The following is a 50,092-nucleotide window of genomic DNA, read 5'->3' on the forward strand; positions in this document are numbered from 1 at the left end:
TGAAAACGGGCATAACCTGAAAACGGGCATAACCGCAGCCAGGCCTCAAGCCCGGGCACCACGCCGTTGGCGGAGGCCTTCCTGTGAGGCAACGAAGCGCCTTCCCGGAGGTTTTCCACTGAGGCAACGACTGCAGCTACGCGGAGGTCTTCTATGAGTCAACGCGAGGTATTTACACCGCCGGAGCGGCAGCCGTAAGGTGCTCACTTAGCACCGTTCAAGGCATCCTTGGGAAAGGAAGATGAGCACCGTGAAAAAGAGCAAGATTTCCGTGGTGGCCCTGGCCGCCGCGAGCTTGGTCCTGGCCCTGCTGGCCGGCGGCCCCGCCTCGGCGGCCCATGCAGCCGACAAGCCGCTGATCGGCTTGACGTTCGACGACGGGCCCTCGCCCGAGCGCACCGCGTTCGTCCTCGACGTCCTCAAGCAAAAGGACGTCAAGGCGACATTCTTCCTCGAGGGCTCCCACGCTCAGCTGTACCCCGACCTCGTCCGCAGGATCCAGGCTGAGGGGCATGTGATCGGGAACCACTCGTGGGACCACCCCAACTTCCCCGATCTCACCCAGGCGAACCAGAAGCAGCAGATCGACAGCACCAACGATGCCATTAAGGCCGTCACCGGCGAGGCGCCCAAGCTCATGCGCTTCCCGTTCGGCAACAGCACCCCCTACGCGGTCGGCTATCTCAACACCCTCGGCATGAGCGGCGGGGTTGTTTGGCATTGGGACGTCGGCAATCCCGGCGACTTCGAGTGCCCCGGTGCGGCCGGAGTCCAGCAGTATGTGATGGCGGAGGCAGCGCCCGGCGCGATCATCCTGCTCCACGATGCTGAAGACGTCTTGTCCTGCCCCTCGACGCAATGGACCTACTTGGCCGCCACCATCGACGCACTGCGGGCCCAGGGCTACGAGTTTGGGGTGGTTGCCCCCTCCGCCACGGCCAACCCGGTCAATCAGGGCTCCCCGGCCGTTGTGGTCGCGCCCGCCGGCTCCTAGCCGCCGCCGGTATAGTCCGCGAGGTACGCGAGGTGCGTTCTCAAAGGTATGAATAAACCGCGGCACGCTTCAGTGCGACGAACTCCGCCCGGGCAGCCAACATCCATGTTGAGCCGTCCGGGCGGACTTTTCCGGATCGGGCAGGTGCGGTGCAAGGTGGGGGCTGGCTCCAGACGTGCTGAGACCAAGAGCCAGCCCCCTGACATGTGCTCCCCCGGACGAAGACTTTTCAAGCCTTCCCCCCAACAAGGACTGAAGAACACCGCCACCCACATGATGGGTCAATGTGCGCCCGGAGGCAATGTTGTGGCTGCGTGTCTGTCCGAATTACGCCGCGAAGGAGCGGAACATGATCCGTTGCGGCCCGGAACTCCCGCCCAGGTACTGTCCCTGGTCCACAAATCCTGCGTTCCGGTAGGCGGCCAGGCCGGCCGGGTTGCCCTCATTGACGGAAAGAACGACGCCGGACTGACCGCCGCCGTGCCTCTCTGTCAGTTGGGCGGCTGCCGCCACCGCCGCGGCCGCTGCGAGCCGTCCCAGTCCCCTTCCCTGGTGCCGACGGTCGATCGCGAACCCGCGCAGCAACCAGGCGGATTCGTCATCCGGCCAGCCGGCGAGGGTCGCGGCGCCCGTCTGCAGTGTCAGGATACCGACGGCGGTTCCGTTGGAGTCAATGGCGAAAGGATACCGGCTATCCTCCTCCAGTCCCACGAGTGCCATGCGGAGCGGTTCACCCACGTACCTCCGCTGGTTATCGGTGACTTCGAGTCGGGCAATCTCACCCAGCTTCACGGCGCGGGCGTCCTCGTCCACATCCTTCAGCGGCAACAGCCACACGTTTTCACGCATCAAAGCAGCCTACCCATCGCATTGCCGTGACCTCGCTGCCGCACGCCGGCCCTTGCAGCCCAGTACCGGTCTCCGGATCAAAGAACTTTGGACAGGAAGTCCTGGGTCCGCTGCTGTTGCGGGTTTCCGAACAGCAGCTCCGGCTTTCCCTGCTCGCAGATGACACCGTCCGCCATAAAGAGCACACGGTCGGCGACCTCACGGGCAAAGCCCATTTCATGCGTCACCAAGACCATGGTCATGCCTTCAGCGGCCAGGTCCTTGATGACCTGCAGCACCTCGCCCACCATCTCGGGGTCGAGCGCGGAGGTTGCTTCGTCGAAAAGCATGATATCCGGGTTCATGGCCAGTGCCCGGGCTATCGCGACGCGCTGCTTTTGGCCGCCGGACAGCGACGCCGGGCGGGCGTCGGCTTTCTCGGCCAGTCCGACGCGTTCCAGCAGCTTCCTGGCGCTTGCCCGGGCCTCGTCCTTGCCCTGCTTCTTCGATTCCACCGGTGCCAGCATGATGTTCTCAATCACGGACATGTGCGGAAAGAGGTTGAAGTGCTGGAAAACCATGCCGATGTGCCGGCGGACCTCGTTGATGTCCACTTTGGGGTCCGAGACGTCAAACCCGTCCACGGTGACGTGACCGGCCGTGATGTCCTCGAGCTTGTTCAGGCAGCGCAGGAAAGTGGATTTTCCTGAGCCGGAGGGACCGATCACGCAAACCACCTCGCCTTCCGCAACTTCCGCGTTGATGCCTTTGAGGACCTCATGCACCCCGAAGGACTTTTTGAGGTCTCTGACCGAGATCTTGCTGGCGGCACTGACTGCTGTGCTCATTTGTTGAACCTCTTATCTGCAACGTTGGCCAGTTTGGTCAGGAGCATGATCACCACGAAGTACAGAACAGCCACAATCAGCAGTGTTTCGGTAATCCGGAAGTTCCCGGCGTAGATCTGCTGGCCTTGGTAGAGGAGTTCGGCGAAGCCGATGGCGAGCAGCAGCGAGCTGTCCTTGAGCATGATAATCAGCTGGTTAATCAGGGAAGGCGTCATGATTTTGAAGGCCTGTGGGACAACGACCCTCTGCATGGACTTGGCGTAGCCAAGGCCCAGGCTGCGGCTGGCTTCGAGCTGGCCCGGGTCCACGGATTGGATGGATCCGCGGACGATTTCCGTGATGTAGGCACCGGAGTTAAGGCTCAGGGTCAGCACACCCGCCACCCAGATGTCGATCGGCTGGCCCGTCAGCTGCGGGATGCCGAAGTAGAAGAAGAACGCCCACACCAGCAGCGGTGTCCCGCGGAAGACGCTGACGAAGGTTGTGGCGATGCCGCGGAGCAGCACGCTGGTGGAGATCTTCAGGAAGCCCATGAACAGACCGATCAGCATGGCGATCGCGAAGGAAATCGCCGTCACCAGCACGGTGTTGCCCAGGCCCTTCATCAGCGCGGGGAAGCTATTGACCAGCAGGTCCCAGAAGCTGGAAGGGGTGGCCTGGGTCGGGTCCTTGAGGTACTTATCCAGGATTTCCTGGTACTTGCCGCTGGACTTCAACTCACCCAACCCGGTGTTGAACGCCTGCAGGAGCTCCGGGTTCTTGCCCTTGTTGACGGCGAAGCCGTAGGAGCCGCCCTTTTCCTTCCCGGTCACGGCCTTCAGCCCGTTGTTCTGGCTGATGCCGTATGCCAGGACCGGGTAGTCGTCGAAAACGGCGACGGCGTTCCCGGACTTCACGAGCTCGTACATCGTGGCGGACTGGTCCAGGGATTTGACCGTGAAGCCGTACTTGTCCGCGATGGATTTGGCGAATGTTTCGCCCTCACTGCCGGTCTTGGCCGTGACCGTCTTCCCTTTGAGGTCCTCGTAACCCTTGATGTCCGAGTTGGCCTTCGCGACTGCCATCTGGACGCCCGACTCGAAATAGGGGTCGGAGAAATCGTAAATCTGCTTGCGCGGCTCCGTGATGGACATGCCGGCGATCACACCGTCCACCTGGTTGGACGAGAGCGCCTGGAGTGCGGCGTTGAAGCCGAGCGACTTGATCTCGACCGCGAATCCCTGCTTCTTCGCGATCTCCTGGATGATATCCATGTCGATGCCGGTCAGCTCGCCGCCGGCGTCGCGGAACTCGAACGGAGCGAACGTGGTGTCCGTCCCGATGACAAAAGTCTTTCCGGAAAGGCTCGACGGCGCGGTGGCCGGATGCGCTGAACCGGCGGTGACCGCCGGTGCGTCCGTCGGTGCCGCGGAAGCGCCAACGGCACCGAACAGCATGGCGGCAAAGGCCAGCAATGCTCCGATAACCATGGCCCGCCGCGGCCGGACGGCCCCAGTGTGCTGGAGTCTGGACAAGTTCTAATAACCCCTAGGTAAGTGCGGCGGCCGGTCCTTGGACCGGCAAACTGACCCCTAGAGGTTACCCGCATTTGGCGGCCGCCGTCACCGGCGCGCCCGCCGGAGGATTTGTCCGCCCCTAATGGCCGTAGAAAACTCGCTCGAAGACCGCCCGGGCCCGCCGGCTCAGGCGCAGGTAATCTTCCTCCAGTGCGGCAGCGTGGCCAGGTTCATAGCCGCACCAGCGCGCCACTGCTTCAAGGTCCCGCCGTGAGGACGGCAGCAGGTCCGATGCCCTGCCGCTCCAGATGACGTTGGCGGAACGGATCCGGCTGGCCAGGCGCCATGAATCCGCCAGCAGTTTCGCGTCCGCCACCGAGAGCAGGCCCAGGGAGGCCGCCGCGTCCAGGGCCTCCACGGTGGAGGTTGTCCGCAGCTCCGGATGCTTACCCGCGTGCTGAAGCTGCAGGAGCTGAACCAGCCACTCGACGTCGCTCAGTCCCCCGCGCCCCAGTTTCAGGTGGCGTGCCGGATCCGCCCCGCGGGGCAGCCGCTCCGCCTCGACCCGGGCCTTGACCCTGCGCACTTCACGGACGTCATGCTCTGAAATCTTTTCCGGGTACCTGATCGGATCGATGAGGGCCATGAAATCGCTCGCCAGGGCATCGTCCCCGGCCATCGGGCGCGCCCGCAGCAACGCCTGCGCCTCCCAGATCAGGGACCACCGGCGGTAATACTCGGCGAAGGAATCCAGGGAACGCACCATGGCGCCGTTCTTTCCCTCGGGACGGAGATCCGCATCCATCTGCAGCACCCGCTCGGCCAGAATGGCAGGCTTCAGCGGCTGCGTCAGGAGGTTTGAGACCTTGGAGACGATCCGGGCCGCCTGTTCCTGGGCTTCCTCCTCCGTGTAGCCGGGCAGAGCCCGGTGAACGTACATCACGTCGGCGTCAGAGCCGTACCCGATCTCGCGACCACCCTGCCGGCCCATGGCAACGATCAGCACCGCGGTCTTGAGGGGGCCCTTCGCAGACACAATGCCTTCGGCCACCCGCAGGGCGCCCAGCACCGCTGCCCGGTCCGTGTCCGCCAGGGCTGCGCCAACCTCGTCCTGGTTGAGTAGTCCCGCCGAGTCGGCGATGGCGATCCGCAGGATTTCCCGGCGCCGGATCAACCGGATCAGCCGCATGGCGCTTTCCGGATCGGAATGGCGCGACATTTTGGCGGTAATTTCCTGCCATTGGGCTTCGAAACCCAGCGGTGCGAGGTCCTTGTTCGTTCCCAGCCATGCCACCGCCTCCGGCGATACCTCCAGTAAGTCCGCGATCAGGCGTGAGTTGGAGAGAACGTGGCACAACCGCTCGGCCGCAGCTGTGGAGTCACGGAGCATACCCAGATACCAGTGAGTGGTTCCGAGCGCTTCGCTGACCCGCCGGAATGCGAGGAGCCCCGCATCCGGATCAACGCCTTCGGCAAGCCAGTCCAGCAGGATGGGCAACAGCTGGCGCTGCAGGGCGGCGCGCCGGCTGACCCCGGCGGTCAACGCCTCGATGTGCCGCATGGCTCCCTTGGGGTCAAGGTAACCCAGGGCAGCGAGGCGGCCCTGGGCTGCTTCGGGCGTCAGCTTGGCGTCTTCGGTGCTGAGTTTGGCGGCTGTGTTGAGCAGCGGGCGATAGAAGATGCGTTCGTGCAGCTCGCGGACGGATCTCTTGGTTTTCTGCCACTGTGCGAGCAGAGCGTCCGAGTGCGGACGGTCCATGGAGAAGGGCCCAAGCACTGCCTTGGCGAGTGCGCGCAGGGCCGCTTCACTAACCGGCATGAGGTGGGTTCGGCGGAGTTGGAACAGCTGAATCCGGTGTTCCAGAAGCCGGAGATAGCGGTAGGCCTGGTCAAAGGCCGCGGCGTCGGACCGGCCAATGTAGCCGCCGGCTGAGAGCGCCGCGATGGCGGCGGTGGTGTCCCTGCGGCGGAGCGACTCGTCGGATTTGCCGTGCACCAGCTGGAGCAGCTGAACCGTGAACTCAACGTCACGGAGGCCTCCCCGGCCGAGCTTGATCTGACGCTGCTCCTCGGCTGCGGGAATGTGTTCGGTAACCCGGCGGCGCATCGCCTGCACTGATTCGACGAAGCCCTCCCGCCCCGCGGAACTCCAGATGAGCGGCGCCACCGCATTTTCGTAGCGTTCCCCGAGTTCCCTGTCCCCCGCGATGGTGCGCGCCTTCAGCAGTGCCTGGAACTCCCAGCTCTCCGCCCAGCGCGCGTAGTAGCTCTCATGGGAGGCGAGGGTCCGCACCAGCGGCCCGGACTTCCCCTCCGGCCGGAGATTGGCGTCCACCTCCCAGAGGCCCGGCTCCCGCTCCACCGAGGAAATCGCCCTGGAGATCCCGGCTGCCAGTGCAGTACCGATCGTGATGGCCCGGGCATCGTCCAGGTCTCCGGCGTCGATCACATAGATAACATCGACGTCGGAAATGTAGTTCAGTTCGCGGGCTCCGCACTTACCCATGCCGATAACGGCCAAGCCAACGGCCGCCACTTCCACCGCGCTGAACTTCTCCGCAGCCTCCGCCCGGGAGACCGCCAGGGCAGCCTCGATGGCAGCCCCGGCAAGGTCGGCAAGTTCAGCGCCGACGGCGGGCATAAAGTCCAGCGGGTCTGCGGCGCACAGGTCCTTGACTGCCAGGTCCACTACCCCGCGACGGTAAGCAGTCCGCAAGGCGGCATACGCCTCGGAGCCGGTGATTCCGGCCAGCGGCCTCGATGACCGTGAGTCAGCCCGGACGGATGAGAGAAGAGTTGCCCGAAGCTGCTCCGGATCCGCCTGCAGCGGTTCCGGACTGGCGGTGACCTCGAAGGCCACCAGGTGTTCCGGGTGCCGGATCAGGAATTCACCCAGCGCCTCCGAGGCGCCCAGCACGCGGTAAAGCGGCTCGCTGACCTCCGGGTCGGCGGCAGCCAACTCCCGGAGGGCCGGGTATTTCTCGATCAGGCGGACCAGGGACTGCAGCGCGACGTCGGGGTTCGCTGCCATCTGCAGGCCCGCGAAGACCCGCTCCTGGTCCAGGCCTTCCAGTTCGGGGGCAGCCAGGAACCGCTCGCCCTTTTTCAGGTCACTGAAGCCGGCCGAGATGAGGCGGCGGGCGAGGCTCACCGCTGCCTCCTAGAGGATGCCCAGGTTGCGCTGCAGTTCGTAAGGCGTCACCTGGAGCCGGTAGTCCTGCCACTCCGCGCGCTTGTTGCGCAGGAAGTGCTCGAAGACCTGTTCGCCCAGGATCTGCGGCATTAGTTCCGAATCCTCCATGGACCGGATGGCGTCGTGGAGGCTGGCAGGCAGCGGATCATGCCCCATGGCGCGCCGTTCAGCCGAGCTCAGCGACCAGACGTCGTCCTCCGCCGCTGCCGGGAGTTCGTACCCTTCCTCGATGCCCTTCAGCCCCGCGCCCAGCAGGACTGCGTAGGCGAGGTACGGATTGGCCGCAGAATCGATGCCGCGGTATTCGATCCGGGCGGACTGGCCCTTTCCCGGCTTGTACAGCGGTACGCGGACCAGCGCCGAACGGTTGTTGTGACCCCAACTCAGGTAGCTTGGAGCTTCGCCGCCGCCCCACAGGCGCTTGTAGGAGTTGACGAACTGGTTGGTCACCGCCGTAAACTCCGGGGCGTGCTTCAGGATGCCGGCGATGAACTGGCGCGCCGTTTTGGAGAGCTGGAACTCTGCGCCGGCCTCGTAGAACGCGTTCGCGTCGCCTTCAAACAGCGAGAAGTGCGTGTGCATGCCGGACCCCGGGTGCTCAGTGAAGGGCTTGGGCATGAACGTGGCATAGGTGCCCTGCTGCAGGGCTACCTCCTTGATGACGGTCCGGAACGTCATGATGTTGTCCGCCGTCTGGAGGGCATCGGCGTACCGGAGGTCGATCTCGTTCTGCCCCGGCCCGGCTTCATGGTGGCTGAACTCCACCGAAATGCCGACGGACTCCAGCATGGTCACAGCCGTGCGGCGGAAGTCCTGGGCCACGCCACCGGGCACGTGGTCGAAATAGCCCCCTTCATCCACAGGAACTGGCGAGCCGTCGGGGCCAGGCTCCTGGGACTTCAGGAGGTAGAACTCAATTTCGGGGTGTGTGTAGCACGTGAACCCCATGTCTGCAGCTTTGGACAGCGTGCGCTTGAGGACGTTCCGAGGATCGGCGGAGGACGGTTCACCGTCCGGCGTCAGGATGTCGCAGAACATACGGGACGTCTGTTCCGTCTCACCGCGCCACGGCAGGATCTGGAAGGTGGACGGATCGGGCTGCGCCAGCATGTCTGATTCGAASACCCTGGCCAGGCCTTCGATGGATGAGCCATCGAAGCCGAGTCCCTCTTCGAAGGCACCCTCAACCTCGGCCGGCGCCAGTGCCACCGATTTGAGCGAGCCTACGACGTCGGTGAACCACAAACGTACGAACCGTATGTCGCGCTCCTCGATTGTGCGCAGGACAAACTCTTGCTGGCGGTCCATGGTGGCCTCTTCTCCGGTCAACGTTCATGCCCCGGGTCCGCGGGAGCGGCAGCCGGCAGCAGTTCACCATTACTTTACTAAGCAATCCACCCCGATGCGGGAGCCGCCGCCCCGCGTAACACAGGGTTAACATCGCAATGCAGCGCGATCCTGTAAACCAATGCCGGAATCGCCCCCTCCGGCGGCAGGGTTATGATGCGTATCACAGCGCGCGTGGCAGCAGGCGGGTGGCTAGGACCGGCTGTGCCGCACTACGCTCTTGCCATGGCCACAACCAATAGCTCCGACCCAGGCGCGTCCGCTGAAGTACCCGCACCCTACGGAAACGGGCCTGCACCGGCGCAGGCTTTGGCGTCGGGGGCYTCCGCCACGCCGGCACCGAGGGTCCGCATCCACCACCTGCAGCAGGCCAAGCGTGACGGCACCAGGTTCGCCATGCTGACCGCCTATGAGCAGTACAGTGCCGAGATCTTCGACCAGGCGGGCATTGACGTACTCCTGGTAGGAGACTCCGCGTCCAACAACGTCTTCGGCAACGAGACCAGCCTGCCGGTGACGGTGGACGAGCTCCTCCCGCTCTGCCGGGCGGTGGCGCGGTCGGCAAAACGCGCCCTGGTGGTGGCGGACCTGCCCTTCGGTAGTTATGAGGTCTCTGCGCAGCAGGCAGTGGCTACCGGCGTCCGGTTCCTCAAGGAAGGCCTGGCACACGCCGTCAAAATCGAAGGCGGCAAGTACTACGCGGAAACCGTCCAGGCCATGGTGCAGGCGGGGGTCCCGGTCATGGCCCACATCGGGTTCACGCCGCAAAGTGAGCACGCACTGGGCGGCTATCGTGTCCAGGGCCGGGGCGGGGACGCCCAGAGACTGATTGACGACGCCGTCGCGTTGGCTGAAGCGGGCGCGTTCAGTGTCCTGATGGAGATGGTGCCCGCGGAAACCGCGGCTGCCGTCGACGCCGCAATTGACGTTCCGACCGTGGGCATAGGCGCCGGCAATGCAACCACCGGCCAGGTTCTGGTCTGGCAGGACATGGCCGGACTCCGTGGCGGCCGGATGGCGAAGTTCGTGAAGCAGTACGCCGATCTCCGCACCACGCTCAGCGACGCGGCGAAAGCCTACGGCGAGGAAGTCCGGTTGGGACAGTTCCCCGGCCCTGAACACTCGTTCTAGCGCGGCGTCCTTCCGGCCGGGGCCTCACTCCCCGACTTTTGTGGCGCCGTCTTTTGTGGCACCGTCGTCGACCTTGATGGCGGACACCTCGAACTCGAGGGTGATTTTGTCCGACACCAGGACCCCACCGGAGTCCAGCGTGGTGTTCCATTTGAGCCCGAAGTCCTGGCGGTTGATGCGACGGGAACCTTCGAAGCCGGCCCGGAGGTTCCCCATGGGATCCCGTTCGACGCCCATAAAGTCCATCGGAATCGACACCTCCCGCGTGATGCCCCGGATGGTCACGCTGCCGCTGACAATGAAATGGCCCTCGTCCACCTGATCAACACGGTCGCTCACGAACGTGATGTCCGGAAAGTGGGGAGCGTCAAAGAAGTCGTTGGTCCGCAGGTGCTGATCGCGGTCCGCATTGCGGGTATCGATGCTCTCGACCTTGATGGTCAGCTGCACAGCTGAGCGTTCAGGGGCATCCGGGTGGACGGTGATGGTGCCCTCGAAGTCATTAAAAGCCCCGCGGACTTTGGTGACCATTGCGTGGCGGGTGGAAAAACCGATGCGCGTATGCGCCGGGTCGAATCGCCACTGACCTGCGTATTCGGGCCTGATGTCAGCCATGACGTGCCTCCTTGCCGGGACGGTTCAGTCCTCGTCGCCTTTTTCCCAGGATTCGTTGCGGGCGCGGACTTTCTCCAGCGCGTGCTCTGCCTCTGCGCGCGTCTTATACGGGCCAATCAGCTGGCTCCAGTCAGAGAGCGCGTCCTCTTCCACTTCGTGGGTGTTGACGTTGTACCAGTACTCAGTCATCGATGCTCCTCGTTCCGGCTTGCAGGAGGCCCCGCTGTGATCCACGTAACTTAACACTAGATGCGGACTGGTTGGGACTTCCATTACTTGGCGTTCTGCGGCGCCTTATATGATCAATGTATGCCTTCCCTCGCCTCCACTGCACCTACCGGAACCCTGACCAGGGGAACCGTCAGCCCGCAGCTCCCCGTTCCGGCGTCCATCCTGCGGCCGGAGTACGTGGGCAAGCCCGGCCCGGCCAAGTTCACCGGCTCGGAGGTCAAGTCGGCTGAAACTGTCGACAGGATCCGGATTGCCAGTAAGATCGCAGCCCAGGCCATAGTCGAAGTGGGAAAACATATCCAGCCGGGAGTCACCACGGACCAGCTGGACAAAGTGGGCCACGAGTTCCTGTTGGACCACAAGGCCTACCCGTCCACCCTGGGCTACCGGGGATTTCCCAAGTCCCTGTGCTCGTCGCTGAATGAGGTCATCTGCCACGGCATCCCGGACGACACAGTGGTCCAGGACGGCGACATCATCAACATCGACATCACGGCCTTCATTAACGGCGTGCACGGCGATACCAATTACACCTTCCTGGTGGGGGACGTCGACGAGGAATCACGCCTTCTGGTGGAGCGCACCCACGAGTCGCTCAACCGGGCCATCAAAGCCGTGGCCCCGGGCCGCGAAATCAACGTGATCGGCCGTGCCATCCAGTCCTACGCGAAACGCTTTGGCTACGGCGTGGTGCGGGACTTCACCGGCCACGGCGTGGGTGAAGCATTCCACACCGGCCTGATCATCCCGCACTACGATGCCGCCCCTGCCTACAGCACCGTGATCGAGCCAGGAATGGTGTTCACCATCGAACCCATGTTGACCCTCGGCACCGTCGAGTGGGACATGTGGGAGGACGACTGGACTGTTGTGACCCGCGACCACAAGCGGACCGCCCAGTTTGAACACACCCTGCTGGTGACGGACTCCGGCGCCGAAATCCTCACGCTCCCCTAATTTCTCTGGACCCCCGGTCAGCCGCCCGGCCTGCCCGCCCTGCCACGAACGGAAAAACATTGGCTCACAAGGACGAGAAGTCGAACAAGAAAGCCCCGCTGATTGGCATCGACATCGGCGGCACCGGGATCAAGGGCGGCATTGTCGACCTGAAGAAGGGCAAGCTCCTGGGTGAACGCTTCCGCGTTCCCACTCCCCAACCTTCCACCCCTGAGGCAGTAGCCGAAGTGGTGGCACAGGTTGTGGCCGAGCTTTCCGGCCGCCCCGAGGCTCCGGCCGCCGATTCGCCGGTGGGCGTGACGTTCCCCGGTATCATCCAGCACGGTGTGGTTCATTCCGCGGCGAACGTGGACAAGAGCTGGCTCAACACGGACATCGACGCCCTGCTCACGGCCCGTCTTGGCCGCCCGGTAGAGGTCATTAACGACGCCGACGCCGCCGGGCTCGCTGAGGCGCGGTACGGCGCCGGTGCCGGTGTCGACGGCACGGTTTTGGTCATCACGCTGGGCACCGGGATTGGGTCGGCCTTTATCTTCAACGGCCATCTGGTACCCAATGCCGAACTGGGCCACTTGGAGATTGACGGCTTCGACGCTGAAACCAAGGCCTCCGCCGTGGCCCGCGAGCGGGACGGCCTGACCTGGGACCAATACAGCGTGCTGCTTCAGCGCTATTTCTCGCACGTCGAGTTTCTTTTCTCCCCGGAGCTGTTCATTGTGGGCGGCGGCATCTCCAAACGCGCGGACGAGTACTTGCCCAACCTCAAGCTCCGCACCCCTATTGTGCCCGCTGAGTTGAAGAACGAGGCGGGAATCGTGGGCGCCGCCGTCGAAATCGCCGTGAAGCACAAGCTCACCAAGTAGACGTTGACTGACTTGGCTGACCCGCGACACCGGGCGCCCATTGCGCACCGCGACTCCGGTGTGCCACCATGTCCCGTATTCGTGTTCCATCGGCAGGAGGTGAGACCCATGTACGCAGTATCCGCAATGGGCGCTCCGCTGCAGTCCGGGATCGCGCGACTGAAATAGTCGCACCGGGAGCGCCCCGCCAGGCACTTCGCGAAAGGCGACTCCCATGAACACAACACCTTCTTCAACTCCGCATTACACGTCGACGGCGACCTCCCACCTGCCGGAGTACGGCCAGGATCAGCCGCAGGTCGACGCCGTCCGGCGGGTGCGCCCGTCCGGCGACCGGGCGTTGGTCCTCGGCGGCGGCGGGTCGACAGGCAACGCGTGGCTGATCGGCGTCCTCGCCGGCCTTCTTAAGGCCGGGCTGGATGTGACCGAGGCCGAACTGGTCATCGGGACGTCGGCCGGATCCACGGCCGCGGCCCAGATAGCTGGCGCGACCCCGGCCGAACTGTTTGACGCCATTGTTGCCGCGGCGCCCCTGCAACGGACCGGTCAGGTCGGATCCAACGCCGGACGCGCCGCGCTCAGGCCAGTGACTGACACCCTGGAGCGAACCGGCAGGATCATCGCCGCCGCTGAGGATGCGGCTGACATGCGCCGCAGGATGGGAGCGGCGGCACTGGACCTCGCTGCGGCGTCGGACGGTTCCGGGCAAACGCGGTGGCGTGCAACCGTCGACGCGCGGCTGCCCAGTCAGCACTGGCCACAGCGAACGGTGCTCATCACGGCGGTGGATGCCCATACCGGTGAACCGGCCGTGTTCGACCGCCATAGCGGCGTCGACCTGGTGGACGCCATTGCCGCCAGCTGTGCCAGCAGCTTCGCCTACGGAATCGGGGACAACAAATATATCGACGGCGGCTACCGGCGCAACGAGAATGCAGACCTGGCGGCGGGATGCGGCCGGGTGCTGGTGCTGTCGCCCTTCGGCGGCAGGACACGGATGCCGCTGGAGTGGAGCATGCATCTTTCGGCACAGGTCGACGAGCTACGCTCAGGCGGCAGCAGAGTCGAAACGATCTTCCCGGACAGCAACTCCGAGTACATGTTCGGCGCCCATGCCATGGATCTGTCGCTGCGTCCCCCCGCTGCCCAGGCTGGTTACAACCAAGGCATGGCCCTTGCCGGGCAGCTCACCGAATTCTGGCGCTGACGACGCCACCAATGATTACAGCGGGCTCTTTTCGGAGCTCCTGGTGCTCTTCGCTGCGGGTCCGGCGGTTTCTTCCACCGACTCGTGGCGGAGCAGCGCAATGGCCGTCTCGAAGTCTTCCAACGATTCGAAGGCCTGGTATACGCTGGCGAAGCGCAGGTATGCCACCTGGTCAAGCTTCTGCAGCGGGCCCAGGATCACAAGGCCCACTTCGTGGGCTTCGATCTCTGCCGCCCCCGACGCGCGGATCTGCTCTTCCACTTCCTGGGCGAGGAGCGCGAGGTCATCTTCGCTGACCGGGCGCCCCTGGCAGGCTTTGCGGACGCCGTTGATGACCTTGCTACGGCTGAAGGGTTCGCCGACGCCTGAGCGTTTGATAACCGAAAGGCTGGTGGTTTCCACCGTGGTGAATCTGCGGCCACACTCGGGGCACTGACGGCGGCGCCTGATGGCCGAGCCGTCGTCTGCCATGCGGCTGTCCACAACGCGGGAGTCCGGATTGCGGCAGAACGGACAGTACATGGTGACGACTCCCTCAATCTCAGCGTGCGGCCTACCACTGCATCTTACGCCACCGCAGGCCCTGAACTACTATATGTAGTGTTCCTGCGGACTACATGTTGTGCTTTTGACGAGCCGCTGGTCCGGAATCAGGTTGTTCCTGTGAAGCGTGCCGTGACCGCCTGGCCGTGCGCCGGCAGGTCTTCGGCACCGGAAAGGCTGACGATGTGGCCGCTGACTTCCTGCAGGGCGGCCCGGCTGTAATTGACCACCTGGATGGCGCGCAGGAACGTGGTCACGTTCAGGCCGGAGGAGAACGCCGCCGTACCGCTGGTGGGCAACACATGGTTGGAGCCGGCACAGTAGTCCCCCAGGCTGACGGGACTGTAGTCCCCCACGAAGATGGCCCCTGCATTCCGGATTCTGGCGGCCACCGCTGACGCGTCAGCGGTCATGATTTCCAGGTGCTCGGCAGCATACGCATCGCAGGCTGCAACACCCTGATCAAGGTCCTCCACGAGGACGACGCCGGACTGGGGCCCGGACAGCGCCTCGCACACCCTGGCTGAGTGCTTGGTGGCGGCCGCTTGCCGGTCCAGTTCAATGCGGACGGCGGCGGCAAGATCCTCCGAATCGGTGATGAGGACCGAAGCTGCCTTGGGGTCGTGTTCGGCCTGGCTGATCAGGTCAGCGGCCACAAGGTCCGGCTGCGCGGACGAGTCGGCCAGAATGGCGATCTCGGTGGTTCCGGCCTCCGAGTCGATGCCCACCACGCCCTTGACAAGCCGCTTCGCAGTGGCCACAAAGATGTTTCCGGGACCGGTGACCACATCAACGGGCTCCAGGGCTGGTCCCGCGTCAGAGGCTTCCACGCCGTACGCGAACGCAGCGATGGCCTGCGCGCCGCCGATGGCGTACACCTCGCTGATGCCGAGCAGGGCAGCCGCCGCAAGAATGGTCGGGTGCGGAAGCCCGCCGAAGTCTTTTTGCGGAGGGGAGGCAAGGGCGATGGATTCCACACCGGCGGCCAGCGCCGGGACGACGTTCATGATCACCGAGGACGGGTAGACCGCCAAGCCGCCGGGAACGTAGAGCCCCACACGCGAGACCGGAACCCAGTTCTGGCTTACCAGGGCGCCGTCGCCGAGTTCGACGTCGACGTTGCGCGGCCGCTGCCCGTCCGCGAACCGCCGGGCGCGGCTGATGGATTCGTCCAGCGCGCTGCGAACGGCCGGGTCCAGTTCTGCCAAAGCCTTCGCCAGCGCGTGGGCCGGAACCCGGGGGTGCACCTGGTCGACTCCGTCGAACCGCTGGGCAAGGTCACTGAGCGCGGCGAACCCCTGTCCGCGGACCGCGTCGATGATGTGAAGGACCTTGTCTTCAGCGTCCGCCACGGTGTTCTGCCTGGCCCGGGGAACTGCGGCGCGCAGGCCGGCCAATGTCAGTCCCCTTCCCCGCAGGTCGACTGTCCGGAAGCTGACGGTGGCGGTTGGCGGGGTTGCTGGAGATTCAGGAGAAATGGTCACCGGTTCATTTTACGCGCCGGGCGCTGTGCCTTCGGCGACAGGTTCGCTCCCGGCGACGGGTGCGCTCCCGCCGTCGGACCCCTTTCGGAGCAGATTCAGCAGGCTCAGGGCAAACACCGACGCTGCGGTTGCAGCGGGCCACATCAGCAGTACGGACAATGAGCGGAGGGAAAACGCCACACTGGCATTGATCGTCGCGTCCACTGGCGCGCCCCACAAGCGGCCTGCCACCACGCCCGTTTGCCAGGCAACGACGGCCCCTACGAGGCCGCCGGCCAGGCTGAGGAGGAAAGCCGGTTGCGCAGCACGGCCGCCCTTATCCGTGAGGAGTACGGCCATCAAGCAGCCGGCGAACACTAGGAGGCCGCCGAGGGTGAGGTCCCGCGGCAGCCACACTGCCGGGTTGGTTCCGGCGCCGAATGCCGGGTTGCGGGTGATCAGGTTCAGCCCGCCGGGAGCGAGCAGCCACCACAGCAGTCCCACCGGGACACCGCCGGCCGCGGCAGCACCAAACCACTTCCATGGCAGCCGGGCGGAAGGGTGGCCGATGTGTTTTTCCATGAAACAAACCTTAACAAACGTGGGTGCGCATGGCTGCATGACGTGGATGGTCAGTCGATTCCGCTGTGCCGGGCCGGAGCAATACGCTTGAGGGAGAGTCCGTATGAGCATAATTTTGAGGGAGCAGTTTTCACGATGTCAGATGCAGCGCCGTTTGAGGGCACGTTCAAGGAAATGTTCCGGCGCCACGCTGCCGGCGTCGCCATCATCACGGTGAACTACCAGGGCGAGCCGTACGGCTTTACGGCCACGTCCGTGGCGTCGCTCTCGGCTCAGCCACCGCGCTTCACTTTCAACATGGCCCGCAGCTCAAGCTCCTGGCCGGCTGTGGCCAACGCCACCCACCTCGGCGTGCATATGCTGGGCTTGGAGAACCAGGCCCTGGCGGACCGCTTCGCGCGGACCAAGGACCGTTTCGGCGGCGATCACTGGGAGCTGGGACCGCATGATGTCCCGATCCTCAAGGACGTCGCAGGCTGGCTGATCGGCAAGATCCAGATGCGGCTATCCTTCGAGAACAACGCCGTGGTGGTAGTCGAGGTGGTCGAGGGCGCCGTGGGCGAGGATGGCTCGCCGCTCTTGTACCACGCAGGCAGCTATGGCCAGCCAGTCCCGCTGGACTACGAAATCTAGCCGCGACAGCTAGTAGTCCAGGCAGGTCGGCCCGAGCAGCACCTTCAGGTCCCCGAACAGTGACGGGCTTGGGTTGACCCTGAGGTGCACCGGCAGCGCCATGACTTCGGTTCGGGTATCCCCCTGCAGGTGCAGCCGGACCTCGGAATTCCCCCGGTGGTTCCGCAGGACATCGCCGAGCTCGGTCACCACCGCCTCGGTGGCCTTGTGGGTGGGCATCGAAATCTGCAGCGGACCGTTCGTTCCCTCGCTGAGGTCCGGAACGCTCAGTTCCATGCAGTTCAGTGTCACGGCACCGTCGTCGCGTCGCTGCAAGCGACCCTTCACCACCACGATCAGGTCCTCGGCCAATACCGATGCGATCGGTCCGTAGACCTGGCCGAAGAACATGACCTCCATGGACCCGCCAAGGTCTTCGATCTCGGCACGTGCGTAGGCATTGCCGCTCGCCTTGGCGATCCGGCGGCTCAGTGAGGTGATCATGCCCGAGATGGTGACAATCGCACCGTCATGCGGCCCGTCTTCGGCAATGATCGATGTGATGCTCTGGTCCGCGTGCTGGCTGAGGAGTCCCTCGAGTCCCTGGAGCGGGTGGTCTGAGACGTACAGGCCCAGCATGTCCCGTTCGAAGGACAGCTTGTCCTTCTTCTCCCACTCCGGCAGGTCGGGAATCTCAATGCTCAGCGACGCCTCGGACTCGGCTTCCTCGAAGCCGGCGAAGAGGTCGAACTGGCCGATCGCCTCGTTGCGCTTGAGCGTGATGACCGAATCGATGGCCTCTTCATGGATCATTGCCAGCGCGCGCCGGTGGTGGTTGAGGGAGTCGAAGGCACCGGCCTTGATCAGGGATTCGATGGTGCGCTTGTTGCAGACCACGGCAGGAACCTTGACCAGGTAATCCTTGAAGGACGTGTAGGCGCCTTCCGCTTCGCGCGCTGCCACCATGGCTTCGACCGCGTTGACCCCCACGTTGCGGATGGCTCCCATGCCGAAACGGATGTCATTGCCCACAGGTGTGAAGTTCAGGGCGGACTCGTTGACATCCGGCGGCAGCACGGTGATTCCCATGCGCCGGCACTCGTTGAGGTAGATCGCCGATTTGTCCTTGTCATCACCCACCGACGTCAGCAGGGCAGCCATGTACTCGGGCGCATAATGCGCTTTCAGGTAAGCGGTCCAGTACGAAATCACGCCATACGCGGCAGAGTGCGCCTTGTTGAAGGCGTAGTCGGAGAACGGGAGCAGGATGTCCCAGAGGGTCTTGACAGCTGCCATGGAGTAGCCGTTGTCCTGCATGCCCTGGGAAAAACCGGCGAACTGCTTGTCCAGCTCGGATTTCTTCTTTTTGCCCATGGCGCGGCGGAGGATGTCTGCCTGGCCCAGCGAATAGCCGGCGAGTTTCTGCGCCACGGCCATCACCTGCTCCTGGTACACGATCAGGCCGTACGTCCCGCCAAGAATTTCCGCGAGCGGTTCCTTGAGCTCGGGATGGATCGGGATGACTTCCTGGATTCCGTTCTTTCGCAGGGCGTAGTCCGTGTGCGCATTGGCACCCATGGGACCCGGCCGGTAGAGCGCCAGGACAGCGGAGATGTCTTCGAAGTTGTCAGGCTTCATCAGCTTCAGGAGCGCACGCATCGGTCCGCCGTCGAGCTGGAACACGCCGAGGGTATCGCCCCGGGCCATCAGTTCGTAGGAGGCGACGTCGTCCAGGGCGAGGTTGTCCAGGTCCAGGTCGTGGCCGCGGTTGAGCTTGATGTTCTCCAGGGCGTCCGAGATGATCGTCAGGTTTCGCAGGCCCAGGAAGTCCATCTTGATCAGCCCCAGGCCTTCGCAGGTGGGGTAATCGAACTGCGTGATCACCTGGCCGTCCTGGATACGGCGCATGACGGGGATGACGTCGATGATGGGGTCCGAGGACATGATGACGCCGGCGGCGTGGACTCCCCACTGGCGTTTCAGTCCCTCGATGCCGAGGGCGGTCTCGAAGACCTTGGCGGCTTCGGGGTCGGTGCTGATGAGCTGGCGGAAGTCCCCCGCCTCGCTGTACCGCTTGGAGTCCTTGTTCTGGATGTCGGCCAGCGGGATGTCCTTGGCCATCACCGCCGGCGGGAGGGCCTTGGTTAGCTGCTCGCCCATGCTGAACGGGTAGCCCAGCACGCGGGAGGAGTCCTTGAGCGCCTGCTTGGTCTTGATGGTGCCGTACGTGACGATCATGGCCACGCGTTCGTCACCGTACTTGCGGGTGACGTAGTCGATCACCTCGGACCGGCGGCGATCATCGAAGTCGACGTCGAAGTCAGGCATCGAAACGCGGTCCGGGTTGAGGAAGCGCTCGAAGATCAGGCCGTGGTGCAGCGGATCAAGGTCGGTGATGCGCATCGCGTAGGCAACCATGGAACCCGCGCCCGAGCCGCGGCCCGGACCCACGCGGATGCCGTTGTTCTTGGCCCAGTTGATGAAGTCGGCCACCACCAGGAAGTAGCCGGGGAATCCCATGGAGGTGATGACTTCAAGCTCATAGTCGGCCTGCGTGCGGACCTTGTCCGGCACACCTCCCGGGTACCGGTATTCCAGACCGGTGGCAACTTCCTTGACCAGCCAGGATGTCTCGTCCTCGCCCGGCGGGCAGGGGAAGCGCGGCATGTAGTTGGCACCGGTGTTGAACGAGACTTCGCAGCGTTCGGCGATCAGCAGCGTGTTGTCGCACGCGTCGGGATGATCCCGGAACAGCTCGCGCATCTCCTGCGGCGACTTGAGGTAGTAGCCGCTGCCGGAGAACGCAAAACGCGAACCGCCGTTGTCGTACGAGGGCTCCAGCAGCGTCGAACCCGACTGGATGGCGAGCAGGGCCTCATGGGCCTTGGCATCATGCTCGTGCGTGTAGTGCAGGTCGTTGGTGGCCACCAGGGGCAGGTTAAGGTCCTTGGCAAGCCGCAGCAGGTCACCGGTGACCCGGCGTTCGATGTCCAGCCCGTGGTCCATCAGCTCGCAGAAATAGTTTTCCGCGCCGAAAATATCGCGAAATTCCGACGCCGCCTCCAGCGCCTCGCGGTACTGTCCGAGCCGGAGCCGCGTCTGGACTTCGCCCGACGGGCAGCCCGTGGTGGCAATCAGGCCTTCTGAATAGGTGTTCAGGAGCTCGCGGTCCAGCCGCGGCCACTTGCCAAAGACTGCGTCCAGCGAGGCGATGGAGGAGGCCCGGAAGAGGTTCCGCATGCCGGCGTTGTTGTAGCTCAGCAGCGTCATGTGGGTGTAGGAACCGCCGCCGGAGATATCGTCCTTGCGCTGGCTTTCCTCGCCCCAACGCACACGGCTCTTGTCCGTCCGCGCTGTACCGGGAGTCACATAGGCTTCGACGCCGATAATCGGTTTGATGCCCTGGTCCGTGGCACGCTTCCAGAAATCAAAGGCGCCGAACAGATACCCGTGGTCGGTGGTGGCGAGGGCTGGCATGCCGAGGCGTTCTGTCTCATCGAAGAGCTCTCCCAGACGGGCGGCGCCGTCCAACATGGAATATTCGGTGTGGTTGTGGAGATGAACGAACGAGGCATTGCTGGAAGTCACCGCACCATTCTAATCGCTGGCCGGCCCTCCCTGCCGCAGCGACCCAGTGCCTAGGCCTGGCCCGACTCCAGGATCTCCAAAGCGTAGGCCAGGTCCTGCGGGTATTCGCTGGTGACTGTCACACGCTCGCCGGTGACCGGGTGGTCAAAACCAAGCTGGCGCGCGTGCAGCCATTGCCGTGTCAGGCCCAGTGTCGCGGCGAGCCGGGGATCGGCGCCGTAGGTCAGGTCGCCGGCGCACGGGTGGCGCAGGGCCGAAAAGTGCACCCGGATCTGGTGGGTGCGCCCTGTTTCCAGGTGCACTTCCACCAGGGTTGCCTTGCCAAACGCTTCAAGTACCTCATAATGCGTAATCGACGGGCGGCCGTCCTCGATCACCGCAAAGCGCCAGTCGTGTCCGGGATGGCGGCCGATCGGCGCATCAATGGTGCCTTCCAGCGGATCCGGGAGCCCCTGGACCACCGCGTGGTAGACCTTGTCCACGGTGCGTTCCTTGAAGGCACGCTTCAGGGCGGTATAGGCGCGCTCAGTCTTGGCCACCACCATCACGCCGGACGTGCCGACGTCGAGCCTGTGGACGATGCCCACCCGCTCGGGGGCACCGGAGGTCGAGATCCGATACCCGGCACCGGCGAGGCCGCCCACCACGGTGGGTCCCACCCACCCGGGCGAAGGATGCGCGGCAACCCCTACCGGCTTGTCCACCACAACAAAATCGTCGTCGTCGAGCAGGATTTTCAGGCCTTCCACAACTTCCTCCACCACTTCGAGCGGGTCCCGTCGTTCAGGCACCGTCACTTCCAGGATGTCCCCGGCCACCAGGCGCGCGGACTTTCCAAGTTTCTTACCGCGGCTAAGCACGTTGCCTTCGGCAATGAGTGTCGCCGCCAGCGAGCGGGAAATCCCCATCAGCCCTGCAAGCCCCGCATCTGCCCGGGTTCCGTCGAATTCGTCGGCCACCACCACGCGCTCAGGCATCGTCTGACTTCTCCTTGGGTGCGGCGACATGCCGTGAGCCGTCCAGCGAGATCCCCCGCAGCGTCAAAATACAAATGATGGACACCGCAGAGACCACCGCAGAATCGGCGATGTTGAAAATCGCAAAATTAGGCAGCTGGATGAAGTCCACCACGTGTCCCATGGCGAAAGAAGGCTCCCGGAATAGCCGGTCCGTCAGGTTGCCCAGCGCCCCGCCGAGGAGAAGGCCCAATGCCAGCGCCCACCACGCCGACCCGAGCTTGCGCAGCTGGAACAGGATGGCAATAGCAACTCCGGCCATGATGATGGAAAACACCCACGTCACGTTCTCGCCGATGGAAAAGGCGGCACCGGAATTCCGGATGAAGTACCAATGCAGGAGCGGCGGCAGCACGGGGATGCGCTCCCCCTCCACCATCGTGGTGGTGACCCAGATTTTTGTCAGCTGGTCAAAGGCATAAGCGAAGACTGCGAAACCCGCGAAAAGCGAGAGCAGAAGCCTTTTCCCTGGACGGGGTGATGAGGGCGCGGGGTGTACAGCGTCTGCGGCAAGGTCGTCAGTCATGGTGCTTTCATTTGTAAAACCGATGTTAATCACAAAAGCCGGCGGCCGAGGAATCCTCAGCCACCGGCCTTCAGAATACGTGCTTGACGGACTAGTTCGCTTCGACCTCAGGCGCCGCAACGGAACCGCGGGCGTCAAGGTCGCGCAGCTGGCCTTCAATGTAGGCCTTCAGGCGTGAGCGGTAATCGCGTTCGAATCCACGGAGCTGCTCGACCTTGCGCTCCAGGACGGAACGCTGCTGCTCCAGGGCGCCAAGAATCTTACGGGACTTCTCCTGGGCGTCGTTCACCAGGCTGCTGGCTTCGATCTGGGCCTCGGCGATGATCTTGTCCTTCTGGGACTGGCCATCGGCCACGTGACGGTCGTGCATCTGCTGCGCCATGGCGAGCAGACCGGCTGCGGACTCGGCGGAAACGCTGCTCCCCGCCGCGGGTGCAGGAGCGGCAGCCGGGACGGCTGCAACGGTGGCGACAGGCTCGGCTTCCTTCTTCTTCGGAGCCTCGGCAACCTTCGTCTCGGCTTCGGCCTTAGCCGGCGACTCGACCTTGTCGGCCTTGACAGGCGCAGGGACCTTCTCAACCACGGGTGCGGCTGCAGCGGAGCTGGCCGGCACGGCAGAACCGGATTCGGCAAGCTTCTTACGGAGCTCGTCATTCTCCTGGTTCAGGCGCCTGAGTTCCACAACGATTTCGTCCAGGAAATCGTCAACTTCGTCCTGGTCATAGCCTTCGCGGAACTTGGTCGGCTGAAAGCGCTTGTTGACAACGTCTTCTGGCGTCAAAGCCATCTGGTCACCTCATTGGTCTAGTTAGTCAGTAGGCCTTCCGGCCGTCAAAACTACGGTACCTAAAATTTGTCTGGTTCCTCTAATTCAACACTGGGTGTCAAACTGGAGATTTCTTTCGCTTCACAGTGATGAGTTCCGTTTCAGGAACCACCCCTGAACTGCTAGGTCTTGTCGAAGATTACGCGAAACCCCTGGTCACCGCCATTGCGATGCTCACCGCGATGAAGAGAATGAGGAATCCGAGGTCCAGGGTCACCCCGCCTAGCCTCAGCGGGGGGATGACCCGCCTGAGCCCCTTGAGTGGCGGGTCGGTCACCGAATACACCGTGTGGGCCGTCACGAGGGCCGCACCACGGGGGCGCCATTCCCTGGCAAACATCTGCACCCAGTCAAAGACCAGGCGGATGATCAGGGCTACGAAGAACAGCAGCAGGGCTATATAGAGAAGTCCGAAAACAATTCCCATGACTTAACTCATATCTCCATGTCCATTCCGGATACCGCAGTGCCCTGCCAACGTTTCTTGTCTATTTCAGCACAGATGCCAGACAGGTGTCCCTGCCTGGCATCAGCAATAAGCTTTGTGGCTAGCTTTGGTTGAAAAAGCTGGCCTGGGTCTCACTGACCTTCTTGTCATCGCCGATGACCTCAATGTACGACGGCGAGAGGAGGAAGACCTTGTTCGTGACCCTTTCGATGCTGCCGCGGAGGCCGAAGACGAGTCCGGCCGAGAAGTCAACCAGCCGTTTGGCATCCGCCTCGCCCATGTCGGTGACGTTCATGATGACGGGAATGCCGTCGCGGAAACTCTCACCGATGAGCTTGGCGTCATTGTAGGACCGTGGGTGGATCGTGGTGATCTGCCGGAGTCCGGACGTTTCTTCGCGGCTCGAGGCCGCACGCTTGATGGGGGTCACTGGTGCGCGGTATTCCTCTTCAGGGGCGTGGACAGATTCACGGCTGACTTCGCGGACCGGTGCTGGGGCCCGGCGTTCCTCGCGGTCAGGTTCCATGGAATCGTCCTCGTCCTTACGTGTTGTGGTGTGCTCGGACTCGTAGTGTTCATCGCCATCGGCGAGCCCAAGATAGATCATTGTCTTGCGCAGAGCGCCGGCCATGGTCGACTCCTAATCGTGTCCGTAGGCGGGCCGCCCAATAACTTGACAGCACTGGAATCCCCCGCCACTCACTTCCTATGTGTTCGACGCTACCCCACGGCGGGACGCGATCCGAGAATATCGGAACCGATTCGCAGGTGTGTCGCCCCGAACCTGATTGCCGCTTCGAGGTCCTGGCTCATACCGGCAGAGATGGCTGTTGCAGACGGATGAACGGCCACCAGGGACGCTGAAATGTCGGCGAGTTTTTCGAAGGCGGCCTCCGGCCTTGCCCCGAGCGGGGCGACGGCCATCAACCCTGCCAACTCCAGTCCGTGGGCCGCAGCCAGCCTGTCCGCCAGGCTCGGCACCTCAGCCGGCGCCGCGCCGCCGCGGTGCGCGCCGGCGTCGTCATCGAGACTGACCTGGATGAAGCACTGCAGGGCCCCGCGGCCGGTTGCGTCCTGCTCCACGGCAATAGCGCGCTCGAGGCCATCAACCAGGCCAGGCCGGTCGATGGAATGGACGGCATGGGCGTACTTGGCCACGGATTTGGCTTTTTTGCTTTGAAGCTGTCCGACGAAATGCCAGTGGAGCCCAAGGCCGGCCAGTTCTGCCGCCTTGGTTGAGGCTTCCTGATCACGGTTTTCGCCGACATCTCGTACCCCCAAGGCAGCAAGGCGCCTGATGTCCGCAGCCGGATGGAATTTGGTGACCACAATAAGTGTGGGCAGGTCATCACCGCGGCCTGCCTCAGCCGTGGCCGATTCGATCCGGCGCCGAACGGCTGCCAGCCGTTCAGCCAGCTCCGTCATCCGCGCAGGGTCTTCCACAGACATTCCATCATTCATGGGACCACACGAGCCCTGCAAAGCGTCCGGTGGCGGAGGAGCGGCGGTAGGAGAACAGCTGGTCGCTTTCGAGTGTGCACTGACCGGCGTACTCAAGAACCACCCCGGCGGCTTCGAGTTGGCTGCGCGCTCCCGCCGGCAGGTCCAGCGCCGGGGTCCCCCAGGACGTTTCAGCCCAGGTTGACGGCACATGCTCGGCCACCTGGTCACGCAGGTCGGCAGGGACCTCGTAGCAGTGGCCGCAGATGGAGGGGCCAAGCCACGCCCGGATACCCGTGGCACCGGCTGCCCGCATCCGCGCCACGGCTGCAGGCAGAATGCCGTTCGCTATTCCCGGCCGGCCCGCATGTGCAGCGGCCAGGACCGGACTGTCGTCCGGGCCCAGCCCCACCAGGAGCACCGGGATGCAGTCAGCCACCATAACCGCCAGCGGCAGCCCCCGGGACACCATGGCGTCCGCCGTCGGCGAGGGAGTGCCGGGCTCCATCATTTCCACCGCTGAGCCGTGGACCTGGTTCATGAACCGCAGGGACCCCCGAGCAAGGTCCGCGGCGTCCTCCAGCACACTGCGTCGCTGCCGGACCTCTAAGGCGTCATCCCCTACGTGCAGGGCCAGGTTGCCGGCGCGGATGTCTGTGAACGCCACACTCACGCCGGGTGAGACTTCAGCCCGCCAAAGGAACAAGCCGTGCCCTACTTCAGGAAGTCGGGGACATCCAGGTCATCGGCGCGGTGCCCCGAGAGGTCCGGCTCCACCACTGAAGGAAGGTCGACGTCGAAGCCTGAGTCCGCGGGGACGGCCGACGGGCGCTGCTGGCCCCAGTTGCTCAGCCCGGACGCGCCCACTCCGGCGTGGACGGGCTGGGTGTTCAACTGGTGGCTGCCGCCGCCCGACGTGGGGGCCTGAGCCAGCGCAGGAGCCGCGGCGGGCCGCTGCGGCGCCACCTGCGGCTGTGACTGGTCCATGGAGGGCGAGGTGGCCTTCACGTCGTCGAAACCGGCCGCAATGACCGTCACGCGGGCCTCGTCACCGAGGGCGTCGTCAATCACGGCACCGAAGATGATGTTGGCTTCGGGGTGGGCCACTTCCTGGACGAGGCGGGCTGCTTCGTTGATCTCGAACAGGCCGAGGTCCGATCCGCCCTGAATCGACAGCAGGACACCATGGGCGCCGTCGATGGAGGCTTCGAGCAGCGGGGAAGCGATCGCGAGTTCCGCTGCCTTCACGGCACGGTCTTCACCGCGTGCTGAGCCGATGCCCATGAGGGCGGAGCCTGCACCCTGCATGACGGACTTGACGTCGGCGAAGTCCAGGTTGATCAGGCCGGGGGTGGTGATGAGGTCCGTAATGCCCTGGACACCGGACAGCAGGACCTGGTCAGCGGAACGGAAAGCGTCCAGGACGGAGACGTTGCGGTCGCTGATGGAGAGGAGTCGATCGTTCGGGATCACGATCAGGGTGTCCACCTCGTCGCGGAGGGCGTCAATGCCGGCCTCGGCCGAGCCGGCACGGCGGCGGCCCTCAAACGTGAACGGACGGGTTACCACACCAATGGTCAGCGCGCCGAGGGAGCGGGCGATTCGAGCCACGACGGGAGCGCCACCGGTTCCCGTGCCGCCGCCTTCGCCGGCAGTGACGAACACCATGTCTGCGCCGCGGATGACCTCTTCGATCTCGTCAGYGTGGTCCTCCGCGGCCTGCTTGCCCACCTCAGGGTTGGCCCCTGCACCGAGTCCACGGGTCAGCTCACGCCCGACGTCGAGCTTGACGTCGGCGTCACTCATCAACAGTGCCTGGGCATCGGTGTTGATGGCGATGAACTCGACACCCCGGAGGCCGACCTCGATCATGCGGTTGACTGCGTTCACGCCACCGCCGCCGATGCCGACGACCTTGATGACGGCCAAGTAATTCTGCGGAGCTGCCACGTTACGTGTCCCTTGTTCGTGTCCTATTGCGAAAACTGTGGAGTCGGGCTTGAAGCCTGCAACCTTAACCTTCGAGTTGAAGGTTATAGTTATGTCAAGTAACTCATGTCTGGAACGCTATTTCCTATGGTTCTGACATTCAATAACCGGGGCCGCGTGTCGCGGGAATACCGGGAAAGTTTGCAAGTGCCGGAGAAATGGTTCAACGCGTCACCGGATGCCGGGGCGCGCTCACATCGTACACGTGCACGGGGTTCTTCGGATCAGCAGGAACCTTCAGCAGGGCTGCAAGCACTTTGGCTTTGAGCTCCTTCTCCCCCGCATTTCCCCAAATGATGCTCTGCCCGTCAACCAGCTTCAGCTCCACGGCATCCACCGATTGGGCGGACGCGTTGGAGAGCTTCGACAGCACGTCCGGCGGGAGCGCCCCGAGCACCGCAGCAGTAGCCTCAAAAAGGTCCTTGCCGATGGTGCCGGCACCGCCGTCGATCACGGGCAGGGGAACCGATGAAGGGTCCGCCGTGGTGGCCAGCACCACGCCGTCCACGTCCACCAACTCGTACTGTTCCCCCTGCTTGACCAAAGCCACGGGGATGCGTTCCAGCACCTGCACCACCAGTTCCGACGGCGGCCGCGCTTGCATGGACACGGATTTGATCTGGACCAGCGGCTCAAGCATTCGGCTGACCTCGTCCTCGCTGACCTGCGGAAGTGGTTTGCCCTTCAGCGGCTCCAGCGCGGTCCGGACCTGGTCCGCCGTGACCAGCTTGGTCCCCGTCACAGAAATGGTGCCCACGGCCAGGATGGGAGAAAAGATGGCTGCGGCCAAAAGTGCTGCAACCAGCCCCAGGACAGTTCCCGCGGCAACCAGGAGGTGCCGCTTCCGGCGCTTGGCCGGCGGCTCAGGAAAGACCAGCACGTTGTCGCTGCCGGCAGGGGTCTTCTCCCGGGCCGGCACTGGGCCCGGATTCTGTCCCTTTTTGCGCCCGGGCGCGGAAGCTGCATCCGGAACGGGGGCGCTCTTGGAGGCAGAGATGGTATCCGGTTCAGCCGACGGCGTCTTGGCCGCAGGCTGCCGCCGTGTCGGTGAAGCGTAAGTGGGGCGGCGCGGGCTACCCACCGAGTGCCTGCACGATCCGCGGCCCGAAGGCTGTCACGTCGCCCGCTCCAACGGTCAGGATGATGTCGCCCGCCCGTGCCGCACGCGCGAGCGAGGCCACAGCTTCTGCCGGTTCCACCAGCCGACCGCCCGGTCCCAGATGATCGGCGATAAGCTGGCTGGTGACCCCGGGGATGGGATCTTCACGGGCAGGGTAGATGTCCAGCACCAGAGCCGTGTCTGCCAGGTTCAAGGCCTCCGCGAACTCACTGGCGAACTCCCTGGTGCGCGAGAAAAGGTGCGGCTGGAACAGGACGTGGACGTTGTTGCCGCCTGCCACGGACCGGGCCGCCGTCAGGGCTGCGCGGACCTCGGTGGGATGGTGGGCGTAGTCATCAAAGACGCGCACGCCACGGGCCTCGCCCTTCAGCTCGAAACGGCGCGACGCGCCCGAGAAGTGGGACAAGGCCTGCACGGCAGCATCGGCGTCAATGCCCAGCTCCAGTGCGACCGCGACGGCGGCGGCTGCGTTGAGCGCGTTGTGCCGGCCCGGGACCTGCAGCCGCAAAGCGAACCTGCCGGCGGGAGCGGAAACCTCCACGGCGCCGGGGCCGGCGTCGTGCAGTACCAGATCGGACAAGTCCGAGGTTCCATACAGGACCACCCTGGTGTTCCCGCGGGCCCGTGTGCGCTCCGCGAGGGCGAGGGCTCCGGCATCATCCGCGCAGGCGATCAGGACGCCCTCGGCAGGCAGCAGCTCAGTGAAGCGGTCAAAGGACTTATACACAGCTTCGGCTGTGCCGTAGTAGTCCAGATGGTCGGGTTCGACGTTGGTGACCACGGCAATCCGCGGCCGGTAGTTCAGGAAGGAACCGTCGGATTCATCCGCTTCGGCCACAAAAATGCGCGAGGTGCCGTGGGCTGCGTTGACTCCCAGCGCAGGCACGTTGGCACCGATTGCAAACGACGGGTCCAGCCCCGCTCCCTGGAGCAGGACCGCAATCATGGAGGTGGTGGTGGACTTGCCGTGGGTTCCCGCGATGGTCACAACGATGTCATCCCCCATGGTGGCTGCCAGCGCTTCGGACCGGTGCAACACGGGCACGCCTGCCTCACGTGCAGCCATCAGCTCGGGGTTGTCCGCACGGATGGCCGAACCCGCCACCACGGTCTGGGCATCGCCCAGGTTGGAGGCGCCGTAGCCCACGGCGATCCGGGCTCCAGCGGCAGCCAGCTCCGCCATAACCGGCAGGTCCTTGGCGTCTGAGCCGCTGACGGTGACACCGCGGGCCATCATGATGCGGGCCACGGCCGACATTCCAACACCGCCGATCCCGATGAAGTGGACGCGGCCCAGGGACTCTTGGCTGCGGATGCTTGCGGGGGTCATGCGGATACCGCTTCCAGGACAAGACCAGCCATGCGCTGATCGGCGTTTCTGATGCCAAGCCGGCGGGAGCTGGCGGCCATCGTGGCCAACCGGCCGGCATCGGTGGCCAGCGGGATGAGTTCGCGCGTTATCCACTGCGCGGTGAAGTCCTGGTCCCCGACCAGCAGAGCGCCACCGGCGTTCACGAGCCCTGCCGCGTTGAGCGCCTGCTCGCCGTTGCCGATGGGCAGCGGGACAAAGACGGCCGGAACTCCTACCGCGGCCACTTCGCAGACTGTGGCGGCCCCGGACCGCGCCAGCAGGAGGTCAGCGGCGGCGTACACCAGTTCCATCCCATCCACGTACTCAACCTGCCGGTATCCTTCAGCGGCGAGAGGGCCGCCGTCGGGCCCTTTGACCGTCTTGCCGCGGCCGGTGATGTGCAGCGTCTGGATCCCGGCGGCGCCAAGGTCCTGCGCCGCAGCCGCAACCGCACGGTTGATGCTCTGGGCTCCGGACGAGCCACCCGTCACTATCAGGGTGGGCTTCTGTGCAGCCAGGCCCAGGGCTTCGCGCGCAGCTTCCCGGGCGGCATCCCGGTCGAGGCCGGAGATTTCGGTCCGCATGGGCATGCCGACATGGCGGGCGTGCCGCAGGCGGGTGGTGTCGAAGGCGGTGGCCACGTGACGGGTCAGCAATGACCCCACCCGGTTGGCCAGGCCCGGCCTGGTGTTGGCTTCGTGGATCACGATGGGGATCCCCCGGCGGCGGGCAGCGAGGTACAGCGGTGTGCAGACGTAACCGCCCACGCCCACCAGGACGTCGGCAGAGGCCTCGTCCAGGATGCGCCCTGACTGGCGCACTGCTCCTGCCAGCCGTGCAGGCAACTTCAACAGGTCCACGGACGGTTTCCGTGGAAACGGCACCCGGTCAATGGTGGCGAGTTCCACCCCGGCCGCGGGCACCAGGCGGGTCTCCATGCCCGCCGGTGTTCCCACGGCGAGCAACCTGGCCCCCGGTGCGGCGGACCGTAGGGCAGCCGCGATCGCCAGGAGCGGGCTGATGTGGCCGGCGGTGCCGCCGCCCGCCAGGACAATGGACAGGTTCTGGGAAGTCATCTGGTGCTACGTACGCTTTCTTGCGGTGTTAGTGCGGCGGGTGGATTTCCCGGCCTTCTTGGCGCCGAACTTCAGCATTCTCTTGGGCCGGAGGGCGGGCGCCATCTGTTCGCGGGCCAGTGACAACACCACCCCCACGGCACAGAGCGACATCAGCAACGCCGAGCCGCCGTAGGAAATGAACGGCAAGGGCACCCCGATGACCGGCATCAGGCCCGTCACCACGGCCATGTTGACAGTTGCCTGCCCCAGCAGCCACACCATGATGGTGCCCGCCAGGACGCGGTGGAACAGGTCCTCCTGCGCCACCACCACGCGGTAAATGGCGGCTCCGAGGATGGCAAAAAGGACAAGTACGACGACGGTGCCAACCAGGCCGAGTTCCTCGCCGATAATGGCAAAAATGAAGTCGTTGTGGGCTTCCGGAATCCAGCTGTATTTCTGCCGGCTCTGGCCGAGGCCCACGCCGAACCAACCCCCGGATGCGAGTCCGTAAAGTCCGTTGGTGGCCTGGTAGTTGGCGTCGATGCCGTCGGCGCACGACTGCCCGGTCCACCAGGAAGTGATGCGGCACATTCGGTTTGAGCTGGTGATGGCCATAAAGGCTGTTCCCGCTGCGGCCACCGCGGCCGCGAATCCGAAGAGGTACAGCGGCACGCCTGCAAAGAACAACGCCGCAGCGGTGATCATCATGATGATCATGGCCGTGCCGAGGTCATTGCCCAGCAGCACCAGGACGATCACCAATCCTGCCGCCGGCACGGCGGGAATCAGCACGTGTTGCCAACGCCGAAGCAGCTTTCCTTTTCTGGCAAGCACAGTGGCCATCCACAGGGCGAGGGCTAGCTTGGACGCCTCGGACGGCTGGAAGGTGATACCGCCCAGGTCGATCCAGTTCTTGTTGCCGTTGACTTCGTCACCGACCAACTGGACCAGGGCCAGCAGGAAGAGGGCAGCACCCAGTGCGGGCCAGGCCAGTCGCTTGAGCCACACCACGTTGATGCGGGAGAGCACGAACATCATAAAGATGCCGATCGCGGCGAACATTCCTTGTTTGAGGGCGTCTCCGTACGGCGATTTTCCGGCGGCGATGGATTCAACGCTGGACGCCGAGAGCACCATCATGATGCCGATGGCCGTGAGCGCCAGCGTGGAGCCCAGGATGAGGTAGTACGTGGAGCCGTTCCGGGATGTTCCATTTCCTTCCAGGGCGGACCAGAAGGCCCGGTACCAGCCCTTCATGCGGGCTGGCAGGTTGGGCCTGGACACTGCGGGCCTGGATGCCGTGGGCGAGCCGGGTTTCCCGGCGCGCGGCTGTGAAGCCTTCGGCCGGGTGGGCGTGCTGACCATTGTTACTCCTCGCCGGTCTTGGCCTGCCCTTCCACCAGCTCGCGGACAGCTTCGATGAAGGCGTTGCCGCGGTGAGCATAGGAAGAGAACTGATCCATGGAAGCAGCCGCCGGTGCCATCAGCACGGTGTCGCCTGATACGGCCAGCTGCGCCGCTGACGCAACGGCCCGGGACATCACGTCCTCCCCTGAAACCGGAGAGTCGCCCGCGATGAATCCGCCCGTTACGGCAGTCTGCATATTTTCAGTGTCGCCCGCCGGAGTGTGGATCACGGGGACATCCGGCGCGTGTCGCTTCAGGGCGTCGGCCAGTGGAGCGGTGTCGACGCCGATGAGCACCACGCCCTTGAGCCGGGCCGCCTGATCGCGGATCAGGTCATCGTAGCTGACTCCCTTGGACAGTCCTCCCGCGATCCAGATGACCTTCTCGAACGCCGTCAGTGATGCTGCGGCCGCGTGGGGGTTGGTGGCCTTGGAATCATTCACCCAGAGAACACCGTTGAGGCGGGCGACCTGCTGGATTCGATGGTTGCCCGGCACGTAGTCCTGGATGCCCCGGCGTACCGCCTGCGCGTCCACTCCATAGGCGCGCACCAGGGCGGCAGCGGCAAGGGCGTTCGCGACCATGTGGCGGGGGGCAAACTGCCCCAGGTCCGTCATCGAGGCCAGCTCGGCTGCGCTGTCCTTGCGCTGTTCAATGAAGGCGCGGTCCACCAGGAGGCCTTCCACCACGCCCAGCATGCTGATGGCCGGTGTGAGAGTGGTGAAGCCGACGGCCCGGCAGCCGTCAACCACATCGGCGTCCTCCACCATCCGTTCGGTTTCGATCTGCTCGGCGTTGAAGATGCACGCCTTTTGGGTCCGCGCATAGACCTTTGCCTTGTCGGCCAGGTATGAGTTGTAGGAACCGTGCCAGTCAACATGATCTTCGGCCACGTTGAGGCACACACTGGCGACGGGCGACAGGGACTCAGCCCAGTGCAGCTGGAAGCTGGACAGTTCGACCGCGAAGACGTCGTACTCGACGGGGTCGCGGAGGGCATCCAGGATGGGCGTGCCCACGTTGCCTACGGCGATTGCCTTCAGTCCTGCGGCCTGCAGCATCGACGCCGTCAGGCCCACCGTGGTGGTCTTGCCGTTTGTGCCGGTGATCGTCAGCCAGTCAGCGGTCTTGTGCCCTTCCCGGACGCGTAGCCGCCAGGCAAGTTCGACGTCGCCCCACACCGGGATGTGCGCGCGTGCAGCGGCGGCGAGGAGCGCCTGGTCGGGGCGCCAGCCCGGAGAGGTGACGATGAGGTCGGGAAAACTGCCATCCACCTTCGGGACCCTGCTGACAGCTTCCTCGCCGAGGAGCACGTCCAGGGCGCCGACAATCTTCAGGGTGTCGGCCTGGGCCTTTGCTGTGTCGGTGGTGGCGGCGTCGACCACCACCACGCGGGCCCCGAGTTCGATGAGGGTGTCTGCGGCGGCGAACCCCGAAACCCCGATTCCGGTGACCACAACCCGCAGGCCCGCCCAGTCCGAGTCCCAGCTGACGAGGTTTTGCAGGCGGGGGGAAACAGTCACAGGAGCACAACCCATTCAGCGTAGAAGACACCCAGGCCGACGGCCACAAAGAGCCCGCCCAGGATCCAGAAACGGACAACCACCGTGACTTCGGCCCAGCCTTTAAGCTCGAAGTGGTGCTGCAGCGGTGCCATCTTGAAGACACGTTTGCCGCCGGTTAATTTGAAGTACCCCACTTGGATGATCACCGAGAGGGTGATCAGGACGAACAGGCCGCCGACGATGCCCAGGAGCAGTTCGGTGCGGGACAGGATGGCGAAGCCGGCAATGGCGCCGCCGATGGCCAGTGACCCGGTGTCGCCCATAAAGATCTTGGCGGGCGAGGTGTTCCACCACAGGAAGCCCACCAGGGCAGCGCTGAGGATCGCCGCCAGGAGTGCCAGGTCCAGGGGGTCGCGGACGGTGTAGCAGCCGCTGCCGGCTTCACGGGGCGATCCGCAGGCCTGGTTGTTCTGCCAGATTCCCATTAAGGTGTAGGCGCCGAAGACCATCACAGAGGCGCCCGCGGCCAACCCGTCCAGGCCGTCGGTCAGGTTAACGCCGTTGGTTGCTGCGGTCACGATCAGGTTTGACCAGAGGACAAACAAAATGGCGCCGACAACCGTGCCGCCGAAGGCCAGGTCAAGCCAGGGAATATCGCGGACCAGGGAGATTTTTGTCGACGCCGGCGTGAGGCCGTCGGGGTCGGGAAAATTCAGCGCGAGGATGGCGAAGGCGATCCCTACCGCCGCCTGGAGGATGAGCTTGGCCTTCGCATCCAGGCCCAGGCTGCGCTGGCGCGAGATCTTGATGAAGTCGTCGAGGAAGCCCACCAGGCCCATGCCGACCATCAGGAACAGCAGGATCAGGGCGGACGCCGATGGGCCTGCGGACGCCGGGTTCATGAACCACATGATGAGGTGGGTCAGTCCGTAGCTGAGGAGGACCGCTCCCACCACCACGGTTCCGCCCATGGTGGGCGTGCCCCGTTTTGTGTGGTGCGATGTGGGTCCGTCATCGCGGATGAATTGTCCGTAGCTCTTGCGGACGAGCAGGCGGATAAACAGGGGGGTTCCCACCAGGGCGAACAGCAGGGCAAGTCCCGCGCCGATCAAAAGTGCAATCACAGCAGCTCGCTCCTTTCTTCGGCAGGTTCCGTGGTTTGTGGGGGTAATGCTATCCGATCGCCTAAGTGCCGAAGCCCCACGCTGTTGGAGGACTTGAAGAGCACCAGGTCACCCGGTTCGAGCTCTGCGTCAAGGAGGGAATAGGCGTCCTCCACTGTTTCCGCGAACACACATTCGTCGCCCCAGGAGCCTTCCTGGACAGCGGAAACGTACAGGGCCCGCGCCTCGCGGCCGACAACCACCAGCCGCGAAATGTTCAGCCGCACCACTTGGGTTCCCACAGCTGTGTGCTCGCGGATGGAATCCGGCCCCAGCTCCAGCATGGCTCCCAGTACGGCCCAGGTGCGGCGCCCGCGGCCCAGATCGGCCAAGGTGCGCAGGGCAGCGCGCATGGACTCGGGATTGGCGTTGTAGGCGTCATTGATGACTGTGACGCCGTCAGCACGTTCAGTGCGTTCCATCCGCCAGCGGCTGGCGGCTGACTGGGCGCTGAGGGAAGCCGCGATATCCGCGCCCGTCACGCCGGCTGCATGCGCTGCCGCTGCTGCCGCCAGGAGGTTTCCCGTGTGGTGGGCACCAATCAGTCCGCTGCTCACGTGGAGGCCGGCTTCGCTGCCGGGAAGGACAAGATCGAATTCCGGGTTGCCGAAGGCATTGGTGTCCGGGTCGACAGCCCGCACGGCCGCTTCAGGGCGGTCCTCGGCGGAGAAGCCCAGCACGGCGGCGACGGTGCGCGGCCGCATGCCCGCGACGCGGTCATCGTCAAGGTTCAGGATGGCGGTGCCCGCAGGGGCGAGTGCCTCCACCAGTTCGCCCTTGGCAAGCACAATGTTCTCGACGCCGCCGAACTCCCCCGCGTGGGCTGTGCCCACGCCCAGGACTACTCCGATGTCCGGCTTGACCATGTCGGCCAGATAGCGGATGTGCCCAATGCCGGTGGCACCCATTTCGATCACCAGGTAGCGCGTCTCCGAGGTGGCACCGAAGACGGTGAGTGGCACGCCCACCTCGCCGTTGTAAGAGCCTTGGGGCGCAACCGTCTTGCCCTGTGCTGCGAGGATTCCGGCGAGGAGGTCCTTTGTGGTGGTCTTCCCGGCTGAGCCCGTGATGCCGATGACGGTCAGGGACTCGCCCGCCGCTGCGCGGGCCGCACGGATGCGGCGGACGGCTTCAGCGGCCAGCGCGCCCATGGCCAACACGGCGTCCTGAACCAGGACAGCGGGATAATTCGCGCCGTCGGGCCCGGTGACGGGACGTTCCGCGAGAACCAGCACGGCACCTTGGCCGAAGGCGGCTGCAACGAAGTCGTGCCCGTCCGCGTGCTCGCCGGGTTTCGCGACATAGAGCGCCCCGGGCGTGGCATCGCGCGAGTCGGTGACTACCGAACTCGGGCTGATCCCCGGATCGGCATCCAGGCGGCCGTTTGTGATTTCGGCGATTTCCGCCGCAGTAAGTGCAATCATCTCGGTCTAGGACTCTATCCGGTCGTCTTGGAGAACCGTGAATCCCCTGGCTGTCAAGGCGTTCCGGAGTTCCACCCGGTCATCGAGGGCAAGGTTGACGCCCTTCACCTCTTGCCAGACCTCGTGTCCGCGGCCGGCCACGAGGATGGTGTCCTGACGTCGGGCCAGCTCAACGGCCTGTTTGATGGCGGCGTCACGCGGATGGATTTCCTCGATGACACACTCGAGAGCTCCCTCCTCCCGGGCGGCCAGGGCACCGGCGAGCACGTCCGCGCGGATGGCTGCTGCGTCCTCGTCATGGGGATCGTCATCGGTGACGACCACAATGTCGGCGAGCTGGGCCGCGATGGCCCCCATGGCCGGACGCTTGCCCTGGTCCCGCTGTCCGGTTGCACCGAAAACAACAATGACCCGGGAACCGGGAAGCGGTGACCGGACAGCTTCGAGCGCGCGGGCCAGTGCGTCGGTGTTGTGGGCGAAATCGACGACGGCGGCGGGCTCCTCGGACACGAGTTGCATGCGGCCCGGTACCGCCACGGTAAAGGGGTCATGAAGTGCCAGGGCAGCCTGGACGTCGGCGGTGTCCGCTCCGCCGGCCAGGACCATCACGGTGGCCAGCGCCGCGTTGGCGACGTTGAATGCGCCGGGCAGGCCGGTGTGGACCTGCAGTCGGGCGTCGTTCGGCCCGCTGAGGGTGAACTCGGTACCCAGTCCGCGCGCCGCCGTCGCGGTGACCGTCCAGTCGGCCGAAGCGCTGCCCGCGGCGGTTGCGACTGTGGTGACCGGGATCCCGGCCGCAGCAGCAAGCTTGCGGCCCCATTCGTCGTCGACCGTCACTACGGCCGCGCGGGCGTGGCGGGGCGTGAACAGTTCGGCCTTGGTGGCAAAGTACTCGTCCATGGTGCCGTGCAGGTCGAGGTGGTCCTGGGTCAGGTTAGTGAACCCGGCGACGTCGAAAACTACGCCGTCGACGCGCTGGAAGGAGATGGCATGAGAGGACACTTCCATGGACGCTGCATCCAGGCCTCTCTCCCGCATGAGTGCCAGCAGGCCGTGCACGTCCGGTGACTCGGGCGTGGTGAGGAGGCTGGGAATGGGGTCTCCACCGGCGAGGATTTCGATGGTTCCGATCAGCCCGGTCCGTTGTCCCAGGGCACGGAGGAGGGCATTGATGAAGTACGTTGTGGTGGTCTTGCCGTTTGTACCGGTCACCCCGAACAGGTGCGGGGGGTGGCCGGCGGCCGGCTGGCTCTGGTAGATCATGGCGGACAGAGGACCCACAACGTTGCGCGGACCGTCCACCACGAGCACGGGGACCGCAGTCTCAGCCGACAAGGCAAGCAGGCGCGCCCCGGCGTCGTCGGTAAGGACTGCCACTGCTCCACCCTCCACCGCCTGGGTGACGAAGTCGGCGCCGTGCCGGGACGCACCGGGCAGGGCAACGTACAGGTCCCCGGATTCGACGGTGCGTGAGTTGAGCGTGATTCCCGTGATGCGGACATCGGCGGAATGCCCCGGCACCTTGATGCCCACGGCTTCCCCGATGCTCGCCAGGCGGACCGCGGCAACGGCTGTTGGCCTGAACCGCCCGGGAGAGTGATCCTCCTTGGGCGCGGTGTTGTTGCCTGCTGCGTGCTGCTCTGACAAGGGATCTCCGATGGTGCTAGTGGAACATGCCGCGGGAAAGTGCTCCCGGTGCGGGCGGTGAAGGCACTGCTGCCTGGTGCTACTTGGCGTACTGCGGAAGCCGGGCCGGTTCGCCGGTGGACGGCTGGACGTTGAAGGTCCGCAGGGTCTGGCTCATGACGGAGCGGAACACCGGTCCGTTGGTGATGCCGTAGATGCTTCCCTTCGGACGCTGAAGTACCACCTCAACAATAAACCGCGGATCATCCATCGGTGCCATCCCCACGATCGAGGCGGTGTAGCCGCAGTAGCCCGGCTTGCCATCGTCACATGGAGATTCCGAGGTGCCTGTCTTGGCGCCTACGCGGTAGCCGTCGATGGCGGCGTCCTTGATCTCACCCTCGGTCACTGCGCTCTCCAGGATGTCCTGGACTTGTTGGGCGGTACTGTCAGAAACAACCTGGCGGGACGGCTTGGGCGCAACCTTTTCCTCTTTGCCATCAGCTGAAATATAGGAGTCTATGAGCCGCGGCTGCAGCATTACGCCGTTGTTGGCGATGGTCTGGAATGCCCGCACGGTCTGCAGGGTGGACTGCGACACACCCTGGCCGAAGAGGACGGTGTACTGCTGGCGGCTGTCCCATTGGTCGGCCGGACTCAGGATGCCCGACGCTTCAGCCGGGAGCCCGATGTCCGGCGCCTCCCCGATCCCGAATTTCTGCAGCCAGTCATGCCTCTGGTCCTTGCTCAACCGCTGCCCCACCATCACCGTTCCGGTGTTCATGGAGTAGCCAATGATGCCTGCGAGCGTGCGTTCCTCGGTCCCGTGCGTAAAGGCATCCGTGAACGTCTGGTCATCCACCGTGTAGGCCGGGGGCACGGTGAATTTTTCCAACGGAGTGGCCGTGCCCTCCTCAATGGCAGAAGCCGCCGTGATCATCTTTTGTACCGATCCCGGTTCGTAGGCCGCAGTCACTGTACGGACGCCGCGGTCCTTGGCGGCCACCCGGCCGGGGTCGTTCGGATCAGGGGCGTTGGTGTCCGCCATGGCCACGATGTTGCCAGTCTTGGCATCCATCACCAGGATGCTGCCCCACTCCGCGCCCAGTTTGTCGCTCTGGCTTTGGATGGCTTGCTGGGCGAAGTACTGAAGATCCGAGTTCAGGGTGAGCTTGACATCCTTGCCGTTCTGCGGGGGTGTCAGTTCATCCACGCCCACCGGAATCCTGAGGCCGTCGGCACCGATTTCGAATAGCCGTTTACCGTCTTCCCCGCGCAGCAGCCCGTCCTGGGTCTGCTCTATGCCGGACTGGCCGGTGCTGCCGTCCTGAAGAAAGCCGATGATCCCGCCGGCCACTGATCCGTTCGGGTAAACGCGCTTACTGACGCCCTCGGTGACGATGCCGGGGATCTGCAGATTGGAAACCCTGTCTTCGACGTCCGGCTTGAGGTCCTTCGCGACGATGTAGTAGCGCTGTGCGCCGGTGACAGCGTTCCGGACGGCGTCCTGGTCCATGCCCAGGACCGAGGCCAGTTCTTTCAGCCCCTGCTCCCGCGACACGTCTACCAGTTTGTCCTTGCCGTCCACCTTGGCGAGTCGTTTGAACGTCTCCGTCTTGGTGTTGACGGTCTGGTCCACCACCACGTTGTACCGGATCACACTGTTCGCCAGGACTGTCCCATTGGCGTCCAGGATGCTGCCGCGCTCGGCAGGGAGTGAAGTTTCGCGCATGCGGTAGTCAAGGGCGGCCGCAGCCATCCCGCCAACATCGAGGCCCTGGACCATAAAGAGCTTGCCACCCACCACCAGCAGCAGCGTCAGCATGATCCCCAGGCCGAGGCGCAATCGCTTGGTCGCGTTTGGCTCCTTGACACCCCTTGCCTTGCCGGTCGTCTGCGCCACCGTAATCCCTTGCTGCTCGCCTTGTTGCCTGCTGTGGTGCCCGACTGGGCACCTGGCCTATCTGCCTGACCGGCTGCTTTTCAGCGGCCGCCAGCTACTGCCCCGGTACCTTCTGCTCCGGGGCCGGAACGGAACCGCCGTGCAGCTCCACGGCGGGTGCCGGCGGTGCCGGTACGGCGGCCGGCGCGGCTGCAGCCGCTGCAGCCCCAGCTGCAGGCGCGTCAGCCGAACCCGGCGCAGCCCCTGCCGATGCTGCCTCTCCGCTGGCCGGCTTGCGGTTCACCGACGGAGCCGGGGTAGCCGGCGGAACCACTGTCAGCACTCCGGGGACCGCCGGTGCCGGGATGACGGCTCCGGCAGCGCCGCCCTTCACGGCCGGTGTTGCCTTGCCGGTGACAGCGAGAGTGGAGAGGTCGATCTGGCCTTTGACGGTGGAAGGTACCATTCCCAAGTCTGCAGCCTTGGCGGCCAGGTTCTGGGGAGCTTCGAAGTTCTGGAGCTGCTGTGTCAGATCCTGGTTCTGCTTAGTCAGTGTGCTCTGCTTGCCCCTGAGTTCCACGAGCTGATACTGGGAGGTGGACACCGAGATATTGAGCACAAGGACCGCCACGAGGGCAACGGCGAGCAATGCGAAGCACATCACCACAAAGGGAGCGCGCCGCTTCTTCGGTGCGGAGCGCACCACGGACAGGGGTGTGCGTTCCTTCCGGCCCGAACCGGCAGGCTGGGCCTTAATGGCGGGCGCGCTGCTGCCGGAGAGGACCGGAAAGTTCTTGACGGCGGCGGTGCTCATGCTGCTCTCCTGGCTTTGATGCGTTCCACGGCGCGCAGCCTGGCTGAAGCGGCGCGCGGGTTTTCGGCGATTTCGACGGCGGTGGGTACCTCGGTGCCCTTGGTCAGGGTTTTGAGGACTGCCTTGTGTTCTTCCAGCTCCACCGGGAATCCAAGCGGCGCTGAGGATTTCGAGCCGGCCTGGAAGACGGACTTGACGATCTTGTCCTCAAGGGAGTGGTACGACATCACCACGATGCGTCCGCCCAGCGCTATGGCTTCCACAGCTGCGGGAACCGCGCGTTCCAGCACGTCCAGTTCCTCGTTGACTTCGATCCGCAGTGCCTGGAAAGTCCGCTTGGCCGGATGACCGCCGGATTTGGCGGCCGCAGCGGGAACCACCGAACGGATCTGTTCCACCAGCTCCCCGGTGGTGGCGAACGGCTTGACGGCCCGTGCTGCGACGATCCTGTTGGCGATCCGGCCGGCGAATTTCTCCTCGCCCCATTTACGGATGATCCGGACGAGGTCCTCTTCGCTGTAGTTGTTGACTACATCCGCCGCGGTCTGGCCACGGCTGGTGTCCATCCGCATGTCCAGCGGCGCGTCAAAGGAGTACGCGAAACCACGTTCGCGCTCGTCCAGCTGAAGTGACGAGACACCCAGGTCCATCAGGATGCCGTGGACTTCCTTGACGCCAAGGTCCTCGAGAACCTCGGCAATTTCGTCGTACACAGCGTGCACAAGGTCCGTGCGGTCAGCGAAACGGGCCAGCCGCTCCCCCGCCAAGGCCAAGGCCTCTTCGTCGCGGTCGATCCCGATCAGGTGCAGGTCCGGGAAGCGCTCCAGCATCGCTTCGGAGTGACCACCCATGCCGAGGGTCGCGTCAATGGCGATGGGTGTTTCGCCCCGGAGACGTGCAGCCTCGAAACCTGGCGCCAACAAATTAATGCACCGGTCCTTGAGGACCGGCACATGGCGTTCGGACGTCGGCTTCGGGTGATCATTCATGCCTTCGTCCTTTCATTCGGCGGGTCTCCTGGTGTGCTTCTTAAGCCAGATCCCCATCCGCGCCTATCGTCCTGCCCGCCTGGCTCCGGGGAAGTGAGCCAGGTGGACTGTCCGATGGGCGGCTGGAGATCTCGTTCAAGAAGCGGTTTTCGGTGCCGCTCAGGTGATTACAGAATCCCCGGAATGGCGTCGTCGGTTTCGGAGAAGGCGGTTTCCTTCTCTGCCAGGTACTCATTCCAGGCCTGGGCGTCCCAGATCTCGGCGCGGGTTCCTGCGCCGATGACGGCCAGTTCCCTGCCGAGGCCTGCATACTCCCGGAGCGCCGCCGGAATGGTTACGCGCCCCTGCTTGTCAGGTACCTCGTCCGAGGCTCCAGAGAGAAAGACACGAATGTAGTCCCGAGCCTGCTTGGAGGAGATGGGCGCCTCCCGCATTTGCTCGTGAACCCTCGCAAATTCCTGCTCACTGAAGACGTAGATGCAACGCTCCTGGCCCCTCGTGAGAACCAGCCCGGCGGCAAGTTCCTCGCGGAACTTTGCGGGGAGGATAATTCGGCCCTTTTCGTCCAGACGTGGCGAATGCGTGCCAAGAAACACTGGCCCACCGCCTGTCTGCCCTCAGGAACTGCACATCCCCTAATGTTGCAACTACCCTCTTATGTCCTCCACATTACTCCACTTTCCCCCACAGTCAATGCAAAATGGACCCCTGTAACCCCTTTTAGGTGATCTGGTCCGCCACATGGCGCGGAACCGCGCGGTGGATGAGAGTGGAGGGCCCTGGGGAACCAACTTGGCTTCCCCGAACCGGAGGGCACGACGGCGGCACGCCCGCGTCGTCGCGCGCTCCCCTCCGGAGCCCCGGCCGCCGTCGGAGTCTGGTTGGGCGGCGGCTCCGGCTTTGCCCAAGTAGGTAGCAGTAGGTGTCGCTTTGGAGCCTCAAAACGACACCTACTGCTACCTAGTTGGGCGGACGTGTGTGCCGTTAAATGCAGAAGACCCGCCGGGGCGGGTCTTCTGCAGCGGTCCCACTCGGCAGCAACTGCCGGGTGGGGAGAAAAGTGGAGGGGTGGGGAGTGGAGTAATAAGGACGACATTCAGCCCGGCGGGCAGTTCAACGTGAAGGACCGTGCATTTAGCGGAGGTTGGGCGTCAGGAATCGTCGCGGCGACGCTCGTCCCAGCGCTCCTCAAGGCTGGACATGAAGGAACTCCGGGGTTTTCCGGACTTCCCGGTACCGGAAGCGGAGCCTGTTTTGGACCCGGACGCGTTGCGCATGGTGGCGAAGTAGACACCACCGCCCATAACCACGAAACCGAGGACGCCGAGAATGATGATCTGGGTGGTGACACCGACCAGAAGCAACGCGATGCCCGCCAAAGTGCAGAGGACACCGATAACGAGGTGCCGGGTGGACCAGGTACGTCCAGGATCCGATCCCATGGAATTCGCGAACTTCGGATCGTCCTCGTGCAGCTGCTTCTCCAGCTGCTCAAGCAGCTTCTGTTCGTGCTCCGAGAGCGGCATCACGACCTCCTTATGTAGGCCAACGTCCGGGCTGGTCCCATCCCGTACTCCTGCTCCAATAACGACCCGCATGCCCGGGAGGTTCCCACCCGCCAACGGTGGCGGATTGCGAACACCGGCATGAGGGCGATTGGAACGGCAGTAAGTCCAAGAAGTCCGGCAGTAACTGAAAACTATGTACATATAAGGATAGTTTGTCGGAGCCTGTTCTGAAAGACGGCCATCCCCCTCCCGGGCCGCCGCGAACCGGGACCAAATTGCCTCTTAGCGCCCGCCGCCGGGGTCCAGCAGACTGGCAGGCAGGACGGATTTGCTTCCGAACTTCCGGCTGACCTGGTCCAGTGCCTGTTCGGCCGCCCGCCAGTTGTCATCCCTGCGGTCGAAGCTCAACTGCAGGGAGGTTTGGGCCGCCTCTTCCAGCTGCTCTGCCCGGATGCCGACCAGCCGGACGGTCATCGGACGCGGCCCCAGGGACTCCAGGAGCTGGAGCGCCACCCCATGGATCAGCTGCGCGCTGTCCACGGGTGTGTGCACTGTGCGGCTCCGGGTAATGGTGGAGAAATCCGCATAGCGGAGCTTCAACGCCACCGTCCGGGCCACTGTTCCTGAACTCCGCAACCGGCCGGCAGTGCGGTGGGCCAGCCGCAGCAGCTCGCGGCTGATGATGGCGTCGTCCCCGGTGTCCACAGCAAAGGTCTCCTCCGCACCGATGCTCTTTTCCAGCCGCGCAGGGGTCACCGGACGCGGGTCGATCCCCCACGACAGCCGGTAGACGTGCTCACCGGTGGCGCCGAGCACCTTCTTCAGGGAAGTTACAGGCGTGGCGGCCACATCGGCGACGGTCCGAATACCCATCCGGGCCAGCACATCCGCGGTCTTGGCACCGATGCCCCACAGGGCCCCCACGGGCAGGCTGTGGAGGTAGGGCACCGTTTCGTCCGGCCCGATCAGCAACAGCCCGTCCGGCTTGCAGCGCGTGGACGCAATCTTTGCCACGAACTTGCTGGCCGCGATTCCAACGGACGCCGTGATGCCCAGCTCGGCAGCAACCCGGCGGCGGATCAGTTCGCCGATTTCGCGTGGCGGTCCCAGCCGACGGATTGCGCCGCCGACATCCAGGAAGGCTTCATCAACGCTGAGCGGTTCCACGAGGTCCGTGATGGACTGGAAGATTTCCATCAGCTGGGCGGAGACTTCGTAGTACAGCTTGTGGCGCGGCTCAATAATAACGGCTTGGGGGCACATCCGGGCCGCGACCGCCATGGGCATGGCGGACTTCACGCCGAAGGCCCGGGCTTCATATGAGGCCGACAGGACCACTGAACGGTCCACCGGGAATCCCACGATCACGGGCTTTCCACGGAGTTCCGGACGAGTGCGCAGCTCCACGGACACGAAAAATGCGTCCATGTCCACGTGCATGATGCAGTTGCGCCGGAGCTCGCGAAGACCCGCTTCGTTGTACTGGTTGTTCCGCTCAGGCCCCACAACGGCAATTCTAGCTGCTGGTACTGACTAAACTGGAGGCTGAGCCCGGCATCAACCCCAGGAGGAAAGTCCCTGTGACGGTCACGAAAAATCTCAAGCCAACAGGATTAGCGGCCCTCGCCGCCGGCGCAATGCTGGCCCTTGCCGCCTGCAGTCCCGCTGCGCCCGACGTGACCTCCTCGTCAGCGGGCACGTCCTCACCCGCCTCCAGCGCCTCCAGTGTCACGGCGTCGGCGAGCCCGACGGCGTCGCCCGGAACCTCTGCCACGGTGGGAAAGATCGTGGAAGGGTTTCCCGAAACGCTGATACCGGTCATGCCTGGTGCCACGGTAGTTTCCAGCAGCCTGGATAAGTCCAAACAGCCCGCCACAGCGGCGTTGGTTGCCAGCATCACAGCCCCTGCGGCCGCCGTCGTGGACTTCTACACAAAGCACCTCGAGGGGCAGGGATTCAAAGCCGTACCCGGCGATGCAGTGGGAGCGGTTGCGTCCAAGGATTTCGTCCGAAACGACAATGAGACTGTCAACGTCGCGGTGGTGGAGGCGGCCGGCGTTTCCACCTTCACCATCGGCGCCAACGCGGCAGTTGAGTCAGCCAAGTGACGGTTTCGGAGCAGCTGAGGCTTGAACAGACCGCCTTTGTAGCCGCGGTTGCCGGTGAGCTGACAGACTTTCTCACCACGCGGCAGACCCTTGTGGCTGGAATTTCCCCCGACATCGAACCCCTGATGGGGTCGATCACTAACCTGGTGACCGGCGGCAAGAGGCTCCGCGCGCTCATGTGCTACTGGGGTTGGCGCGGCGCCGGTGGCGAGCCTGCGGCCGGGCAGATCGTCACGGCCGGATCGGCGCTGGAGCTGTTCCAGGCGGCGGCACTCATCCATGACGACATCATCGACCGCTCGGACACCCGCCGGGGCGGTCCCAGCGTGCACCGCCGGTTCAGCCAACTGCACGATGCCCAAGGCTGGGCACTGGACAGCGAACGGTTTGGACATGCGGCGGCCATCCTGACCGGCGACCTGTGCCTGTCCTTCAGTGAAGAAGCCTTCACCGACATCGGCGGGCAGGCGGCCTCCGGAAGCAGGGCGAGGCTGATCTTCAACCTGATGCGCACAGAGGTGATGGCCGGCCAATACCTGGACATCCTGGAAGAAGTCGCCGGGCCCGTCCGGGACCGGGCAGGAGCTGTGACGCGTGCCCAATCGATCATCAGGTTCAAGTCGGCGAAGTATTCCACCGAACATCCGCTGGCACTCGGCGGTGCACTGGCGGGGGCCTCGGATGACCTCCTCCGCGGCTATTCGGCCTTTGCCTTGCCACTGGGTGAGGCGTTCCAGCTGCGTGACGACGTCCTGGGCGTCTTCGGCGACCCCGTCACCACCGGCAAGCCGGCGGGCGACGATCTCCGCGAGGGCAAAAGGACTGTGTTGATTGCACTGGCGCTGGAACAGGCGTCCGCGCAGGAATCAGCGTTTATTGATGCAAAACTCGGGAGCCCGGACCTGGGTGACGGCGACGTGGCTGAGATCCGCCGGATTATTGAAGAATCCGGAGCGCTGCAGGCCACCGAACTGCTGATCAACGAATTTGGCACAACCGCCTACGAGGCCCTGGAACAGCTGCCACTCGACGAGCTGCCTAAGACGGCGCTGCGACGGCTGGCCGAAGCCACCGTCAGCCGCGCCGCCTGAGTCGGGCATTGACAGGATGAGGTACTCCCTGGGCGCCGGGCTACCAGGGTCCAGTGGTACCAGGAGCCGGCGCTACCAGGCGAGAGTCTGCGCCCTGCGCCTGATTTCGGTTTTTCGACCTTCCCGGAGGGCATCGATCGGCCGGCCGCGCAGGGACTCGTCAGCGGTGAACAGCCAGACAATGAGGTCCTCGTCCGAATAGCCGGCATCCGCCAGGACCACGATGGTTCCCCGCAGACTGTCGACAACCTGGCCGTCCTGGATAAATGCGGCCGGAACGGAGCGGATCCGCCGTTCCCCCACGCGCAGGGCCGCCAAGGCACGTTCATCAATAAGGCTGTGGACTTTCGTAATCGAAACATCCAACAACTGCGCGACATCAGGCAGGGGCAGCCACTCGCCCACAAGGCTTTCTACGTTACTCACGGATCAAGGTTGCCACGGGCGGAGCCCTGCCGCCTAGTCGGCTGTGCCGCGCATTCCAACGAACTAACCGACACTCCGCAAAACCACAGATGCGGCGCGATGCCAGCTTCTTGTGCTATGACAAAATTCGTGAGAGATTCACATAGATCACATCTGTAACAGTAACAACTTAAGTAACACTAGTATCAATAGTCACAGGCATCACCCGTCCCCCGGCAGTTAAAGAAGAGGATTCTTTCCATGACGACGTCCCGCTCGCCAAAGCAGGCACCCCGGCCGAGTCTGCCCATGATTGCGGTCACGACCGCGGCACTTCCTGTGGTTGTCCTGTCGTCCTTGGCTCTCGCGCAGCCAGCCGCGGCAGAAGCGCCAGCCCGGGCCATCCCGGCCACGCTTGCGGCCGCCATGAAAGCACAGGCGGCCGAGGCCAAAGCAGCCCTCATCCCGGCTGCCTCAGTTTCCGCCAGCATTCCGGCGGCCTTCAGGCCGGCACAGTCTTCCGCCCCTGCCGAGTACACCATCGCCCGCGGCGACACCATCAGCGCCATCGCCGGGAAGTTCGGCCTGAACACCGGCGAAGTCCTGACTCTGAACAACCTGCAGCCGAACACCATCATTTACCCCGGCCAGAAGATCAAGCTGTCCGGGTCGGCGTCGTCAGCAGCTCCGGCCCCCGCCGCCCCGGCAGCTGCCCCGTCGGCACTGGCCAACTCCGGCGGCAGCTACACCGTCAAGGCCGGCGACACCCTCAGCGCCATCGCCTCCCGGCACAACGTCAGCCTGTCTGACATCTTCAGCTGGAATGGCTTGAATATGCGATCCATCATCTACCCGGGCCAGACGGTCAAGGTCGGATCCGGAGAGGCAGCAGCCCCTGCCGCCCCCGCGCCCCAGCCAGCTGCCGCACCGGCGGCACCGGCGGCACCGGCGGCACCGGCGCCTGCCCCGGCAGCGCCGGCGCCAGCAGCCGCTCCAGGTGGCTCCTACACCATCAAGGCCGGCGACACCTTGTCCGCGATCGCCTCGAAACACGGCGTGAAGCTCTCGGACATCCTGACCGCCAACCAGCTGAGCATGACCACGGTGATCTACCCGGGCAACAAACTGGTCATCCCCGGCGGCTCCATCCAGCCGGCGTCGTCCACCCCGGCAGCCAGCGTGACCCCGCTGGTGCCGAGTTCCTTCCTGGGCTTCACGTACCCTGAGGCCGTGGTCAGCTCCGCCAACCAGAACAAGGCGTTGCTGAACGCCGCACCGGTGCCGTCCCGCGATGAGATGCGCGCCATCGTGGCTGACACGGCCCGCGCGATGGGGGTGGAGCCGTCCCTGGCCCTCGCCTTCGCCTATCAGGAATCAGGCTTCAACCAGCGCGCGGTTTCGCCGGCCAACGCCATCGGCACCATGCAGGTGATCCCCACGTCCGGCGAGTGGGCCTCGGACCTCGTGGGGCGGAAGCTGAACCTGCTCAACCCCTACGACAACGCGACTGCCGGGGTTGCCATCATCAAACGGCTGATCGCCACCAGCAAGGACGTGGACACGGCAATTGCCGGGTACTACCAGGGCCAGTACTCAGTGAGCAAGTACGGCCTGTACGACGACACCAAGGCGTACGTGGCTGCCATCAAGGCGCACCAGAAGAACTTCGGCTAACCGGCGAACTTCGAAACGCGCATGGGGCTTGTTGAATCGGGCACCGTGGATAACGATAAGGGTCCGGACCGCACGTCGGTTCGGACCCTTTTCGTTGCGGGATTAGGATCGTAAGGTGCAGGAACAAGTGTCTGACCGTCTCGTTGGAACGCTGGTGGATAACCGCTACGCCGTCCGCTCCAAACTCGCGCGCGGAGGCATGTCCACCGTCTATCTCGCCACGGATCTCCGGCTGGAACGGGATGTTGCCCTCAAAGTCCTCCATCCCCATCTCGCCACCGATGAGACCTTCCTGGACCGGCTCGGCCGGGAGGCGAAAGCCGCCGCGAAGCTTTCCCACCCGCACGTTGTGGGAGTACTGGACCAGGGCAACGACGGCGTGACGGCCTACCTGGTGATGGAGTACATCAAGGGCCACACTTTGCGCGACGTCATCAGGTCCAAGGGTGCGCTGCCTCCCAGGCTGGCACTTGCCCTCATCGATCCCGTGGTGGAAGGCCTGGGCGAGGCCCATGCCGCCGGTCTGCTCCACCGCGATGTCAAACCGGAGAACGTCCTGATCGCCGACGACGGCCGCATCAAGATCGGCGACTTCGGCTTGGCCCGGGCCGTGACGACGACCACCAGCACCGGAGCCCTGATCGGCACCGTGGGCTATCTCTCCCCCGAACTTGTGCTCGGGAAAACTGCCGACGCCCGCAGTGACATCTACTCGGTGGGCATCATGCTGTACGAGATGCTCACCGGCCAGCAGCCGTACGACGGCGAGGTCCCCATCCAGGTGGCCTACAAGCACGTCAACGAAACCGTTGGACCGCCGTCGGCCCTGGTGCCTGGACTCGCCGCCGAAATGGACGAACTCGTCCAGTGGTGCACCGCCAACGATCCCGAAAACCGGCCGGTAGATGGCCATGCCCTCCTGCAGGAACTGCGCCACATCCGGACCAACCTGACCAATTCCGAACTGGACCTCCGGCCTCCGGCTGCCGTGCCGCCCGGGCAGCCCAACCCCACCGAGATCATCGCACGGACCAACAACCCCACCGCGGTGTTGTCGTCCTCCCTCGGCCGGCCGCGGCCCCAGCAGCCGTCGCACCTGCCGCAGGCTTCGGCCCCGCCTCAGGCCCTGTACCCGCCTCATGCTTTATACCCGCCGGATGACCGGTACCCGTCGGACCCGCGGCAGCTTCAGTACGAAGAGGATTTCACGAACCAGGCTGAGGCCCCGGCACCCCTTCCAGTCAGCAAACGCGCACAGCGCAAACTCGACCGGGAGGATGAGAAGGCAAGGTCCCGGGCAGCGGCCACTCCGGTCAGGAGCCTGCGCGGGGGAAACCCTCGGCGCCGAGGAATCCTCTGGGTCGTGGCCCTGATTATCATCGCGTTGCTTGCCACCGGGGCCGGCTGGTTCTTTGGCATGGGTCCGGGCGCAGCCGCCACCATTCCGGCCGTCGCCAACAAGCCTGTGGCCCAGGCTCAGCAGTTATTGAGCCAGGCGGGCTTTCAGTCCCGGACCAACGACGTGTTCGACGACGACGTCGCCTCGGGACTGGTGGTGGCCTCCGAACCCGCAGCGGGGACCCAGATCAGGAAGTTCCAGCCTGTGGCGCTGCTTGTCTCCAAGGGGCCGCAGCTCTACGAACTGCCGAAGCTGACGGCCGGAACACTTGACCAGGCGAAGGTTGCGCTGAACAAGGCTGGGATGGCTCTGGGCAACGTCACGGAAAAGTTTGACGAAGCGGTGGCCGCCGGTGTGGTGCTCGCCCAGGATCCGGCCGCCGGGACCCCCGCACGGCACGGCACCCCGGTGAACCTGGTGGTATCCAAAGGCCCGCAGCCAATTCCCGTTCCGTCAGTTGTGGGCAAGGACGGGAACGACGCCGTTGACGCCATCGAAGCTGCCGGGCTGAAGGCTGACGTCGCGCCCGAGGAAGTCTTCGACCGCAAAATCCCCGAAGGGTCAGTGGTCAGCCAGTCGCCGGCCAATGGAACCTTAACAAAGGGCGGCACTGTGACGCTGACAATCTCCAAGGGCCCCAAAATGGTCGCGGTGCCAAACTTTGTCGGCAAGCAGGCAGTTGACGCCGAGCGTGAACTCCGAAAGCTTGGCTTTGACGTGAAGATCAACAATTTCCTGGGTGGGTTCTTCGGAACAGTCCGGACGCAGGACCCCGTGRACACAGAGGTTCCTGAGGGGTCCGTCATCACCCTCACGGTGGTG

Annotated in this window: 44 protein-coding genes; 10 read left to right on the forward strand and 34 right to left on the reverse strand. The window is 64.5% G+C overall.

Features of this window, described 5'->3' with window-relative positions; all coding sequences use genetic code 11:
• Positions 1-241: 241 nt before the first annotated feature.
• Positions 242-994: a polysaccharide deacetylase family protein gene (locus AC1DIM_RS17105; RefSeq protein ID WP_477711697.1), complete on the forward strand. Its 753-nt coding sequence runs from the start codon at positions 242-244 to the stop codon at positions 992-994.
• A 327-nt stretch (positions 995-1,321) separates the two neighbouring features.
• Here the strand turns inward: AC1DIM_RS17105 and AC1DIM_RS17110 are convergent, their stop codons facing one another.
• The 5 genes from AC1DIM_RS17110 to glnA form a co-directional block, all read right to left on the reverse strand.
• The gene (locus AC1DIM_RS17110; protein WP_477711698.1) at positions 1,322-1,843 is read right to left on the reverse strand and encodes a GNAT family N-acetyltransferase; all 522 of its coding nucleotides are present in this window, start codon (positions 1,841-1,843) and stop codon (positions 1,322-1,324) included.
• A 77-nt stretch (positions 1,844-1,920) separates the two neighbouring features.
• Positions 1,921-2,670, reverse strand: a complete 750-nt coding sequence (locus AC1DIM_RS17115; protein WP_477711699.1) for an amino acid ABC transporter ATP-binding protein — start codon at positions 2,668-2,670, stop codon at positions 1,921-1,923.
• Positions 2,667-4,139, reverse strand: coding sequence for an amino acid ABC transporter substrate-binding protein/permease (locus tag AC1DIM_RS17120; protein WP_477711737.1), 1,473 nt, complete (start codon positions 4,137-4,139; stop codon positions 2,667-2,669). Before AC1DIM_RS17120 ends, AC1DIM_RS17115 begins: the two co-directional genes overlap by 4 nt.
• A 166-nt stretch (positions 4,140-4,305) precedes the next feature.
• Positions 4,306-7,317, reverse strand: a complete 3,012-nt coding sequence (locus tag AC1DIM_RS17125) for a bifunctional [glutamine synthetase] adenylyltransferase/[glutamine synthetase]-adenylyl-L-tyrosine phosphorylase (RefSeq protein WP_477711700.1) — start codon at positions 7,315-7,317, stop codon at positions 4,306-4,308.
• Positions 7,318-7,326: 9 nt separating this feature from the next.
• Positions 7,327-8,667, reverse strand: coding sequence for a type I glutamate--ammonia ligase (glnA, locus tag AC1DIM_RS17130; RefSeq protein ID WP_477711701.1), 1,341 nt, complete (start codon positions 8,665-8,667; stop codon positions 7,327-7,329).
• A gap of 264 nt (positions 8,668-8,931) precedes the next feature.
• Between glnA and panB the strand changes: the two genes are divergently transcribed.
• Positions 8,932-9,837 (forward strand): 3-methyl-2-oxobutanoate hydroxymethyltransferase, encoded by a 906-nt coding sequence (gene panB / locus AC1DIM_RS17135; protein WP_477711702.1) that lies wholly within the window; start codon positions 8,932-8,934, stop codon positions 9,835-9,837.
• Between the two features lie 24 nt (positions 9,838-9,861).
• On the opposite strand, the gene AC1DIM_RS17140 is transcribed toward panB, so the two are convergent.
• Entirely contained in the window at positions 9,862-10,452 is a 591-nt protein-coding gene (locus tag AC1DIM_RS17140; RefSeq protein WP_477711703.1) for a YceI family protein, read from the reverse strand.
• Positions 10,453-10,476: 24 nt separating this feature from the next.
• Positions 10,477-10,641, reverse strand: a complete 165-nt coding sequence (locus AC1DIM_RS17145) for an SPOR domain-containing protein (protein WP_477711704.1) — start codon at positions 10,639-10,641, stop codon at positions 10,477-10,479.
• A 120-nt stretch (positions 10,642-10,761) separates the two neighbouring features.
• Between AC1DIM_RS17145 and map the strand changes: the two genes are divergently transcribed.
• From map to AC1DIM_RS17160, 3 genes are all read left to right on the forward strand, one after another.
• A complete protein-coding gene (gene map, locus AC1DIM_RS17150; RefSeq protein ID WP_477711705.1) occupies positions 10,762-11,640 on the forward strand; it encodes a type I methionyl aminopeptidase in 879 nt (292 codons plus the stop codon).
• Between the two features lie 59 nt (positions 11,641-11,699).
• A complete protein-coding gene (ppgK, locus tag AC1DIM_RS17155) occupies positions 11,700-12,503 on the forward strand; it encodes a polyphosphate--glucose phosphotransferase (protein WP_477711706.1) in 804 nt (267 codons plus the stop codon).
• Between the two features lie 214 nt (positions 12,504-12,717).
• Positions 12,718-13,710: a patatin-like phospholipase family protein gene (locus AC1DIM_RS17160; protein WP_477711707.1), complete on the forward strand. Its 993-nt coding sequence runs from the start codon at positions 12,718-12,720 to the stop codon at positions 13,708-13,710.
• Positions 13,711-13,725: 15 nt separating this feature from the next.
• Here the strand turns inward: AC1DIM_RS17160 and nrdR are convergent, their stop codons facing one another.
• The 3 genes from nrdR to AC1DIM_RS17175 form a co-directional block, all read right to left on the reverse strand.
• Positions 13,726-14,232 (reverse strand): transcriptional regulator NrdR, encoded by a 507-nt coding sequence (gene nrdR, locus AC1DIM_RS17165; RefSeq protein ID WP_477711708.1) that lies wholly within the window; start codon positions 14,230-14,232, stop codon positions 13,726-13,728.
• 128 nt (positions 14,233-14,360) lie between these two features.
• The gene (gene hisD, locus AC1DIM_RS17170; RefSeq protein ID WP_477711709.1) at positions 14,361-15,737 is read right to left on the reverse strand and encodes a histidinol dehydrogenase; all 1,377 of its coding nucleotides are present in this window, start codon (positions 15,735-15,737) and stop codon (positions 14,361-14,363) included.
• Between the two features lie 9 nt (positions 15,738-15,746).
• Entirely contained in the window at positions 15,747-16,298 is a 552-nt protein-coding gene (locus AC1DIM_RS17175; RefSeq protein WP_477711710.1) for a hypothetical protein, read from the reverse strand.
• A 135-nt stretch (positions 16,299-16,433) separates the two neighbouring features.
• On the opposite strand from AC1DIM_RS17175, the gene AC1DIM_RS17180 reads away from it, so the two are divergent.
• Complete coding sequence (locus tag AC1DIM_RS17180) at positions 16,434-16,931, forward strand: flavin reductase family protein (RefSeq protein WP_190988919.1); 498 nt, start codon at positions 16,434-16,436, stop codon at positions 16,929-16,931.
• Between the two features lie 9 nt (positions 16,932-16,940).
• On the opposite strand, the gene dnaE is transcribed toward AC1DIM_RS17180, so the two are convergent.
• The 23 genes from dnaE to dinB form a co-directional block, all read right to left on the reverse strand.
• Complete coding sequence (dnaE, locus tag AC1DIM_RS17185; RefSeq protein WP_477711711.1) at positions 16,941-20,498, reverse strand: DNA polymerase III subunit alpha; 3,558 nt, start codon at positions 20,496-20,498, stop codon at positions 16,941-16,943.
• 50 nt (positions 20,499-20,548) lie between these two features.
• Complete coding sequence (locus AC1DIM_RS17190; RefSeq protein ID WP_477711712.1) at positions 20,549-21,475, reverse strand: RluA family pseudouridine synthase; 927 nt, start codon at positions 21,473-21,475, stop codon at positions 20,549-20,551.
• The gene (gene lspA / locus AC1DIM_RS17195; protein ID WP_477711713.1) at positions 21,468-22,040 is read right to left on the reverse strand and encodes a signal peptidase II; all 573 of its coding nucleotides are present in this window, start codon (positions 22,038-22,040) and stop codon (positions 21,468-21,470) included. Before lspA ends, AC1DIM_RS17190 begins: the two co-directional genes overlap by 8 nt.
• A gap of 91 nt (positions 22,041-22,131) precedes the next feature.
• Entirely contained in the window at positions 22,132-22,827 is a 696-nt protein-coding gene (locus tag AC1DIM_RS17200) for a DivIVA domain-containing protein (protein WP_477711714.1), read from the reverse strand.
• Between the two features lie 178 nt (positions 22,828-23,005).
• A complete protein-coding gene (locus AC1DIM_RS17205; RefSeq protein WP_477711715.1) occupies positions 23,006-23,293 on the reverse strand; it encodes a YggT family protein in 288 nt (95 codons plus the stop codon).
• A gap of 121 nt (positions 23,294-23,414) precedes the next feature.
• A complete protein-coding gene (locus AC1DIM_RS17210) occupies positions 23,415-23,945 on the reverse strand; it encodes a cell division protein SepF (protein ID WP_477711716.1) in 531 nt (176 codons plus the stop codon).
• An 89-nt stretch (positions 23,946-24,034) separates the two neighbouring features.
• Positions 24,035-24,739, reverse strand: coding sequence for a YggS family pyridoxal phosphate-dependent enzyme (locus tag AC1DIM_RS17215; RefSeq protein ID WP_477711717.1), 705 nt, complete (start codon positions 24,737-24,739; stop codon positions 24,035-24,037).
• Between the two features lie 28 nt (positions 24,740-24,767).
• Complete coding sequence (locus AC1DIM_RS17220) at positions 24,768-25,460, reverse strand: purine nucleoside phosphorylase YfiH/LACC1 family protein (RefSeq protein WP_477711718.1); 693 nt, start codon at positions 25,458-25,460, stop codon at positions 24,768-24,770.
• 8 nt (positions 25,461-25,468) lie between these two features.
• Complete coding sequence (gene ftsZ, locus AC1DIM_RS17225) at positions 25,469-26,704, reverse strand: cell division protein FtsZ (RefSeq protein WP_477711719.1); 1,236 nt, start codon at positions 26,702-26,704, stop codon at positions 25,469-25,471.
• Between the two features lie 202 nt (positions 26,705-26,906).
• A complete protein-coding gene (locus AC1DIM_RS17230; protein WP_477711720.1) occupies positions 26,907-27,824 on the reverse strand; it encodes a cell division protein FtsQ/DivIB in 918 nt (305 codons plus the stop codon).
• Positions 27,817-29,193 (reverse strand): UDP-N-acetylmuramate--L-alanine ligase, encoded by a 1,377-nt coding sequence (gene murC / locus AC1DIM_RS17235; RefSeq protein WP_477711721.1) that lies wholly within the window; start codon positions 29,191-29,193, stop codon positions 27,817-27,819. The genes AC1DIM_RS17230 and murC overlap by 8 nt, the downstream gene beginning before the upstream one ends.
• Positions 29,190-30,290: an undecaprenyldiphospho-muramoylpentapeptide beta-N-acetylglucosaminyltransferase gene (gene murG / locus AC1DIM_RS17240; protein ID WP_477711722.1), complete on the reverse strand. Its 1,101-nt coding sequence runs from the start codon at positions 30,288-30,290 to the stop codon at positions 29,190-29,192. Before murG ends, murC begins: the two co-directional genes overlap by 4 nt.
• A gap of 6 nt (positions 30,291-30,296) precedes the next feature.
• Positions 30,297-31,640, reverse strand: a complete 1,344-nt coding sequence (gene ftsW, locus AC1DIM_RS17245; protein ID WP_477711723.1) for a putative lipid II flippase FtsW — start codon at positions 31,638-31,640, stop codon at positions 30,297-30,299.
• Positions 31,641-31,642: 2 nt separating this feature from the next.
• Complete coding sequence (gene murD, locus AC1DIM_RS17250; protein WP_477711724.1) at positions 31,643-33,220, reverse strand: UDP-N-acetylmuramoyl-L-alanine--D-glutamate ligase; 1,578 nt, start codon at positions 33,218-33,220, stop codon at positions 31,643-31,645.
• Positions 33,202-34,311, reverse strand: a complete 1,110-nt coding sequence (mraY, locus tag AC1DIM_RS17255; RefSeq protein WP_477711725.1) for a phospho-N-acetylmuramoyl-pentapeptide-transferase — start codon at positions 34,309-34,311, stop codon at positions 33,202-33,204. Before mraY ends, murD begins: the two co-directional genes overlap by 19 nt.
• The gene (locus tag AC1DIM_RS17260) at positions 34,308-35,774 is read right to left on the reverse strand and encodes a UDP-N-acetylmuramoyl-tripeptide--D-alanyl-D-alanine ligase (RefSeq protein ID WP_477711726.1); all 1,467 of its coding nucleotides are present in this window, start codon (positions 35,772-35,774) and stop codon (positions 34,308-34,310) included. Before AC1DIM_RS17260 ends, mraY begins: the two co-directional genes overlap by 4 nt.
• A 6-nt stretch (positions 35,775-35,780) precedes the next feature.
• Positions 35,781-37,421, reverse strand: a complete 1,641-nt coding sequence (locus AC1DIM_RS17265; RefSeq protein WP_477711727.1) for a UDP-N-acetylmuramoyl-L-alanyl-D-glutamate--2,6-diaminopimelate ligase — start codon at positions 37,419-37,421, stop codon at positions 35,781-35,783.
• A gap of 79 nt (positions 37,422-37,500) precedes the next feature.
• A complete protein-coding gene (locus AC1DIM_RS17270; RefSeq protein ID WP_477711728.1) occupies positions 37,501-39,303 on the reverse strand; it encodes a peptidoglycan D,D-transpeptidase FtsI family protein in 1,803 nt (600 codons plus the stop codon).
• A 94-nt stretch (positions 39,304-39,397) separates the two neighbouring features.
• Positions 39,398-40,096 carry a cell division protein FtsL gene (ftsL, locus tag AC1DIM_RS17275; protein ID WP_477711729.1) on the reverse strand — a complete coding sequence of 233 codons (699 nt, stop codon included), beginning with the start codon at positions 40,094-40,096 and terminating at the stop codon, positions 39,398-39,400.
• Positions 40,093-41,085, reverse strand: a complete 993-nt coding sequence (gene rsmH / locus AC1DIM_RS17280) for a 16S rRNA (cytosine(1402)-N(4))-methyltransferase RsmH (RefSeq protein ID WP_477711730.1) — start codon at positions 41,083-41,085, stop codon at positions 40,093-40,095. Before rsmH ends, ftsL begins: the two co-directional genes overlap by 4 nt.
• A gap of 167 nt (positions 41,086-41,252) precedes the next feature.
• The gene (gene mraZ / locus AC1DIM_RS17285) at positions 41,253-41,681 is read right to left on the reverse strand and encodes a division/cell wall cluster transcriptional repressor MraZ (protein WP_190988940.1); all 429 of its coding nucleotides are present in this window, start codon (positions 41,679-41,681) and stop codon (positions 41,253-41,255) included.
• 555 nt (positions 41,682-42,236) lie between these two features.
• Positions 42,237-42,611, reverse strand: coding sequence for a DUF3040 domain-containing protein (locus AC1DIM_RS17290; protein ID WP_477711731.1), 375 nt, complete (start codon positions 42,609-42,611; stop codon positions 42,237-42,239).
• Between the two features lie 264 nt (positions 42,612-42,875).
• Positions 42,876-44,033, reverse strand: a complete 1,158-nt coding sequence (gene dinB, locus AC1DIM_RS17295; RefSeq protein WP_477711738.1) for a DNA polymerase IV — start codon at positions 44,031-44,033, stop codon at positions 42,876-42,878.
• 140 nt (positions 44,034-44,173) lie between these two features.
• Here dinB and AC1DIM_RS17300 point away from each other — a divergent pair, with 140 nt between their 5' ends.
• Both AC1DIM_RS17300 and AC1DIM_RS17305 read left to right on the forward strand, forming a co-directional pair.
• A complete protein-coding gene (locus AC1DIM_RS17300) occupies positions 44,174-44,701 on the forward strand; it encodes a hypothetical protein (protein ID WP_477711732.1) in 528 nt (175 codons plus the stop codon).
• Positions 44,698-45,792, forward strand: a complete 1,095-nt coding sequence (locus AC1DIM_RS17305; RefSeq protein ID WP_477711733.1) for a polyprenyl synthetase family protein — start codon at positions 44,698-44,700, stop codon at positions 45,790-45,792. The genes AC1DIM_RS17300 and AC1DIM_RS17305 overlap by 4 nt, the downstream gene beginning before the upstream one ends.
• Positions 45,793-45,864: 72 nt before the next feature.
• Here AC1DIM_RS17305 and AC1DIM_RS17310 read toward each other — a convergent pair whose 3' ends face one another.
• Entirely contained in the window at positions 45,865-46,218 is a 354-nt protein-coding gene (locus tag AC1DIM_RS17310) for an Rv2175c family DNA-binding protein (protein ID WP_477711734.1), read from the reverse strand.
• A 240-nt stretch (positions 46,219-46,458) separates the two neighbouring features.
• Between AC1DIM_RS17310 and AC1DIM_RS17315 the strand changes: the two genes are divergently transcribed.
• The gene (locus AC1DIM_RS17315; RefSeq protein WP_477711735.1) at positions 46,459-47,871 is read left to right on the forward strand and encodes a LysM peptidoglycan-binding domain-containing protein; all 1,413 of its coding nucleotides are present in this window, start codon (positions 46,459-46,461) and stop codon (positions 47,869-47,871) included.
• Positions 47,872-47,986: 115 nt separating this feature from the next.
• A partial coding sequence (locus tag AC1DIM_RS17320; RefSeq protein ID WP_477711736.1) for a Stk1 family PASTA domain-containing Ser/Thr kinase occupies positions 47,987-50,092 on the forward strand: 2,106 nt, incomplete at its 3' end.

Source organism: Pseudarthrobacter sp. 01T43 (assembly GCF_056398665.1).

What these genes read in the sequence shown, in the direction of transcription:
- AC1DIM_RS17260 (WP_477711726.1), bottom strand. Translation starts at nt 35,774, where the DNA reads ATGATTGCACTTACTGCGGCGGAAATCGCCGAAATCACAAACGGCCGC.
- murG (WP_477711722.1), bottom strand. Translation starts at nt 30,290, where the DNA reads ATGACTTCCCAGAACCTGTCCATTGTCCTGGCGGGCGGCGGCACCGCC.
- AC1DIM_RS17105 (WP_477711697.1), top strand. Translation starts at nt 242, where the DNA reads ATGAGCACCGTGAAAAAGAGCAAGATTTCCGTGGTGGCCCTGGCCGCC.
- AC1DIM_RS17290 (WP_477711731.1), bottom strand. Translation starts at nt 42,611, where the DNA reads ATGCCGCTCTCGGAGCACGAACAGAAGCTGCTTGAGCAGCTGGAGAAG.
- AC1DIM_RS17140 (WP_477711703.1), bottom strand. Translation starts at nt 10,452, where the DNA reads ATGGCTGACATCAGGCCCGAATACGCAGGTCAGTGGCGATTCGACCCG.
- rsmH (WP_477711730.1), bottom strand. Translation starts at nt 41,085, where the DNA reads ATGAATGATCACCCGAAGCCGACGTCCGAACGCCATGTGCCGGTCCTC.
- nrdR (WP_477711708.1), bottom strand. Translation starts at nt 14,232, where the DNA reads ATGTACTGTCCGTTCTGCCGCAATCCGGACTCCCGCGTTGTGGACAGC.
- AC1DIM_RS17120 (WP_477711737.1), bottom strand. Translation starts at nt 4,139, where the DNA reads ATGGTTATCGGAGCATTGCTGGCCTTTGCCGCCATGCTGTTCGGTGCC.
- AC1DIM_RS17205 (WP_477711715.1), bottom strand. Translation starts at nt 23,293, where the DNA reads ATGGGAATTGTTTTCGGACTTCTCTATATAGCCCTGCTGCTGTTCTTC.
- AC1DIM_RS17175 (WP_477711710.1), bottom strand. Translation starts at nt 16,298, where the DNA reads ATGGAAAAACACATCGGCCACCCTTCCGCCCGGCTGCCATGGAAGTGG.
- AC1DIM_RS17215 (WP_477711717.1), bottom strand. Translation starts at nt 24,739, where the DNA reads ATGACGGAGCTGGCTGAACGGCTGGCAGCCGTTCGGCGCCGGATCGAA.
- AC1DIM_RS17145 (WP_477711704.1), bottom strand. Translation starts at nt 10,641, where the DNA reads ATGACTGAGTACTGGTACAACGTCAACACCCACGAAGTGGAAGAGGAC.
- murC (WP_477711721.1), bottom strand. Translation starts at nt 29,193, where the DNA reads ATGACCCCCGCAAGCATCCGCAGCCAAGAGTCCCTGGGCCGCGTCCAC.
- AC1DIM_RS17190 (WP_477711712.1), bottom strand. Translation starts at nt 21,475, where the DNA reads ATGCCTGAGCGCGTGGTGGTGGCCGACGAATTCGACGGAACCCGGGCA.
- map (WP_477711705.1), top strand. Translation starts at nt 10,762, where the DNA reads ATGCCTTCCCTCGCCTCCACTGCACCTACCGGAACCCTGACCAGGGGA.
- murD (WP_477711724.1), bottom strand. Translation starts at nt 33,220, where the DNA reads ATGGGTTGTGCTCCTGTGACTGTTTCCCCCCGCCTGCAAAACCTCGTC.
- AC1DIM_RS17160 (WP_477711707.1), top strand. Translation starts at nt 12,718, where the DNA reads ATGAACACAACACCTTCTTCAACTCCGCATTACACGTCGACGGCGACC.
- AC1DIM_RS17200 (WP_477711714.1), bottom strand. Translation starts at nt 22,827, where the DNA reads ATGGCTTTGACGCCAGAAGACGTTGTCAACAAGCGCTTTCAGCCGACC.
- AC1DIM_RS17115 (WP_477711699.1), bottom strand. Translation starts at nt 2,670, where the DNA reads ATGAGCACAGCAGTCAGTGCCGCCAGCAAGATCTCGGTCAGAGACCTC.
- AC1DIM_RS17110 (WP_477711698.1), bottom strand. Translation starts at nt 1,843, where the DNA reads ATGCGTGAAAACGTGTGGCTGTTGCCGCTGAAGGATGTGGACGAGGAC.
- AC1DIM_RS17180 (WP_190988919.1), top strand. Translation starts at nt 16,434, where the DNA reads ATGTCAGATGCAGCGCCGTTTGAGGGCACGTTCAAGGAAATGTTCCGG.
- AC1DIM_RS17315 (WP_477711735.1), top strand. Translation starts at nt 46,459, where the DNA reads ATGACGACGTCCCGCTCGCCAAAGCAGGCACCCCGGCCGAGTCTGCCC.
- ftsL (WP_477711729.1), bottom strand. Translation starts at nt 40,096, where the DNA reads ATGAGCACCGCCGCCGTCAAGAACTTTCCGGTCCTCTCCGGCAGCAGC.
- lspA (WP_477711713.1), bottom strand. Translation starts at nt 22,040, where the DNA reads ATGACTGACGACCTTGCCGCAGACGCTGTACACCCCGCGCCCTCATCA.
- ftsW (WP_477711723.1), bottom strand. Translation starts at nt 31,640, where the DNA reads ATGGTCAGCACGCCCACCCGGCCGAAGGCTTCACAGCCGCGCGCCGGG.
- AC1DIM_RS17210 (WP_477711716.1), bottom strand. Translation starts at nt 23,945, where the DNA reads ATGGCCGGCGCTCTGCGCAAGACAATGATCTATCTTGGGCTCGCCGAT.
- dinB (WP_477711738.1), bottom strand. Translation starts at nt 44,033, where the DNA reads ATGCACGTGGACATGGACGCATTTTTCGTGTCCGTGGAGCTGCGCACT.